The organism is Pectobacterium actinidiae, from assembly GCF_000803315.1.
GTDB classification, from domain to species: domain Bacteria; phylum Pseudomonadota; class Gammaproteobacteria; order Enterobacterales; family Enterobacteriaceae; genus Pectobacterium; species Pectobacterium actinidiae.
Genome location: NZ_JRMH01000001.1, coordinates 2,534,464 through 2,592,134 on the forward strand (window position 1 = coordinate 2,534,464; position 57,671 = coordinate 2,592,134).

The window sequence follows — 57,671 nt, forward strand, 5'->3', positions numbered from 1 at the left end:
GAGCGTGTTAATCGTCAACCTGCTGGGCGACGGCATCCGCCGCGCGCTCGTCGCGGAAACGGAATAAGAGGCGACGACTCCCTATGCCATTACTTGATATCCGTAACCTGACGATTGAATTTCTGACCCCCGACGGTGCCGTTAAAGCCGTTGACCGCGTCAGTATGACGCTGAGCGAAGGTGAGATCCGCGGGCTGGTGGGCGAGTCCGGTTCAGGTAAAAGCCTGATTGCTAAAGCCATCTGCGGGATCACCAAAGAAAATTGGCGCGTGACCGCCGACCGCTTCCGCTTTGATGACATCGATCTGCTGCAACTGTCGTCGCGCGAACGCCGCAAGCTGGTCGGCCATAACGTCTCCATGATTTTTCAGGAGCCGCAATCCTGTCTCGATCCGTCCGAAAGTATTGGGCGGCAGTTGGTGCAGGCGATTCCCGGCTGGACGTATAAAGGCCGCTGGTGGCAACGGTTTAACTGGCGTAAACGGCGCGCTATCGAATTGCTGCACCGCGTCGGGATTAAAGATCATAAAGATATTATGGGCAGCTATCCTTATGAGCTGAGCGACGGCGAATGTCAGAAGGTGATGATTGCCATCGCGCTGGCGAACCAGCCACGTCTGCTGATTGCCGATGAGCCGACCAACGCGATGGAATCTACCACGCAGGCGCAGATTTTCCGCCTGCTGTCACGCCTGAACCAGAACAATAACACCACGATTCTGCTCATCAGCCATGACCTGCAAACCATGAGCAAATGGGCTGACCGGATCAACGTGCTCTATTGCGGGCAAACGGTGGAAAGCGCTATCAGCGAAGATTTGATCACCGCACCGCATCACCCTTATACGCAGGCGCTGATTCGCGCGATGCCCGATTTCGGTCGTTCGCTGCCGCACAAAAGCCGACTGAACACGCTGACTGGCGCGATTCCCTCACTGGAACACCTGCCCATTGGCTGCCGACTTGGCCCACGCTGCCCTTATTCACAAAAACAGTGTATGCAAACGCCGCCATTGCTTTCCGTTAAGAACCATTTGTACGCTTGCCACTTTCCGCTCAACATGGAGGAACCGTAATGGTTGAGATGCTGCTTGAAGCCCGCAACCTGACCAAAACGTTCCGCTACCGGACTGGGCTGTTCCGTCGTCAGCATGTTGAGGCGGTAAAATCCGTCAGCTTTACGCTGCGTGAACGGCAAACGCTCGCCATCATCGGCGAGAACGGTTCAGGGAAATCGACGCTGGCTAAAATGCTGTCAGGCATGATTGCTCCGACCTCTGGTGAGCTGGTTATCGATGATCATCCGCTGCATTACGGCGATTATGGCTACCGCAGCCAGCGTATCCGCATGATCTTTCAGGATGCGAGCAATGCGCTCAATCCGCGCCAGCGCATCGGGCAACTGTTAGACGTTCCGCTGCGACTGAATACCGATCTCAGCGCCGAAGCGCGTGAGAAAGCGATCAATCACGTCCTGCATCAGGTCGGGCTACGTCCCGATCACGCCTATTACTATCCGCATGCGCTCGCACCGGGGCAAAAACAGCGCGTCGGTCTGGCGCGTGCGCTGATTCTGCAACCGAAAGTGATTGTCGCCGATGAGGCGCTGGCGTCACTGGATATGTCTATGCGGTCACAGATTATCAATCTGATGCTGGAGTTACAGGAAAAGCACGGTATCTCTTATATTTACGTGACACAGCATCTGGGGATGATGAAGCACATCAGCGATCAGATTCTGGTGATGCAGGCTGGCGAAGTGGTCGAACGCGGCAGTACCGCCGACGTGTTAGCCGCCCCGCTACATGACCTGACGAAACGTTTAATTGCCAGCCACTTCGGTGAAGCACTCAGCGCCGACGCCTGGCGACGCGACGGCGCACAACGTTAACCATCGCGCACCACGGCGGCATCCCCGCGACGACCACAGGGCTGTGGAAAAAGGGGATACTGCTCGGAGTACCCCTACCGTCCCCAACATGGTAGAATTGCGCGGTTTATTCATCTCGGTCGTCACTTGCCGCGTACGTTTACGGGCACAGAGGTGGCGATCGCAGCAACAATGATCACAAGGATTACTGCTATGGGTTTTCTTACCGGTAAGCGCATTCTGGTAACAGGTGTTGCCAGCAACCGTTCTATTGCCTACGGTATTGCACAAGCAATGCAGCGCGAAGGTGCCGAACTGGCCTTCACGTATCAGAACGACAAATTGAAAGCACGCGTTGAAGGCTTTGCCAGCGAACTGGGTTCCAGCATCGTTCTGCCGTGTGATGTCGCTGAAGATGCCAGCATCGAAGCACTGTTTACCGAACTGGCTAACGTATGGCCGACCTTTGATGGCTTCGTGCATTCCATTGCTTATGCACCGGGCGACCAACTGGACGGTGACTACGTTGATGCCGTTACCCGTGAAGGTTTCAGCATTTCTCACGATATCAGCTCTTACAGCTTCGTTGCGATGGCGAAAGCCTGCCGTAAAATGCTGAACCCGAACTCTGCGCTGGTTACCCTGTCCTATCTGGGCGCTGAGCGTGCTATCCCTAACTACAACGTAATGGGTCTGGCAAAAGCGTCTCTGGAAGCGAACGTACGTTACATGGCGAACGCCATGGGTGCTCAGGGCGTGCGCGTCAACGCCATCTCTGCGGGTCCAATTCGTACACTGGCTGCATCCGGCATCAAAGACTTCAAGAAAATGCTGTCGCATTGCGAAGCCGTTACGCCAATCCGCCGTGTCGTTACCATTGAAGACGTGGGTAATTCTGCCGCGTTCCTGTGTTCCGATCTGGCAGCCGGTATCTCCGGTGAAGTCCTGCACGTTGACGGCGGTTTCAGCATCGCTGCGATGAACGAGCTGGAACTGAAATAAGTCACCAAAAGTAGCCTATCCCCGATAGGCTACTTTCCTTCTTCTGCCCTATCCTGCCCCTATTAATTCTTCTGCTTATTTTTAACGGCAGAATTTCGGCTTCGGGGTGATTAAGTAGGAAAAGGAACACCCTGTTTTTTCAGCAGCGCCACGTCAATCAGGTAACGCAGCATATTGCGGTCATGTTCCAGATCGGTATTCGTATATTGTGTCGGATCTCTGTTTACCCATGAGTCTGTAACCCGCACTCCGGCGGGTGAACCCTCCAGTTTCAACGCATAGATAAAAAACCCTGTCCAACTCCGATGAAAACGGAGCCAGCCGTCCTCAAAATAGATAAACCATTTATCTTCCATCTGCTTTGGAATAACACCTTGTTTCATGTGTTCCGCTTCCTCATCCGTAAACAGTGCCTGAAAACTAAGCGGCGCAGTTTGCAGCGGGGCGGGAGCGTGTTTCCAGCTTTGTGCCTGAGCGTGCATAAATTTACTCGTTTCCTTGCGGGAGACTGGTGCGGATATGCTTTAACAAAGTAATAAAGGCTTGTTTATCTGCCAGATTATTCAGATAGGTGCTCGATATTACCGTGACGTCCAGTAGGCATAGTTACCGAATAATCCTTATCCAGCAACTCAAACGAATAATGTCGCTGAGACGAAAGGATAATCTCGCGGTTTTTCGTCACAAAGATGGCTTCAATATCCGGCCGGTTTTGTAGAAAGTAAATACCCGCGTTCACGCCCATACCATAAAGTAGCGTGGTGTAGATATCACCGTCCAGAGAATCATTAGAGATAACCGTTACGCTATGCAATTCGTTATCCAACGGGTAACCGGTTCGGGGATCGAGAATATGATGATAAATATGGTCGTCCACGGTAAAAAAACGCTCATAGATGCCAGAGGTCACCACTGATTTATTCTTCATCTTAATGATGCCAAGCAGACTATCGCGCTCCGCGAAAGGCTTCTGTAATCCGACGCTCCATAGCCCTTGCTCATCCGTCAACGCGCTGCCTATCGCCAGCACATTACCGCCAAGATTGATCAGCGCATCCTGAATCGCGTGTTGATGCAGAACATCCCGGACGATATCGGCAATATAGCCTTTCGCAATCGCGCCCAGATCGATCTCCATTTCGGCGCTTTCTAGCATCACGGCGTGACCTTGCTCTCTAAGAATAATGCGTTCGGGATGCGTTAACGCCAGCGCCCGTTGTATCGATGCCTGATCAGGTACCGTGCTGCCGCTAAAACCGATTTTCCATAGCTTGACGACGGGGCCAATCGCCACATTAAAAGCACTATTTTCAATCAGGCTCACCGCTTTGGCGCGCTTAATCAGCGCAAAGACAACCGGGCTGACCGACACATAATCGTTCCCTGCCGCGTGGTTGATGCTCATGACTTCCGACTGCGCCCGATTAACGGTCAGCAAATCTTCGAGCTGCTTGATGCGTTGGAAAACCTGTCTGACAGCGGTTTCATCATGGACAAACAGTTTGAGCAGGATGGGGCTACCCATCAGATGAACAGAATAGACGTAAGCGTTATCGGCAGAAGGCATACGGTGACTCCCATGAAAGAATGGCGGTAGAGAGGAAATGGCGAGCGCCCTTTCAGACGCCCGCCATTCGTCTTACTCTTTTATCACGTTATCTTCTACCACTTACTCTTCTACCAGAATCGGCTGCTTTTCAGCCTTTTTCGACGTAGTTTCAGGCATGGTTTTCGCAAATTTGGCCTGACGCGCCTTCGTCGGGAACGCGCCAGAATGACGCGGTGCCCGTGCATAGGCTGCCGCCTGAATCCCAGCCTGAATACCGAAGATAATGATATCCGCTACAGCATTTCCACCAATGCGATTCGCCCCGTGGATACCGCCAACCACTTCCCCTGCGGCATAAGCACCGGAGATCGTCTCTTTATGGCAATTCAGCACTTCCGCTTTTTCGTTAATGGTCACCCCGCCCATCGTATGATGTACGCCCGGCGCCACCTTAATCGCGTAGTAAGGAGCCTGATTCAACGGATCGCGCATCCCCGTGGTACGACCAAAGTCTTCATCGCATTTGTTGGCAATAAAGGCATTGTAACGTTCGAGCGAGGCGTGCAGCGCCAGCTGTGGCATGTCGAGCTTGTCGGCCAGTTCAGCGATACTATCCGCGCTGACGGTCAGCCCTTGTGCGACATACTCTTCAACGGCCCGATTGCGGTTTCTTACCTGCTCATCGAACAGGATGTACGCGTACTCTTCCGGCAGGTTGACGATAGCGGACGAGACGTTATCTCGCGTCTCCATTTCGTTAAAGAAACGCTCCCCGCGCTGCGACACCAGAATAGCCCCGCCGCCGCGAATGGATTCGGAGATCAGATAAGAAGTTGTCTGCTCAACCGTTGGATGGGTTTGAATTTCGCCCATATCCACCGTATTTGCACCGATCTGTTCCAGCAGGCGAATGCCACCGCCTGTAGCGCCTTTGTGGTTGGTGGTGACGAAGCCTTTCAGGTCTGGGCGGTATGACTCTACCATCGCCTTATTGGCACTAAAACCGCCCGTGGCGACAATCACCGCTTTTGTCGCAATCAGGTTCTCTTCCTGTTCATCATTGATGATTCTAACGGCGGTAACCTTGCCTTTTTCCTGCACAATTTCGGTCACCGACGTTTCCAGCAGCACTTCAATATTGTATTTATTGAGGTTCTTAATCAGCCCGCTGACCAGATAGCCGCCCACCGCTGCGCCATTAGCAGGGCGATGCGTTCTGTCAACGCTCATACCGCCCGTCGTGGTGATATCGCTCAGCTCAATATCGTGCTGCGCCAGCCAGTTAATCGCGTCAGACGCGTGCTCGACGAAATAGTGCACCAGTGCCGGATTATTCTTTTGCTTTCCGCTTTTCAGGGTTTCGTTATAGAACAGCGTATGGCTATCTTCGATACCTTTGTTTTGCTGGAAGACGGTTCCCGCCGCGTTCATACCGGCAGAAGCTTTGATAGTGTTGCCGCCGATGACGGGCATCTTTTCAATGACGATAACGCGCGCGCCTTCTTCGCTGGCCTGAATCGCCGCAGCCAGCCCCGCACCGCCGCTGCCAATCACCACCACGTCCGCTTCTCGGCGTGCATCCGGGTTACCACCATCGGCAATAATGGCATCCTTGCTCGACTTCACCATCGCCTTGGTGACGGCCTTTTTAATCGCTTCACTCTGCGCCGTTGCGCCTGTTACGGCGTCAACGTGTGGGCTATTAGTATTCAGAATGCGCTCGCGAATAATGTCAAAACTGATTTTCAGTGAATCATCAATATCGCTATTCTCCAACGCAATATCGGCGACTCGATTCTGCTCAAAATGCACAGTGATTTGCAGCTCGCTACCGTCATCCTGAACGTTTTCCTGATAAGCCCCGGATTTAAATTTCTTGCCGCTTAAATTCACGTCCCGAATCATGGCTTCAACTAATGAAAAGCGCCACAACGGTTCAGGGATCATTAATGTTTCGCGTTTATCGCTGGCAATATAAAGCTCAAGTTTTTCCTGATCGGCAATGCGATCTGTCCAGTCTGGATACGCAATACAGGCTCTGCCGACCGCAATCAGGTCATAACCATTTTCCAACGCCGCGCCGACGTCTGCCTGGTTGACAATATCCCCTACGCCAATCACCGGAATCGCCGCTAATGTCGCGGAACGACGGGCAACATATTTTTTAATCAACGGCGTCGGATCGTTTGTTTCGACAATCGATGAGCGCAGGATATTTCCCATAGAGAAGTGAACGTAATCCAGTCCACGCGCCGCTAATTTTTCCAGCAAATAGAGGGAATCATCAAAATGAATGCCGGGTTCTTCGATCTCCTCCGGTGAGAAACGATAGCCGATGATAAATGAGGGATCGGCGTATTTATCCGCAACCTCGTGGGTGATATCCAATACCGCCAACGGGAAAGCTGCACGTTTGTCACGGTTACCGCCCCATTTATCAGCGCGCTGATTAGAGTGCGGAGAATAGAATTGCTGAATAAGGTAGGTATTCGCACCATGAATTTCTACGCCATCGAATCCCGCCTGAATGGCGCGGCGGACGGCATCACCAAACTTGCCGATCATGGCTTCAACCTCATCGCCCGACAGGGCAACAGGAACGATGGCTCCCGCACGCGGCGCGGCAATAGCGCTAGGGGCAACGGGCGTCGCACCGCCGATAAAACGCGGTTCGACCATACGGCCACCGTGATAAATTTGCAGGATTGCCGTCGATCCCTTTTCTTTAATCGCCGTCGCAATTTTGGTCAGTCCGGCAATTTTGTCGTCGTTGTCTATCCCTATCGCGCCGGGAAAAGCCAACCCTTTGTCATCAATAAAACAGCATTCCACAATCACGGTGCCGATGCTGCCGGCTCTGGCCTGATAATATTCCACCAGCTCTTTGGTCACGCTACCATCGTAAAACCCGCTACAGGTGGTCATCGGTGCCATCAGTACCCGGTTTTTCAGCGTTGCGCCGTTGGGGAGTGTAAAAGCGGCAAATAAATCATGGTGACTATTCTTCATAGTGAATACTCCACTTAAAATAAAAATCTTGTTCGAAAAGGCCATGTTTGTTTTTAATCGTTAATTCTTCTGGCTGATAATTTGCGAACTTATTACTTACCAAGTATCTATTTTTTTAAATGTTATAAAACGTTTTTTTACTATTTAAACTATTTTGTAGTTCCGCTTTTATTAGGGGTATTCGCACAACTCTTTTTTATATTTAATATTCCACTTACCTTGTTAACATTTATTTATCCTGACCATAACTAATCGGATATTATTGATATTCTGCATAACAAAAAAGCGCCCCAGTCAACAATAAGACCGGGGCGCAATAAAGTCGGGATAGCGAGAATGACTGGGTGACTCTACACCCGTCAATCAGTTGCTCGGATACAGGATGAAAGCCTTTACGCCTGAGCTTGCAACCACTGCTGTGCCGCGTCAAAAAAGTTCTGCGCCAGCGGCGTTGCTCTGCCAGCTTGGGCCACAACGACGGCAGCGCGGCGGTGCATTGGCGGAAACAGCAGCGGTCGCAATTTTAACGCGGGCGTCATGTCTGGGATCAGGCTGCCGTGAGGCACAATGCCGCATCCAAGCCCGACATACGCACTTTGGATCAGTTGCAATACGGAAGCGCTTTCCACCTTGACCCACGGCGAAACACCCATTTCACGGAAATGGCTATCCAGATAGCGACGGAAATAGCGGCTGGCCTCAGCCAGACAGAGCGGAATCTCAGCAAGCGCATCAAGAGGCAGCGGTGTTTCTCCCACCATCTGCGGGAAATGTTGTGGATGGAACAGTAAATCAATGCCCTGCTCCGTTAACGGCGACGCCTGAAAGTGCAGTTCCTCTAGCGTCGAAAATTCAAAAAAGCCGATACCGACATCGACTGAATGTGCATTCAGCGCTTCCAGCAGTTGATCCGCACTGAACAGCGAGATCTGAAAATCCAGCTGCGGATAAACCTTGTTCACCGCTGCCAGCAGGCTCGACAGCGCGATACTGCTTTGCGGCACCGCGCCGATGCGTAATACGCCGCTCACGCCACGTTTCAGCGACGCGACTTCCAGTTTTAGCCCCTGATAAACCGAGACGATTTCCCGCGCCCAGGCCAGCACGCGTTCACCTTCGGCGGTGAAGCCTTCAAAATTATTACCCCGATTAATTAACGCCAGATCCAGCTCTCGCTCCAGATTTTTCAACCGCATGGAGAGCGTGGGCTGACTGACAAAACTGGCTTCCGCTGCCCGGCCAAAATGGCGCTCTTTCTCCAGATTGCACAGGTATTGCAGTTGCTTAATATCCATCGTCAGACTCTGTAGTGGGTAAGCGGCAAGTATATACTGATAAACTGATAAATCGCCTCTATCCCACCATAGCCGCATTTGATTAGACGCGATCGCTGGCGGCACCTAAACTTCCCTTAAGAGCAAATATTTAAAATTTTGTTCACATAAAAAAAACAAACCCTAAATAATTCGAGTTTCAGGACGGCGGCAACGCAGCGAGTCCCCAGGAGCTTACTCAAGTAAGTGACTGGGGTGAGCGAGGCAGCCAACACACCTGCAACTTGAAGTATGACGGGTTTATTCACCTGCGGAACGTCTATGAAATTCAAACCATCAATCAAGCCATACCGCAATGCGGCTGGCGGCTGGGGCTCGTTGGAAGCCACCACGCGTTTTGTTCTCGACAGCAAGCAAGCGCTGAAAAATATCCGAAACTTGTTACGGGTCAATAAATCGAAAGGATTTGACTGCCCCGGCTGTGCCTGGGGTGATGACAACAGCAGCACGTTCAGTTTCTGTGAAAACGGCGCGAAAGCGGTCAGTTGGGAAGCCACGCGCAAAGCGGTCGATCTGGATTTTTTCGCCGCTCACAGCGTGACGACGCTACGTCAGCAAAGTAATTATTTCCTTGAGTATCAGGGGCGCTTAACCCACCCGATGCGCTACGACCGCGCCAGCGATCGCTATGTCCCTATCGATTGGGACGCCGCATATGCGCTGATCGCTCAGCATATCAATAATATGGCACACCCCAATCAGGTGGAGCTTTATACCTCCGGCCGTGCCAGCAATGAAGCCTCTTATCTGTATCAGCTTTTTGGCCGTATGCTGGGCACCAACAATTTTCCTGACTGCTCGAATATGTGTCATGAGGCTAGCGGAATCGGTCTGAAACAAAGTATCGGCGTGGGTAAAGGCACTATCCGGCTGGATGATTTCGAACACGCTGACGCGATTTTCGTCTTCGGGCAGAACCCTGGCACCAATCACCCACGTATGCTGCACAGCCTTCGTCATGCCGCCGACCGCGGCGCACACGTCGTCTCGTTTAATACGCTACGTGAGCGCGGTCTGGAGCGCTTTGCTAATCCGCAGAATCCGCTGGAACTGCTCACGCCGCTATCTGGCACTATTAGCGAAACCTATCTGCAACCCAATCTGGGTGGCGATATGGCTGCCGTGCGCGGTATGGTAAAAGCCCTGCTGGAAACACATCGCCAGCGTTTGTCTGTCGGGGAAGCGGGTTTATTCGATCAGGCTTTCCTGTCCACACATACTCAGCAGGTAGACGACTATCTTACTGTGGTTGATGCCACAAGCTGGCAGAAAATTGAACAGCAATCCGGCCTGAGCGAAGCGCAGCTACGCTATGTGGCGGCGATTTATCAGCAGTCGCCACGTGTAATTTGCACCTGGGCGATGGGGATTACCCAGCACAAACATTCTGTCGCCACCGTGCGAGAAATCGTGAATCTGCAACTGCTGTTCGGGCAGTTAGGAAAACCGGGCGCCGGGCTATGTCCGGTACGCGGTCACAGTAATGTGCAGGGTAACCGCACCATGGGGATCGATGAGAAACCCACGGCCGCGTTTCTCGACCGTCTGGCGGCACATTATGACTTCACACCACCTTACACCGCAGGCCACAACACGGTAGAAGCGCTGGAAGCGATGCTGCGCGACGAGATAAAAGTGCTGATCGCGCTGGGCGGTAACCTCGCCGCCGCGGCACCGGATTCAGCCCGTACTGAAGAAGCGCTCAGCCGCTGCGATCTGACGGTGCATATCAGCACCAAGCTCAACCGCAGCCATCTGATTACTGGCAAGGTCGATGCATTGATTCTGCCGACGCTCGGCCGTACCGATCTCGATATGCAGGCCAGCGGTGCACAGTTTATTACCGTCGAAGACTCCTTCAGCATGGTACACGCCTCACAGGGCGTCGGACAGCCGCTTTCGCCGTTGCAGCGCTCGGAAACGGCGATTGTTGCGGGGATTGCCAATGCGGTACTCGGCCATGAAAAACTCGACTGGCTGGCGCTGGCGGACGATTATTCACGCATCCGCGACCATATCGCCGCCACCCTTCCTGGCTTTACGGATTTCAATGCCAACTGCGACCTGCCGGGCGGATTCTATCTCGGCAACGCAGCCGCTGAACTGCGCTTCAATACGCCCAACGGGAAAGCGCAATTCAGCCATGCCGCGCTGCCCGATACGCTGTTTCCGCAGTTGCAAGGCAGCGACGTGCCTTTTACCCTGCAAACCCTGCGTTCACACGATCAGTACAACACTACGATTTATGGTCTGGATGACCGCTATCGCGGCGTGTATGGTCAGCGGGAAGTGCTATTTATGCACCCGGATGATATCAGCGCGTTAGGGCTGGAAGACGGCGATCTCGTCGATATCGAAACGCTGTGGAACGACGGCATTACCCGCATCGTCAACGGTTTCAAGCTGGTAAGCTACGCGATCCCGCGCGGTAATCTGGCCGCCTATTACCCCGAAACCAACCCACTGGTGCCGCTGTCCAGCTTCGGGGATGAAACGCACACGCCGACGTCTAAATCCGTGCCGGTTGTCGTGCGTCGCAGTACGCAAGCGGAGTCTCTGCTGCGTATCGCCTAAGCATCTGTCTACTAGGCTGCAATTCACAACATAACCTACTCTGTCGTGCCGTGAGCTCTAATCGCGTGCACGGCAGGTGGATACATTCAAATCAGCGTTGACTTTACTCGGATTTATCCGCGTTTCTCCTGCCAATCTGTGCCTACGCCCTCCCCGATTATCCTTGCCGCAAGCACCCGATTCGAGTAAAACTGTGAACGGCTAATTGAGCTACTCACAACCGTATTTCTGGACGCTATGTTTCAAGATAATCCGCTGCTTGCACAGCTAAAACAGCAACTTCACTCTCAGACACCACGTGTTGAAGGTGTCGTCAAAGGTACCGATAAAGGATTCGGCTTTCTTGAAGCTGACGGACAAAAAAGCTATTTCATTCCCCCTCCGCACATGAAAAAAGTGATGCACGGTGACCGGATTACCGCCACCCTGCATACGGAAAAAGAGCGGGAAATTGTCGAGCCAGAAACGCTGATCGAACCCTTCCTTACCCGATTTGTTGGGTGCATTCATAAAAAAGACGATCGTTTATCCATTACGCCTGACCACCCACTGCTGAAAGATGCCATTCCTTGTCGCGCCGCGCGCGATGTCACGCATGATTTTCAGGAAGGCGATTGGGCGGTAGCTGAAATGCGCCGCCACCCGTTGAAGGGCGATCGTGGGTTTCATGCTGAACTAACGCAGTACATCACCACAGGCGATGACCCGCTGGTGCCATGGTGGGTGACACTGTCACGCCATAATCTGGAGCGTTCGGCCCCAGAGGTTGAGGCGACTGAGCGCCATGACGGCGAACTCGTCCGCGAAGATCTCACCGCGCTGAGCTTTGTCACTATCGACAGCGCCAGCACTGAAGATATGGACGATGCGTTGTACGTGCAGGACAACGGTGATGGTTCACTGCAATTAACCATTGCTATTGCCGATCCGACCGCGTATGTCGCTGCGGGTAGCGAGCTGGACAACATTGCACGTCAGCGCGCCTTCACCAACTATCTGCCCGGCTTCAACATCCCGATGCTGCCGCGCCCGCTGTCGGACGATATCTGTTCCCTGCGCCCGGACGAACGTCGCCCAGTGCTCGCTTGTCGCGTGACGATTGCCGCCGACGGTGCGTTGGGTGACGACATTCACTTCTTTGCCGCCTGGATCGAATCCAAAGCCAAATTAGCGTATGACAACGTCTCCGATTGGCTGGAAAATCAAGGCGAATGGCAGCCGCCAAGCGACGCAATTGCCGAACAAATTCGTTTGCTACATCGCCTTTGCCTGACACGCAGCGACTGGCGCACCACGCATGCGCTGGTATTCAAAGATCGCCCGGATTACCGCTTCCTGCTGGGTGAAAAAGGCGACGTATTGGACATCGTGGTTGAACATCGCCGTATCGCCAACCGTATCGTTGAAGAATCCATGATTGCCGCCAACGTTTGTGCGGCCATCGTGCTGCGCGATAAGCTGGGCTTCGGCATCTATAACGTGCACAACGGCTTTGATCCTGCCTCGATTGAACAGGCAGTTGCCGTGCTGGACACCCACGGGGTTCAGGCTGATGCGCAAGTGCTGTTGACGCTGGAAGGCTTCTGTATGCTGCGCCGCGAGCTGGACGCCCAGCCGACACAGTTTCTGGACAGCCGCATCCGCCGTTTCCAGTCTTTCGCGGAAGTGAGCACCACGCCGGGGCCACACTTCGGTCTGGGGCTAGAAGCCTATGCCACCTGGACATCGCCGATCCGTAAATACGGCGATATGGTGAACCACCGTTTGTTGAAAGCGGTTATCACCGGGCAGGTCGCGCAAAAACCGCAAGACGACGTCACGGTTCAGTTGGCAGAACGCCGTCGCCTTAATCGTATGGCTGAACGGGATGTCGGTGACTGGCTCTACGCTCGCTACCTCAAAGACAAAGCCGGTACGGATAATCGCTTTAATGCGGAAATCATTGACGTCACACGTGGTGGCCTGCGCATTCGCCTGCTAGATAACGGCGCAGTGGCGTTTATCCCGTCCTCCTTTATCCACGCCGTACGCGATGAGCTGGTGTGCAGTCAGGAGATGGGCACCCTGTCAGTGAAAGGCGAAGTGGTTTATCGTCAGGGGGATACGCTGGACGTCGTCATTGCTGAAGTTCGTCTGGAAACCCGCAGCATCGTGGCAAAACCTGCCGCCTAGCCGTCATACCGCCGAGTCATCTCGGCGGACAGCATCTCCGCGCGGGCATTCACGCGAACTGACCCGCGCGTCATCACGCGTTTATTCCGCGACATGCTTTATCAACGATATCGCCACGCCTGATCCGTTTTAAGCGTCATCGACGACAGACGTGCCCCCCTAATAACAGGAGCGTTCCCGATGAAGAAAATGACAATCGGTACATCCGCGATACAGGCTTCCAACATTGCGTTGGGCTGTATGCGAATGGCGAAGAAAAGCACGAGTGAAGCGGCTGACATCCTCAATGCCTCCGTCGAGGCAGGCATCGATTTTTTCGATCACGCGGATATCTATGGTTCCGGCTTGTCGGAAGAGATTTTCGCTGCCGGTTTACAGAAGACATCTATCCACCGGGACACGATTTTTCTCCAATCCAAATGTGGCATTCGTAAGGGATTTTTTGACTTCTCGAAAGCTCATATCATCGCCTCCGTTGAAGGCAGTCTACAACGTTTAAAAACGGACTATCTCGATACGCTCCTGCTGCATCGCCCGGATACATTATTTGAACCCGATGAAGTGGCCGCCGCCTTTGATGAGCTGGAAAGCAGCGGGAAAGTACGCCACTTTGGCGTCAGTAATCAGAATCCGTTACAAATTGAGCTGCTGAAAAAATCCGTACGTCAGCCGCTTATTGCCAACCAATTGCAGTTCAGCATCATGCACACGGGCATGATTGATGCCGGCTTTAACGTGAATATGACGAACACGGCATCGGTGAACCACGATGGCGCGATTCTGGAATACAGCCGCCTGAATACCATGACAATTCAGGCCTGGTCGCCCTTCCAGTACGGCTTTTTTGAGGGTGTTTTCCTCGATAACGAGAAATTCCCTAAGCTGAACGCGACGATTAATCACATCGCCGAGCAGCATCACGTGACCAATACCGCGATCGCCACCGCATGGATTTTGCGCCACCCCGCCGCCATGCAGGTGATTATCGGCACCATGAGTCCAGAACGTATCCGTGACATCGCGGCGGCGTCTACCCTGTCGCTCAGCCGCGAAGAATGGTATGAAATTTACCGCGCCGCCGGAAACGTTCTGCCTTAAGCAACGCATTGTCTTGAGAAACAGGTTGTTTTAAGAGGCGTATAGCACAGGCCCTGCGTCTCTGGTCACCAAGAGGCGTTATAAACTGGGAACAGGGCCACGCTCAACAAAGGTCGACAGAACAATATAGCTACGCGTACTGTCGACACCTTCCACTTCCTGTAGCTTACCTAACAGTTCCTCTAATCCTTCCGTATCCCGGGCGCGAACCTTGAGCATCACGCCACAATCTCCGGCAACGGTATGAAATTCCTCAATTTCCGGCAAATCACTCAGTGCCAATAAACGTTTGGTGCTCACGACATTCTTCGTGTTTACCAGCACAAAGGTTAATAAGGTTCGCCCCACCTTGCAGCCATCAATTTTTGCAACGGTACCCTTAATGACCCCATCCTTTTTTAGCCGCTTCACTCTTTCATGCACGGACGGCGCGGAAAGGTGCAGCGCTTCCCCTAACTCGGCATAGCTCCGACTGCTGTCAGTTGCCAGAAGGGCTAATATTTTTCGGTCCACTTCGTCCAGTTTTGCAGGGATGTGCCTTTCTTGCCTAAGCACATTCGTTTTTTCAATTTCATTAGTCATTTTATTTCCTTGCCCTAATAGTATTAGGCATAATTTATCACATGCAAAAATTGTTAGACATTGGGGATATCATGCCTATTGCTTTATGGGCGCTGGTTATTGGTGCTTTTGGTATTGGAACAACAGAATTCATCATCGCGGGTTTGCTGCCTGCAATCGCTGCTGATTACGGGGTAACGATCCCTGTGGCGGCGTATATGGCGACAAGCTATGCGCTTGGCGTTTTTGTCGGCGCGCCTGTGCTCATTATTCTTGGCTCCCGGTTACCCAAAAAAACCATGTTGGTTTTTCTGGCCGGGCTCTTTGTTCTGGGGAATTTGGTCACGGCTCTTGCACCTTCTATAGGGGTAGCGATCGCCGGACGCATTATCACCTCTCTGACGCACGGCGCCTTCTTCGGGATTGGCTCTGTACTCGCCGCTGAAATGGTGCCGAAAGAGAAACGCGTCAGCGCCATCGCTTTTATGTTCTCCGGCCTTACCGTTGCTAACCTTATTGGCGTTCCTGTAGGAACCTGGATTAGCCATCAGTTTTCCTGGCAAGCCACGTTCTACGCCATCACGGTGATTGGGGTCGCCACAGCGGTCGGCGTACTTGTGCTTATCCCCCCCACCGCCAAGCCCAAAGCACAGCATATCGGGCATGAGTTTGCTGCATTCGGAAACGCGAAAGTCCTGCTGTCAATGGGCATAACGATTCTTGGTCCTGCGGCTTTCTTTACCTCAATTACGTATATCGCGCCCATGATGACGGAAGTGGCTCACTTTTCAGAGGGATCGATTACCTGGCTGCTAATGGTATTCGGTTTGGGCTTGTTCGTGGGCAACTGGCTGGGTGGTCGCTTCGCAGACAGAGCGTTAATGCCCATGCTGTATGTCACTCTGTTTGGACAGGCTGCCATTTTGTTCATCTTCCATTTGACGGCCAGCAGTCAGATTGCCTCGGTGTTGTGCATATTCCTGATGGCGGCTTTTGGATTTGCGACTGTCTCTCCCATTCAGAAACTGGTGATGGACAAGGCCAGAGCCGCAGGCGCGCCGACGCTTGCTTCAGCGGTCAATATTGGGCTCTTTAATCTTGGTAATGCCCTTGGTGCCTGGGTGGGCGGGAGCGTTATCGCCAGCGGCTTCGGTTTCACGGCACCAAACTGGGCAGGCGGGGTTCTGTCGCTGAGTGCGCTGATCCTTGCTATCGTGGTTGGTGTGGTCGATAAACGAAGCAGCCCGTTGACGGCATCCGTAGAGTGCCATTGATGAAATAGACAGCACATACAAAAATGCGCGGGTTATGTCCGCGCTCAAGTTCCATTAGCCGGCATAGCGCCATGAACTACATCGCACGTCAGCGCTGATTATTTATCAAGTTGGGCCAGCTGTTTTTCCGCACTTATTTCTCCCTTTTTACCGCGCCAGCACCTTACCCCTTGTTTGGGCTTTAATTTTCTTTACAAAAATTCACCTTCGCTCACATTTTCTCATCCATTCGCTTCTCTTCGCCATTAAACCCACTATTGTTAAATTGCATTAACACCCGCGCCATATACCTCAAATAATTCGAGTTGCAGGACAAAACGTTGACGTTTTGAACAATGCAAAGCATTGGCCCGCGAGGGCGAGGCTCATTTATGGGCCTCATAACGCGGCAACCGCATGACAAATCGGTTTTAACCGATTTGAACAGCGCCAGCGCTGGCCCGAAGGGTGAGCTTCATTTATGAAGCTCATTAATCCCCAGGAGCTTACAACAAGTAAGTGACTGGGGTGAGTAAGGGAAGCCAACGCACATGCAGCTTGAAGTATTGCGGTATACCTTTTCTGAATAACGAAGGAGCCGTTGTTATGAGTAACGTAAAGAGCATTGTGATCTGGCTACTCGTTGGCCTGGCGGGCGCCTTTTCGTTCGCCACGCTGGCGCTAAGCCGCGGTGAACACGTCAATGCCGTGTGGTTAGTTATCGCTGCTGTGTCGTGTTACAGCATCGCCTATCGGTTTTACAGCCTGTTCATTGCCAAAAAAGTGTTTGAGCTCGACGATCGCCGGCTGACACCGGCAGAGCGTCATAACGACGGTCTGGATTACGTACCCACCAATAAATGGGTACTGTTCGGCCACCACTTCGCCGCCATCGCCGGAGCCGGGCCGCTGGTTGGACCGATTCTCGCCGCACAAATGGGCTTTCTGCCCGGTACGATCTGGATTTTGGTCGGCGTGATGCTGGCGGGTGCCGTGCAGGATTTTCTGGTGCTGTTTATCTCAACCCGCCGAGACGGTCGTTCTCTGGGTGAGATGGCAAAACAGGAACTGGGTACATTCGCGGGTATTATCACGATGCTCGGTGCGCTGGGCGTGATGATCATCATTCTCTCGGCGCTGGCGCTGGTCGTCGTTAAAGCGCTGGCAGAGAGTCCGTGGGGATTGTTCACGATTGCCGCCACCATCCCTATCGCGCTATTCATGGGCGTTTACATGCGCTTTTTACGTCCAGGCAAAATCGCTGAAGTGTCCATCATCGGCTTTGTGCTAATGATGCTGGCGATTGTCTATGGCGGCAACATCGCCGTACACCCTTACTGGGGGCCGTTCTTCACGCTGAAAGGGACGTCACTCACCTGGGTACTGGTGATTTACGGCTTCGTGGCGTCCGTCCTGCCCGTCTGGCTGCTGCTGGCACCGCGTGATTATCTCTCTACGTTCCTGAAAATCGGGGTCATTGTCGGGCTGGCCTTCGGTATTGTATTCGCAATGCCGGAAATGAAAATGCCTGCCGTTTCTCGTTTTATTGACGGCTCCGGCCCGGTCTTCTCCGGTACGCTGTTCCCCTTCCTGTTTATCACCATCGCCTGCGGCGCGATTTCCGGCTTCCACGCACTGGTTTCCAGCGGCACCACGCCGAAGCTGGTTGAACGTGAAAGCCATATTCGCTTCATCGGCTATGGTGCCATGCTGATGGAATCCTTCGTAGCGATTATGGCGCTGATTTGTGCCTCGGTTATCGAACCGGGTATCTACTTCGCCATGAACTCACCCGCCGCCCTGATCGGCACCACGGTTGAGAGCGCTTCGTTAGCCATCAATAACTGGGGATTTGTGATTACCCCGCAGGAATTAAGCGCCATTGCCAATGACGTTGGCGAAGCCTCAATTCTTTCCCGCGCCGGCGGTGCACCGACCTTTGCGGTGGGCATGGCCTACATTATCACGGAAATCTTTAACAGCCGGGCGATGATGGCCTTCTGGTATCACTTCGCGATTCTGTTTGAAGCGCTGTTCATTCTGACTGCGGTTGACGCCGGAACGCGAGCCTGTCGTTTCATGGTGCAGGATCTGGTCGGTATTGCGATTCCCAGATTAGCGAACAGCCATTCCTGGCTGGGGAATCTGGCGGGTACGACCGTTGCCGTTTCCGGCTGGGGATTCTTCGTCTATCAGGGCGTGATCGATCCACTGGGCGGGATCAATACACTCTGGCCACTGTTCGGTATCGGTAACCAGATGTTGGCCTCGATGGCGTTGATTCTCGGCACCGTGGTGTTGTTTAAGATGAAGAAGCAGCGCTATGCGTGGGTGACCATTGTGCCTACCGTCTGGCTGTTTATTACGTCGATGACGGCGGGTTGGCAGAAAATTTTCCATGAAAAACCGAGTATCGGCTTTCTGGCTCAGGCGAAACGCTTCGCGGCGGGTATCGAACAGAACACGCTGATCGCACCGGCCAAATCGATTAAAGACATGGAAACTATCGTCTTCAGTAATCAGATCAACGCCGCACTGTGTGGGTTCTTCATGCTGGTAGCGGTAACCATGCTGATTTCCGCCTTCTTTGTCATTCGTCGTGCGATGAATAGCGATGTCCCAACGGCAAAAGAGACACCGATTGTCTTACGGGACGGCGCTCAGCCTTAAGCACCGCAGAGACACTTTCTCCAATCCCTCCCTCGCGGAGGGATTTTTTATGGCGTGCCATCCCTGCCCGCCCCCCTGACGCAACGTTAAAAATTTCCCCCAGAAATTTTTTATTTAGTTAACGGCTTACGGATTTAGCACTGCGTTTGCACCGTTCAGGATCGAGCGAATCAAGCCCCATACATAACGAATCAAGCCCCATACATAACAATAACGCCGCTGATGCGGCGTTATTGTTATGTATGGGGCTTACAAGTAACGTGAAGGAATCGCGGCGGTTTATTGTCCGTAATAGGCGTTCTTGCCGTGCTTGCGTAAGTAGTGTTTATCCAACAGTGTTTGTTGCATCTCGCCCAATTGAGGCGTTAATTGGCGCGAGAAAATCCCCATGTAGGCCAGCTCTTCCAGAACAACGGCGTTGTGTACCGCGTTGTCTGCATCTTTCCCCCATGCAAAGGGGCCATGTGAATTAACCAATACGGCAGGAACATCCACCGGAGAAATGCCACGCTGGCGGAAGGTTTCAACGATCACCCTTCCCGTATCCCACTCATAGCGACCGTTGATTTCCTCGTCCGTCATCAGACGCGTGCAAGGAATCGGGCCATAAAAGTAGTCCGCATGCGTTGTTCCCCAGGCGGGGATATCTTTACCGGCTTGCGCCCAGATCGTGGCATGGCGGGAATGGGTATGCACAATACCGCCGATATCGGTAAATTCCAGATACAGCACGCGGTGGGTATCGGTATCTGACGACGGTTTCTTCGTCCCCTCCACCACCTTGCCACTTTCCAGCTCAACGACAACCATGTCCTCCAGCGTCATGACCGCATACTCCACGCCGGAAGGTTTGATCACCATTAGGCCGCGCTCTCGATCCACCGCGCTGACATTTCCCCAGGTAAACGTCACCAGATTGTGCTGCGGCAAGGCCAGATTGGCTTCCAACACCTGTTTTTTTAGCGTTTCTAACATAATCAGCCTCCCCTCGGCGCGATAACACCATTCTCGCGGCCTGACGAGTTCGTCGCTATGGGCTAAATCGCTAAAGACCTAGCGGTGTTCTGCTATGGGAAAAAGAAAGAGACACCCTGCATTATTGAGCAAAAAACAGCCAAATTTATCAATTATTGCTATCGTTAACATAACGCAGGGGAATTAAGATTTTTTACCTGTTGCAGTTTTTTCCGATGATTATACTTGTCATCACGCGGGAAAAGGCTCGTTTTCTTTATTTAATACCGTAAAAAGCACATTGTTTGATATTTCCTCACAAGAAACGTGAGACTAAGAGCAGAAAGGGGAAAAAGATGAAATTAAACAAACGTTTTGCAACAGCCGCTCTGGCAATTACGCTTGCTGTAACGCTTGCAGGCTGTTCAAATATGTCCAAACGTGACCGTAATACCGCGATTGGTGCCGGTGCGGGTGCGGTAGGTGGTGCGATCTTAACGGATGGCGGAACATTAGGAACGCTGGGCGGTGCTGCTATCGGCGGGCTGATTGGCCGTCAGGTCGACTAACGAATTCATGGGTAGCAGGTTAATGGGAGTTAACCTGCTGCTCTTATCTAGTATCTCTGTGTGCTTTAGCCACCAGCCAGCTTAACCTTCATTCCTTTAGCTTCCAGCAGCTGTTTTAGCAAGTCGCGCTTATCTCCCTGGATTTCGATCACACCGTCTTTTACCGATCCGCCGCAGCCACATTTTTTCTTCAATTCTGCCGCCAGCTTGTCCAGCGCGGCATCATCAAGATCGAGACCGCTAATCAGGCATACGCCTTTCCCTTTGCGTCCGCTCGTCTGGCGCTGGATGCGCACGATGCCATCACCTTTTGGCCGAACGACGTGTTCTTCTTCCGGCTTAATACGCCCGGTTTCCGTGGAGTAAACCAGTTGGCTGTTCTCGTCACGACGCATGCTCATGATGCTGTACCGTTTAACAATGACGCGCGAATCTCACGCAGCGTCTGTGCTGGATCCGCCGATTGGGTGATCGGACGTCCAATCACCATGTAATCTACACCCGCTTGCTGTGCCTGAATCGGCGTCATAATACGGCGCTGATCGCCGACATCACTGCCTGCGGGGCGAATTCCTGGCGTGACCAGCTTAAACGCCTGCCCACATACCTGCTTCAATCGTTGCGCTTCATGTGCGGAACACACCACGCCATCCAGCCCGCTGTTATGCGTTAGCACGGCGAGTTTTTCCGCCTGCTCTGCCGGACTAAGCGTAATACCGAGCCCGCGCAGATCGTCTTCGTCCATGCTGGTTAACACGGTCACGGCAATCAGCAGCGGCGCATCTTTACCAAACGGCACCAGCGCCTCTTTCGCCGCGGTCATCATGCGCGAACCGCCGCTGGCGTGGACATTCACCATCCACACGCCAAGATCGGCCGCAGCCGCAACAGCATGTGCTACGGTGTTCGGAATATCGTGGAATTTCAGATCGAGAAACACATCAAAGCCGCGCTGCTGCAACGTCTGCACAAACTGTGGGCCGAATAAGGTAAACATCTCTTTGCCTACCTTCAAACGGCAATCCTGCGGATCGATACGGTCAACAAACGACAGCGCTGTCTGCTGATTGGCATAGTCCAGTGCGACCACAATCGGGGATGATACCGTTTGATTCTTTTGCTGTAGATTCTCGTTTTTCATTCGTCACCCAGTCTCTTGCGAAGCCAAAATTCCCGCCGCATTCTACATGCCCCGCCTTGGAAATCCCAGCCACCTGAAGACCAATACGGTTAAAGAGGCTGGCTGGCACCGAAATCACTCATAATCATGAGTATGTTGTAACTAAATAGCATTAAAAAAATAGCCGATCGATATCAGGAGAGGTTATTGCCCGTCTAATCCACGGATTGGCTTTACGCTAGCCCAGGTACGGCAGGAAGGACATTGCCAATAAAGTGATTGTGACGTGAAGCCACATTTACGGCAGCTGTAGCGGGGTTTGGTGCGAATTTGTTCGCCCACCATATCGCGCAAACCCTGAAGATTTTCTTTTGTTCGTCCGTCTTCCGCTTCATGCAGGTGAAAATCCATCAGGCGGTGGAACACGCGCATTGTGGGGTGGCGTTGAAGCTGGCGGTTAATATAAGCCTGTGCAACCTCCGCCCCCTCCTCTCTTTCGAGGATATCGGCAAGCATCAATTCCGCCGTCGCACCGGTATTTTCTTCTACGCAGCGTTTGAGGAAATTCGCCCAATCCAAGGGCTTATCTAAATGCTGATAGCACTCTTGCAGCATCGGCAGCGTTTCGCTAACCAGTTCTTTATCCTGATCGAGAACCTGCCGCAAGGCTTCTACGGCACGCGAATAATCCTGCTGCGCCATATAGATGCGCCCCATCATGATAGACGCACGGGCACACTGACTGTCCGCTGCCGCCCCTTTCTTCAGGAACGTTAGCGCTTTATCCAGATCGTCGCTCCCCATCGCCAATAGCGCCAATTCACAGTAAAAATGGGCGATATCCACGCGGAGTGGGTCTTTCCCCATCTTGACCAACTTTTCAGCAACATCAATTGCCGTCTGCCAGTCGCTGGTCGCCTGATGAATCTGCAAGAGCTGCTGCAAGGCGCTGCGCCGAAAATCTTCTTCGTCCACCAATTGGTTAAAACTTTCTTCAGCGCGGTCATACAGCCCGGCGGCCATGTAGTCACGACCCAGCTGTTGCACAGCCAGCAGACGTTGTTCAAAGGTTAACGATGCGCTTTCGGTCAGCGCCTGATGGATGCGAATCGCACGATCAACTTCGCCGCGCGAACGAAACAGGTTACCGAGCGTGAGGTGGGCTTCAAAAGTGTTGCTGTCATCCTTGAGCATATCAAGAAACAGCTCAACCGCCTTATCCTGCTGATTGGACAACAGGAAGTTAACCCCGGTGACATATTCACGGGACAGGCGGTTGGATTCCTGCTCTTTGTCCTGCTGCGCACTTCTGCGACCCATGTACCAGCCGTACGCGGCGGCCACGGGCAGCAACAGAAACAGCAGTTCTAACATAGAGCGAATTCCTTAGTGGGTGACCGTCTGCACTGTCGCCACATTCTCCTCGGTGGAGGTAGAAAGCTGTTGCTCCAGACGCTTGATTTTACGCTGTGCACGGCCAAGCGCAATGCGCTGACGCAGATAAAACAGACCACAGATAACCCAGCCAAGGGCAAAACCCAAGGCAAATAGCGTGGCGAGCAGTGTGGAGATGCGATACTCCCCCTGTGCCAGCAGGTAGTTAAATGTCACAACCTGATCGTTGTGCGCACCCAGTGTGACAGAAATGATGAATATCGCCAGCACGAGTAAAAAAATCAGCAAATATTTCACATTGTCCTTCCTGTGATATCCATTAACCGGATGAATTATGCCAAATTTTGGCGACAAACCCCATTAAATTACCATGTCCGATGCAGACTGGGAAATTAAGAACCACGCTCCACCGCCCTCTGTGCTTGTTATTATTCTGTGCTGAAAAAAATGACAGCAGCAAGCCAGCAAGGGGAAGAGTCATGTCAAAGTGGGACGAACAGCGATTATTGGTCAAGATCGCTACGTTCTATTATAGCGAAGGGATGAAACAAGCAGAAATTGCCGCCTCACTCCATTTGTCACAGTCTTTTGTCTCCCGCGTTATCACGCTGTGTTAAAGAAGGTGTGGTCAAAATCAGCGTAATTCAAGCCCTACCCCGCGGATGCCAGAAAAACCGACAACATTACGCGGGATAAATCTAATCAGGAGTAAGACGTTTTGCTCCCAAAGGCAATCGATGGAAACACATCAACTTTGCTTGCCTCAGTGCAGTGCTATTCGAAGGGCGAGAACGTCTAAAACAGATCTCACGCTCTCAGTCCCTTCGTTTTTGGTTCTACAGCCATCAAGGCGCGAGTGACTGGAGATAACTCGCGATAAAAGGGCTACGGGGATTTATTTTCAGCGGCATCCTCCTCCGCCTGCTCTTTAATTTCTTCATACTGGAGCGAGAGCGGGCCACACCAGCGCTGTGCCAGCCAACTAGCAACCACCACCAGCAGCCAGCTAATTAACGTCGCCACCACCAAATCCTGCGGCCAATGCATACCGAGTACCAGACGGCTACCCATAACGCCGCTGGCCCAGAGCATCAGGATCACCACCGTTTTATAATGCCGACGAGCCCACAGCAGCCCAACGCCCAGCAGCGCCCAGGTTGCGGCAAACATGGTATGCCCAGAGGGGAATGCAAAGCCGGTTTCAAACTGCCAGTGGCTGCGCAGCCACTGCGGAATCTGCGTTTGATCCTGCAATTGCGTTTTCACCAGTTCCGAACGCTCTTTACGCGGCAGCGAGTAGAAATAGCTGTCGTCAACCTGATGATTTTTCTCCAGCCAGACGACATAGGGCCTTGATTCCTTTGCCCACTCTTTAATCCCCGATTTGATTCCCTGACCAATCAGCACCGTAATCGCCATGATGACCAGCAGACCGAGCGCAGGCTTCAGACGAAAACGCAGGCACCAGAGAAACCAAATACCTAGCACAATGCTGGTCAGAATGCCCCACGGCGATGTCACCGTTTCGGTAATCCAGAAGAGTACGCGCAACCACGGCCCACCATACTCCGGTTGCCACTGCCAGCCGCTCATCCAGATAGTCATTGGCATAATCAGTAATAGCGCAGCACCAATAGTGGTTCGTTTGGCAATTTCGAACATAATTTCTTCCCATAATTCAGCATGATGCTATGCAACAAAACTTTCACAATTCTATCAGAAAATCCGACACGAACTGTCAGTATGGCGTAAAATAGCGCTCAGTTCTGTCAACGAACCTGAAACCAAACCACGGTAAGGCCTCGTTGTAATTCAATTTTTGTGATGTTCTTAGACAGGCTTTTTTGCTGGTCAAGCGCGATAGGCAGCAGTAGGATTCGCGTCAGAACTTTATTTTTGGACATAGCTTTTTGGAACACAGCTTTTTTGGAGAAAAGTATGCAGCTAAAACGGGTGGCGGAAGCCAAGTTACCCACTCCGTGGGGCGATTTTCTGATGGTGGGTTTTGAAGAGATCGCCACAGGTCACGATCACCTTGCATTGGTCTATGGTGATATTTCCGGTTCAGTTCCCGTACTTGCTCGCGTGCATTCCGAGTGCCTGACAGGGGATGCCTTGTTTAGCCTGCGCTGTGACTGTGGTTTCCAGCTTGAGGCTGCATTGGGCCACATCGCCGAAGAAGGTCGCGGCGTGCTGTTATACCATCGTCAGGAAGGTCGCAATATCGGTCTGCTCAATAAAATCCGCGCTTATGCGTTGCAGGATCTGGGAGCCGATACGGTAGAAGCCAACCATCAGCTTGGGTTTGCCGCCGACGAGCGCGACTTCACGCTGTGCGCCGACATGTTCAAGCTGCTCGACGTTGATGAAGTTCGCCTGCTGACCAATAATCCGCAGAAAGTGAAAATACTCAACGAAGCAGGCATCAATATCGTTGAACGCGTGCCATTAATCGTCGGACGTAACCCGAAAAATGAGAACTATCTGGCGACCAAAGCTGCCAAAATGGGGCACATGCTGGATATAAAATAGCACTCCCGCCTTGCGCCAATATTGTTTCCGCAGCGAAGACAGCCGGTTTTCACCGGCAGTCTTATTCAGGCTAGTGCTTGATGATGTACATATCTTGCGTGTAATAATCACCACGCACATTAGGAGAAAAACCGCCAATATAGGTCTTAACCATCTGTGGCTGAACATAGTAATAGATGGGCAGTAATGGAATCGTGTTATCTAAAATATCTGAGGCCTGTTGATAAATAGCCTCTTTCTCCTGCTTATCCTCCACCGTCAGCGCTTTTTTCAACAACGCGTCGTACTGTGTATTACTGAATTTACCGTTGTTGTTACTGTCATTCGTTTCCAGAGTATTCAAGAACGTACTGGCTTCATTGTAATCCCCTGTCCAGGACTGTCTGACCACCTCAAAATTACCGGTACGTACGGTATCCAGCATCGTTTTCCATTCCTGATTTTGCAGCGTCACTTCTGAGCCAAGATTCTTTTTCCACATTGAACTCGCGGCAATCGCCACGCGTAAGTGCGATTCCGAGGTGTTGTAAAGCAGGTTGAATTTCAGCGGATGTTTTTCATCAAATCCAGCTTCTTTCAACAGTTTTTTCGCTTCTTCGTTGCGCTGTTGCTGTGTCCAGCTTGCCCATTCAGGATCCTTACGCTGGAAGCCACCGATATTTTTAGGAATCAAACTGTAAGCAGGCGTCTGTCCCATCCCAAGCACATTATTGGCGATAATATCTTTATCTAAGCTGAGATCCAGAGCGCGACGAACACGAGGATCGTCAAAAGGTGCCTTTTTCGTATTGAAGCGATAGAAGTAGGTACCGATCTGCGGCGACACCTTCACTTCCTGAGGGTATTCTTTTTTCAATGATGCGAACTGAATCGGTGATAAAAGCCCCGTAATGTCAATCTCGCCGGATTTATAGCGGTTTAACTCCGCCGCCTGCGAGCTGATCGGCAGGTACGTCACTTTGTTAATCACGGTATGCGCGTTATCCCAATACTGGCTATTGCGCTTGCCGACAATACGTTCGTTAACCACCCACTCGCTCAGCGTGTAGGGACCGCTGCTGACAAAATTCCCGACCTGCGTCCAGTTATCAGGATGCTTTTCTATCACCGCTTTCGGTAATGGCACCAGTACATGGTAAGCCGACATTTCCAGGAAATAAGAAAGTGGATGTTCCAGAGTCACTTCAACGGTATGACTATCCAACGCCTTGATACCCAAGGTATCTGGCGCCTTCTTGCCCGCCATAATATCCGCCGCATTCTTCACATACATACTGGCGACGTAGCTGCCGTAAGGCGACAGCGTTTTAGGGTCGCCAAGGCGCTGCCAACTGAACACCACATCATCCGCCGTAATCGGTGAACCATTGGACCATTTGGCATCAGGCCGCAGATGGAATGTCCACACCGTATTGTCTTTATTATCCCAGCGCTCGGCCAATCGCGGCTGAATCGTGCCGTCATCCCCGACACGCACCAGATTATCGAAGAAATCATTGATAATGTGGCCTTCAACATCGCTTTCCACCTTATGCGGATCCAACGATGCCGGCTCAGAACCATTACCTCGCACCAACTCTTGCTTGTCTGCCAGCGCCGTCCCGGCAGGAACCTGTGCCGCAAAAACCGATGTCATCGACCCTGTTGCACACAGCGTGAGAAGTAGCAGAGAATGTTTAAAACGTTTTTTGATCAACTCATTCATATAACCTCCTGTTATAGCGGCATTGGTATTGATTACCTTGCAAGCCTCTCTTGTGGGACTTGCTTATAAGCACTCGCACGTCGCGTGACTCAAACGACACGTATCGTCCCACAGCTTGAATATTCAGGGCATGGCTGGGCAATAATTTTTACTTATTCCCCATGTAGTTAGCGTCTCTACAACATAACCATAATTCGCCTGAGGATACGAGAGTTTAATGTGGGAAAACGTGCGCTGGTGCGGAGGAATAGACGTGCACCAGCGCGGCAGGAGAGCAAATCGTTCTACAGCATATTGCGGATAACGTAGTGCAGGATGCCGTCGTTCTGGTAGTAGGTCAGTTCGTTGCGGGTGTCGATACGGCAGCGGGTCTTGATCGTCTGCGTATTGCCATCAGCATCAGTGATGCTCACTTCGACCGTCGCCCCCGGCGTCAGCTGATTTAATCCCGTAATCGAAATCTGTTCATCCCCCGTGAGTTTCAGCGTTTTGCGCGTCACACCGTCGGGAAACTCCAGCGGCAGAATGCCCATCCCGATCAGGTTAGAACGGTGAATACGTTCGAACGATTCGGCAATCACGACTCGGACGCCCAGTAAACGCGGGCCTTTCGCTGCCCAGTCGCGGCTAGAGCCAGAGCCGTATTCTTTCCCGGCAAACAGCGCCAGCGGGACATTGTCGTCCTTGTAGCGCATCGCCGCGTCATAGATCGTCATCTCATTTTGCGACGGGATGTGGCGGGTATAGCCGCCCTCTTTACCTGGCACCATTTCATTGCGGATACGGATGTTGGCAAACGTCCCACGCATCATCACTTCGTGGTTACCGCGCCGTGAACCGTAAGAGTTGAACTCCGCCGTTTCGACGCCACGCTCCAGCAAATATTTTCCTGCTGGGCTATCGCGCTTGATGTTGCCTGCTGGTGAGATATGGTCCGTGGTGACCGAATCGCCCAGCATCGCCAGAATGCGTGCATGGTGGATATCCTGAACCGGTTCCGGCTCTTTTCCCATATCCAGAAAGAAAGGCGTCTGGCGAATATAGGTCGATTCTTCCGGCCATTGATAGGTGGGGTTGTTGTCGACCTCGATATCTTGCCACTCCTGCGTGCCTTCAAACACGGCGGCATACTGTTTGTGGAACATGCCAGCGCTGACGTTCAATACCGCGTCCGCCACTGCTTTGGCCGATGGCCAGATATCTTTCAGGTAGACCGCTTTCCCGTCACGATCTTCGCCCAGCGGTTCTTGTGTCAGATCGATATTCATATTCCCCGCCAGCGCGTACGCGACCACCAGCGGCGGTGACGCCAGCCAGTTCGTCTTCACCAGCGGATGAATACGACCTTCAAAGTTGCGGTTGCCTGACAGCACTGCGCCGACTGTCAGATCGCCTTCTTTTATCGCTGCTTCAATCGCATCCGGCAGCGGACCGGAGTTACCGATACAAGTGGTACAGCCGTAGCCGACCAGATTGAACCCCAGTTCATCGAGGAACGGCGTCAATCCCGCTTTGGCATAGTAATCCGTTACGACCCGCGAACCCGGAGCCAGTGAGGTCTTAACCCACGGCTTGGTTTTCAGACCGCGCTCGACGGCATTTTTTGCCAGCAGCCCGGCCGTCATCAGCACGCTTGGGTTAGAAGTATTGGTACAGGAGGTGATCGCGGCGATCACGACGGCCCCCTGCTGTAAACGATATGTTTCGCCTTCCAGCGTAAATTCTTCATAGTCAGAACGGTTCTTCACCGTGCTAACCTCCAGCTCCCGGCTGGCTTTAAAGGCTTCCGGTACACCCGCTAAAGGCACGCGATCCTGCGGGCGTTTCGGCCCTGCCAGACTGGTTTCCACCGTCGATAAATCCAGCGCAAGCTGGCTGGTAAATACCGGTTCATCACCCGCATTACGCCACAGTCCCTGCTGTTTACTGTAGGCTTCCACCAGCGCAATTTGTTCTTCTGCACGGTTGGTCAACCGCATGTAATCCAGCGTAATTTGGTCGATGGGGAAGAAGCCACAGGTTGCACCATACTCCGGTGCCATATTGGCGATGGTCGCGCGATCCGCCAACGGCAGCGAATCCAGCCCATCACCGTAAAATTCCACAAACTTGCCGACCACGCCGTGTTTACGCAGCATCTGCGTGACCGTCAGAACCAGATCGGTTGCCGTGATCCCTTCTCGCATCTTGCCGCTTAGCTTGACGCCGACCACATCAGGGATCAGCATCGAAACAGGCTGCCCCAGCATCGCTGCCTCAGCCTCAATCCCGCCGACACCCCAGCCGAGCACACCCAGACCGTTAATCATCGTGGTATGCGAATCGGTTCCTACCAGCGTATCAGGATAAGCAAACTGCTTGTCGCCCCGCTTTTCATACCAGATAGCCTTGGCGAGATACTCCAGATTCACCTGGTGGCAAATCCCGGTTCCCGGCGGCACGACGCTGAAGTAGCTAAAGGCATTTTGCCCCCAGCGCAAAAACTCATAACGCTCGCGGTTACGCGCCATTTCGAGCTGCGTGTTATCCGTTAGCGCCTGACGATCGCCGAAGTGGTCAACCGTCACCGAGTGGTCGATAACCAGATCGACCGGCGACAGCGGGTTAACCTTATTCACATCGCCGCCCAATCGTTTCACTGCCGCTCGCATCGCCGCCAGATCGACCACGGCGGGCACGCCAGTGAAGTCCTGCATCAACACACGCGCGGGACGATAGGCAATTTCCCGATCAACGTGACCTGTTTTCAGCCAGTCCACAACCGCCTGAAGATCGTCCTGCTCTACCGTGTCGCCGTCCTGATGACGCAATAAATTCTCCAGCAGCACCTTGAGCGATTTCGGTAATTTATCGATGTTGCCAAGCGTTTTCGCCGCCGTCGGCAGGCTGTAGTAATGGTAAATCTGCTTCTGTACCGTCAGTGTGTCCAGACAAGTGTCGCGAAGGTGTGATGACATGCTTCCTCCCAAATTAACTTGCTTTTAGGGTATATTCGTTATTCTGCATCGGGCGATTAATGAATAACCAGCCTGAGCTTGCGGTCTTATTTAAAGATAACACAAACAAAAAATAACGTTTTTGCAACAATGTGATATGAACGCAACGATAGCTGTTAGCTATTGAAAGAAGCAGATCGGAATAAACGCGAGTGGGATGGAAAACAGTCACGGTAACGTACGAAAGAGAGCGAAAAGAGAAGAGAAAAACGGCCCGAAGGCCGTCTGCCCAGTGGATTAACCTGACGTTAATTTAGACATTCCCGGCTGCCATCACAGGTGCTTCTTCGTCGTCATGGTCTCGCTCTTCCAGGTCATGGTTTCGTTCCAGTTTGGCAACAACGGCGGTCGCCATACCGTTACCAATCACATTGGTTGCCGTGCGGCCCATATCCAGGAACTGATCGATACCAATAATCAGCAAAATGCCCGCTTCGGGTAAGCTGAACATCGGCAAAGTGGCTGCCACGACTACGACTGCGGCACGTGCCACCCCAGCCATACCTTTACTGGTGATCATCAGCGTCAGCAGAATCAAGGTCTGCTCCGTCAAACTTAAATGGATATTGTAAGCCTGCGCGATAAACAGAATGGCGAAAGCCTGATAGATCATGGAGCCAACAAGGTTAAAGGAATACCCCAACGGGAGTACGAAGCTGGTGATTTTTTTGGGAACGCCGAATTCGCTCAGTGCTTCCATCGTTTTCGGGTAAGCCGCTTCGCTACTGGCGGTGGCAAATGCCAGCATACTGGGTTCACGCAGCAGTTTGATCAGTCCCCAGGTGGCTTTCTTACCGAGGAACAGCGCACCAGCCCCGAACATGAGTCCCCATAGCAATGCCAGCCCAAGGTAGAACTCCCCAATGACTTTGCCAAAGTCGAGGAGCAGCCCCAGCCCTTCTGTCGTAATAGAAGATGCCAGCGAGGAAAATACCGCAAGAGGCGCTAACCGCATGACATAGTCCGTCACCCGGAACATCACTTTCGCCAGTTCCTCTATCATCGATTCCATCGTGACAGCATGTTTATTCTGGCCTTTCACAAAAGCCAACGCGGAACCAAAGAACATGGAGAACACCAAAATCTGCAATATTTCGTTATTCGCCATTGCTTCGACAATGCTGCGTGGAAATATATGGGCAATAAAGCTTTTCAGTGTAAAGCCACCGGTATTCACGCCGGTATCTACCGCTATTGGGGTACTTGGAATGGCGAGATTCATTCCAACACCGGGCTCGAAGATATTGGCTAACATCATGCCAATAAAAAGGGAAACCACGGAAGAACAAATAAACCACACCATCGCCTTCAGCCCTATTCGGCCAACGGAAGAAGAGTTCCCCATGCTAGCAAGGCCAGAGACCAATGTGGCGAATACCAATGGCGCAATAATCATTTTTATCAGGCGAAGAAAAACATCGGTTACTAAATTAAAGTAGGATACGACCTCTTTGGCTTCCTGCGCCGTTAATAAAGCATGACAGGCACCGCCGACAATAATCCCTAGAAGAATAGCCAAGGCTATAAAAAACAATAACCCGTTCTTTTTCATAGTAACCTCATGATAATGAATAGAATCAAACAATACACATTATTAGCAAACATGAGTCGCCTAACATACAGGCGTAAGCAACCTACGGCTTCTCCGATTTTTGCCAGCGTATTATCTGTGTCTTGATGTGATGGTAATAGTTACTCGGGATGCGTATTGACTTTTCCATCACGGATAGAAAAGATTTCGGCGAGACGTAACGTATAATTCGAAATGTTGCTATTTATTAATATTGTGCACTCTCGGCGAAAATCGTTTGACATAACTACCCCTCCCTTATTACATGCGATAAATAAAGGGGTAGGTTAATCAACTTCACTTTTAAATAGCACCCCTTCATAACCTTCCCTATTTTTTAAATATCTACTAGACGCTAACCTTGGGGAATAACTTAAATCGACGGTATCATGAAAAATACGAAATCTGTCACTAATGAAATTTTTCTTATCAAAAGATTTAGTAATAATTAATTAATCTCTATAAATCATGTATCAAAAAACATCCCCCACGCCGCTGATTTCACCGTATTGCCTGCAAAAATCAACAACACCATTTATTTGACGCCTCTCTCTGATCTCTCCCCTCGCCCATCTGACTATCGCGCTCTTGCCCCCCAGAAGTTGCCCCGGAGTGACGTATGAAAATTTGGTTTTCCGCCGCAAAAATCGCCAAAGTTTCACGTAAAAATCATACATAAGGAGTATTTTGCAAGAGGCCTCACACTCTCCCATTACGTTTTGTTGTAAAAAAACGACATGTCGTTATTCAACAATCATCAGCGCATGTGTTGATGGAAAAATAATAATAGGAAGGGGCTTCCATGAAACTGTTTTACAAAGCTGAAAGCAGTTCTCTTTTTACACACATTGTTTTGATCGAATCCAAATTGGAATTCAAACTGGAGAAGGTCAATCTGCGCACGAAAAAGACAGAGCGTGGCACCGATTATACGTTCATCAACCCGAAAGGGATGGTGCCAGCGCTAGAACTGGATGATGGTTCTGTCCTGACTGAAGGTGTCGCTATCGCCGAGTACATTGCCGACCTGGTTCCACACTGTAACCTTATCGCCCCTACTGGCAGTATGGCGCGCTACCATACACTCGAATGGCTGAATTACATCTCTGCTGAGCTGCACAAAACGTTTACGCCACTCTTCCGTTCCGGCACGCCGGAAACGTATAAAGAGCTGCTGATGGAGTATTTGCAGGTCAAATTCCGTTATATCAATCTGGTGTTGAGTGAACAGAACTATCTGGTCGCCAACCGCTTCAGTATCGCCGATGCGTATCTGTTTACCGTAATGCGTTGGGCGCAGTCGCTAAAACTGGATATGTTTCGCTACCCTGCGCTGGCGGCTTACCTCGACCATATTGCCGAGCGCCCTTCCGTCGTTACCGCGCTTAAGGTTGAAAGGTTGAAAGGTTGAAAGGTTAATATGCAATAGCGCCCCGAATTTCGGGGCGCTATACGTTTTACGCGAGGCGAATGGCCTGGAAATGATGACGCGGATTGGCAATCCCATCCTGAGCCGCAACCAGCTGTAGCTCATACTCATTCATCTCTTTCGTCACCAGCATGACTTCATAGACCGCCGCCGTGGTGTGCTCCAGCGCTTTATCCAACGCCACGCCCTTCAGCAAGTTCACCAGCAGTAATCCACTGGTCAAATCGCCCACGCCGACAGGTTGACGTTCAAACTCTACCAGCGGGCGGCTGATGTGCCAGGCATCCGTCGGCGTCACCAGCAGCATTTCAAAGCTGTCTTCACGCGTGGCCGCTCGGCTAAGGTGTTTCACCAGAACAATTTTCGGCCCTTTTTCACACAGGGCTCGCGCAGTCTCTATGGCTTCCGCCACGTTATGCACGGTACGACCACCCAGCAGTTCCAGTTCAGGTAGGTTCGGCGCGATAATGTCGGCCGCTAGCAGCGACTGCTGGCAGTGGAAATCAGATACACCGGGCGCGACGATACAGCCTTTCTCCGGCGTACCCATCACGGGATCGCAGAAGTACAGCGCATCAGGGTTGGCGGCTTTTACCTGACGAACAATACCCAGAATATGTTCCCCTTGCTCGGCAGAACCGATATAGCCGCTCAACACCGCATTGCAGGTCTTCAGTTTGTCGATGTTCGCAATTCCCTGCACCACGTCGGTCAGGTGGCTGGCTGGCATCACACACCCCGTCCAGTGACCGTATTGGGTATGGTTGGAGAACTGCACCGTATTCAACGGCCAAACGTTTGCGCCCATCCGACGCATCGGAAACTCTGCCGCACTGTTACCGGCATGACCAAAAACGACATGTGATTGGATGGAAAGTATATTTTTCATTAGATACAACTCAAATCCTTGCCAGCGCCTGTGCGCCTCAACTTACAAGAAGAAAGGGAGCTGACGCTCCCTTATCGGTGATGCTTATGCTTTCCAGCAAATCAGGCAGTAGTGCTTTTTGCCACGACGCAGCAAGGTGTAGCGATCAAACAGACGGTCGGAATCGCTGAAGGTATATTCAGGATCGGCCTGTTTTTCGCCGTTAATGGTTACCGCATTCGAAGCGATCATCGTACGAGCCTGACCGCGTGACGGCACCAGCTCGGCACTGACCAGCGCCTGTTGTAAATCCGCGCCGTTTTCCAGTTCAATAATCGGCATACCATCCTGCGCCAGTTGAGCAAAATCGTCCTGCGTCATATCCTGCAATGCGCCAGAGAACAGGCTTTGTGTAATACGACGAGCCGCCTCCAGACCCGCTTCACCGTGCACCATACGAGTCACTTCTTCGGCCAGCACATACTGCGCGCGTGGAGCTTTGCCGCTGTTTTTGTCTTCTTCTTCCAGCGCATCGATGTCTTCGAGGCTCATGAAGGTGAAGAATTTCAAGAAGCGGTACACATCGGCATCTGCCGTGTTGATCCAGAATTGGTAGAACTTGTAAGGACTGGTCTTGCTGGCATCCAGCCAGATTGCGCCGCCTTCCGTTTTACCGAACTTCGTGCCATCAGATTTTGTGATCAACGGTACAGTCAAACCGTAGACCTGTTTCTGGTTCATGCGGCGCGTCAAGTCGATACCGGACGTGATGTTACCCCATTGGTCAGAACCACCAATTTGCAGTTCGACCTCATGCTGTTTGTTCAGCGAGGCAAAATCGTATCCCTGCAACAGGTTGTAAGAAAACTCGGTGAACGAAATGCCGACGTCATCACGGTTTAAACGCTGCTTGACGGCTTCTTTGCTAATCATCTGATTAACGGAGAAGTGTTTACCGATATCACGCAGGAAATCCAGCACGTTCATATTGCCGAACCAATCGTAATTATTGGCGGCGATCGCGCTGTTTTTGCCGCAGTCAAAATCCAGGAATGGAGAAACCTGACGACGAATTTTCTCTACCCACTCACCCACGGTTTCAGCCGTGTTCAGCTTACGCTCGGTGGCTTTAAAGCTTGGGTCACCAATCAGCCCGGTGGCACCGCCAACCAGCGCAACCGGCTTGTGGCCAGACAGCTGGAAGCGTTTCAGGCAGAGCAGCGGCACCAGATGCCCCAAATGCAAGCTGTCAGCGGTGGGATCGAAACCGCAATACAGTGCAATTGGCCCTTGCGCCAGCCGCTCTGCTAACGCTTCCTCATCCGTCACCTGGGCAATCAAGCCCCGCTCTTGCAATTGTTTAATCAGGTTACTACTCGCCATCGATAACTCCATTTTTATAAAAATAGGCCGTTACGTTCCCGTTGGGTTTACGCACAATGCCGTGAGAGATGCGCAGCATACCTGTTTGCTGTCGCATGATGATTTCGCTGCCGCATGACGTTACGCAACCAGCTATGAACGCCATATCACCGCGTAATGCCCAGTCAACGCGAAACTTCATAGGATAAAGTGCTGATGATAGGAGCGCCAGCGTTTAACACGGATATTTCGCGATTAAGGCGCTAAACGATCGATCTGCCAGCCCGCGTCCTGCCGCTGGTAGAAAAATCGGTCATGCAGACGGTGTTCACCGCCCTGCCAAAACTCGACAGAATCGATAACGACACGGAAGCCGCCCCAGAAGCTCGGCAAAGGCACCTCGCCATTCTGAAATTTTTGCTTCAATTCCAAAAATTTGCTTTCCAGCACGCCACGCGCTGAAATCCGGCTGGACTGCTTTGATACCCACGCGCCAATCTGACTGTCTTTCGGGCGGCTGTGAAAATATTTCAGCACCTCAAGCGCCGGTAGCTTCTCTACGCGTCCCAGCACGATTACCTGCCGCTCCAACATATGCCAAGGGAACAGCAGGCTGATGCGTGGATTGTTTTCGAGATGATGAGCTTTGCGGCTACCCATATTGGTATAAAACACCATGCCTTTCTCATCATAGTGTTTCAGTAGAACGATACGCTGGTAAGGCTGACCGTGTTCATCCACGGTTGCGACGGACATCGCGGTAGGATCGGCCAGTTTCGCGTCGCAGGCCTGCTTCAGCCAGCGTTCAAATAAATCCAGCGGATTTGCGGGAAGATCGCCTCGGCGAAGCCCGCCACGCGTGTATTCACGGCGGATGTCAGCAATATCGGCGGGTTGAATAAGAGGCGTACCGTCAGAGGGGGAACGTTCCTGAGTCATAATATCCTGCTGTCGCAATGTCGGGCCAGAAGCGGGCGAAAATCCCATTTTGCTCCCGTACCCGAAAAATCGCAATCAGCAGCGACACCGCGATCGTGCGGCGTCAGTTACATCGGTGCCAACACACAGTCGTCGACGATAACTCGTTCACCCCGCTGGATAAATGCACGATCGCCTTTACTCCAGAAAGTGTAGGTGTCATTGCTATATCTGACGCCAGAAGCGGACACCACTTGAGGAAGCGTCAGACGTTCACCGTCCAGCAGGAAACTCACCTGCGGAGTCGCTTCACCGCCCTGCTGTAGCGTAACGGTTAACGGCATCGTGCCACACTGATAATGCAGCGTTTCCACCGTCTGTTTATGGCCAAAATAGCTGCATCCGCTCAGCAGAATCAGCGCGGTCCCCGTCAGCAATCGTTTCATTTTTTCTCCTGTCATTCTTATCGATAGCGTCAACTGGCGTTGCCGCTCATGTAAGTTTAACAAGAGGATAATTATGAACCTCTCGGCAAAATCTGATTAATCCGCGTTAACCGGATAAATCGCGCCTAACACCGTTTCCTGGCTCGCTCCCGTGACAGAGGGCAGATTGCCCGGCAACCCCGACAGCGTGCGTGACGCCAGCCAGGCAAATGCCAGCGCTTCCATATCATCGCCGCTCACGCCACACTCATCCGTCGTGCTGACTTCGATGCCCGGCAGCAGCGCAGAGAGACGTGCCATAATGAGCGGATTACGTGCTCCACCGCCGCAAACCAATAAGCGTTCGCATCCACCGACCAACAGCACCTGTTCAGCGATGCTCATAGCCGTTAACTCAACCAGCGTCGCTTGAACATCCTGCGGCGCTATCGGCGGCAGGCCAGCCAGCATTCTTTCCAGCCAACCCAGATTGAAATACTCACGTCCAGTGCTTTTGGGGGCTCGCAACGCAAAATAAGGATCGGTCAACATTCGGCGTAGCAATAGTGGATTTACCTGACCGCTCATCGCCCACACGGCGTCTTTATCATACGGTTGCGCACAGTGCCGCCAGATCCAGGCATCCAACAGCATGTTCCCGGGCCCCGTATCGTAGCCGCGCACGGGCGCACCCGGCACCAACAGGGACAGATTGGCGATCCCGCCGATGTTGAGCACGATACGTCGTTCAGTAGGATGCAGCAGCAACGCATGGTGGAATGATGGCACCAGCGGAGCGCCCTGCCCGCCATAGGCCAAATCGCGGCGTCGAAAATCACCAACGGTTGTGATGCCAGTCAATGCGGCAACGCGGTTATTATCGCCGATCTGCAACGTACAAGGCGCATCGCCTGTGGGCTCATGCCAGACCGTCTGTCCGTGGCAGCCAATCGCGGTGATGTCCTCCGCGCTCAGCTCCGTCTCTTTAAGCAGCGTCAGCACGGCTTCGGCAAACAAGATGCCCAAACGCGTATCCAACTGTCCGAGCGCAGACAGCGTCACCGCCTGCCCCTGACACATCCCCAGTATGGCCATTTTGATATCCTGGGGTATCGGATGGCAGTAGCTGGCCTGCTGCGCAACCGTATGTTCGTCAATGGCGGCTAGCACAACATCCACACCATCAAGGCTGGTGCCGGACATTACGCCAATATATCTGCCTGATCTCATTATATAGCCTTTGCCCCTGTGGGATAAAAAGAGAACACCGATAACAACCGTTACGTTGAGAATAAAAGTAGCACGTTAACACGCTGAATTATTAAATTTTTTACGTTTTTGCCACACGGGTTAGGTTTTAACCAAATGTGGGTTTTTGATAATATTTGCTACAAAAAAAGCCCTTTCTCGTACTATTTACTTCTCTGTTTATACGCAATTTAAGCGCACTATTATATTCTGCAAAAAAGAGTAAAAAGAGTGGCATGCTACACTGAGCCAGACCATAATTTATTGGTATAACACTGCGTCGGCCGAGGCTGAGCCAGCCCGACATATTCGCTATTAAGGAGTTTGTATTATGATGAAGCGTTTGCTTGTGGTTACTCTTGCTGGTATCACGCTGGCTGGTTGTGCTAATACCAGTACGCTTTCAGGTGACGTTTACAGCGCATCCGAAGCTAAACAGGTGCAGACCGTAACCTACGGTACGATTGTTTCTATGCGTCCGGTTCAAATTCAGGCGGGAGAAGATTCTAACGTGATCGGTGCACTGGGCGGTGCTGTTCTGGGCGGTTTCTTGGGCAACACTATTGGCGGCGGTTCCGGCCGTAGCCTGGCGACCGCAGCTGGCGCAGTAGCGGGTGGCGTAGCCGGCCAAAGCGCTACGGGTGCGATGAACCGCACACAGGGCGTAGAATTGGAAATTCGTCGTGATGACGGCAGTACCATTATGGTGGTACAGAAACAAGGCGATACGAAATTCAGCGCAGGCCAACGCGTTGCCATGGCCAGCAATGGCCGCAGTATCACCGTTTCTCCACGCTAATGCTGTGTGACGATCGCCACGCACTGCGGCGATCGTCACAACGAATAATCAATTCCCGGAATAAATAACCAATAATTAATACTGGTGATATTGCCGGGATTTAATTCTCCCTCTGCGTAACCCAAATTTAGCTACGCTTGATTTTCATGTAATGCCAATATATTTTTCTCAAGACGTGAAACCAGCAGCGCTAATTCATCAACCTGCTCCGGCGTAATACCAAATAATACTTCACTACGTGTATGGCTAATTACACCATTGACTGCCTGTATGATTGGCTCTGCTGATTCAGTCAGCATAATACGTTTTGCCCGACGATCGTGCGCACAAACGTGGCGAGTGATTAACCCTTTTTCCTCAAGTTGATCCAGTGTTCGGACTAATGAGGGTTGCTCAATACCTATCGCTTTGGCGAGTTGAATCTGCGACTGCCCAGGGGGTAGATGGTATATGTTATGCAACGTGACCCAATGCGTCTGAGTCAGTTCAAGTGGTTTTAATCGATGATCGACCAGCGCACGCCATACGCGCACCAGACGGGCTAAATCAGATCCTAATGGCAATTCCATCACCTCTCCTTATTGTTAGCACGCTAAGTTATATCCCTGGATTGCAATCAACTCTGATTTATAAGAATAAAAAATGACTTTATTGTTGTAAAAATAGCTCCATCTTAGAATGGATTCTATCAAATAAAAGTCTTTTAAAAATGATCTCAGGCTTATTTTATTCAATCGAACGCTCCTGCGTTGCTTAAACAAAATTTCACGTAAATAGATCATCTAAGACAAGATAACTTAAAACAACGATGGCTGACGGGACTCTGCTGGTGTATCGGATTTCTCTGAACGCTGTGACCGTCTCATTCTCTGCCGACACAAACGCAGCACATCCTGTTTCTGCGCATCACTCATTTGGCCCCAACTAAAGCGCTCATTACGACTGCGAAAGCAACCGCGACAATATCCGCCTTCATCCGTCTGACAAATACCACGGCATGGATTAGGGACTACAAAGAGTTCAAGTTGCTCTGGCACAACACCTCCTGCGACAACTCTATTTATTGAAGCCCTGTTCTTTACCGCTGGCAAGCCCAAACGGACAGTCATAATGAAAATAATTAGGTAACCATTGTAATAACTGACGATTTTTTTACACGCCAAGCCGTCTAAAAGTGACCCAACGCGCTATTTATCCCTCCTGATAGTACGTTTTAACACAAACCTCACCGTAGTGTCGCATTTTTAGCATCATCCCAACAGTTTGGACTCGGTAGAGCCACAACGCTATACTTCCCTTTTTGTTGCACTTTTTAACGAGGACACTATGCGCTTACTTCATACCATGCTGCGTGTTGGCGATTTACAACGTTCTATCGATTTCTATACCCAAATCCTGGGCATGCGCGTACTGCGCACCAGCGAGAATACCGAATACAAATACACGTTGGCCTTCGTCGGTTATACCGAAGAGAGCGAAGGTGCGGTTATCGAACTGACCTACAACTGGGGCGTCGACAGTTATGATTTGGGCAACGCCTATGGTCATATCGCATTGGGCGTTGACGATGTTGCCGCAACCTGTGAGCGTATCCGTAAAGCGGGCGGCAATGTAACGCGCGAAGCAGGTCCGGTCAAAGGCGGTACGACTGTGATCGCGTTCATCGAAGATCCAGATGGTTATAAGATCGAATTGATCGAAAATGCCCACGCGGGTAACGGCATCGGTCACTAATCCCATGCATTCTACAGGTGCGGCATCAGCACCTGTTCCCCCTCTTCTTCTGCCATCACTGCGGTTTGAAACAACAACGGGCATGCTGCATCTCCAGTCAAAATTTGCAATAATGCGCGCTGCGTTTTGCTAACAATTAAGAGAAAAATGGCTGATAAAAGTGATCTGAATGCCCTGAGCGGCCGTTTTCGTGGGTTTTACCCGGTAGTGATTGATGTTGAAACCGCCGGATTTAATGCGAAAACCGATGCCTTGCTGGAAGTTGCAGCGGTAACATTAAAAATGGATCAAGACGGTTGGTTACAGCCAGATGAAACGCTGCATTTTCATGTCGAACCCTTCGAAGGCGCGATTCTGGAACCCGCCGCACTGGCGTTTAACGGTATTGACCCCACCAACCCCCTGCGTGGCGCAGTGAGCGAATATGATGCGCTGCATGAAATTTTCAAAGTCGTGCGTAAAGGGATCAAAGATCAGGGTTGCAACCGCGCGATTATCGTGGCGCATAACGCCACATTCGATCATAGCTTTATGGCAGCAGCAGCGGAACGCTGTAGCCTGAAACGTAATCCGTTCCATCCTTTCGCCACTTTCGATACCGCCGCTCTCAGCGGGCTGGTGTTAGGCCAAACGGTTCTGGCTAAAGCCTGTATTACCGCCGGTATTGCGTTTGACTCCAGCCAGGCGCACTCTGCGCTGTATGACACCAATCAGACAGCATTACTGTTCTGCGAGTTGGTTAATCGCTGGAAACGTCTGGGCGGCTGGCCGCTAGCACTGGAAGAAAGTTCTCTGGAAGACGCGTCAGCCGAAGACTGAAAAGATTGAGATCAAAAAACGGGTGCCATAAAGCACCCGTTGGAAGGATTTACGCTCGCATCGTAACAACATTTGACATCGTCATTACGCCAGAAGAAAGCCTTACTCTTGATCGGCCTGCTGCGCTTTGTATTTGTCTGCCGTTTCTTTGATCAGCGGTTGCAGTTCACCGCGCTGAAACATTTCCATCACGATATCACAACCGCCAATCAGCTCGCCGTCAACCCACAGCTGCGGGAATGTCGGCCAATTCGCGTATTTCGGTAGCTCAGCGCGAATGTCTGGGTTCTGCAAAATATCAACATACGCAAAACGTTCGCCACAGGCAGACAGCGCCTGAACAGTCTGTGCGGAAAAGCCGCAGCTTGGCAATTTCGGGGAACCTTTCATGTACAGCAGAATCGGGTTTTCAGCAATTTGGCGCTGAATTTTTTCAATTGTCGGTGTCGTCATCTTCTTGCTTCCTTAATTCTATAGGATGGCTAACGTCCAAAACGCTAACCATGAGCCGCCGTCAGAGATGCTACGACAGCGACATTGACTCAGTGATATTGTACCGATGCCACTAGCCACAAAAAAACGCCATTTTTTGTAAGGTTATTTTTTTCCTGAAAGCATTCATCATTGATGAAATCAACGTCAGAAAACGCTGATAAATCAATCGAAAAAATAACTATTAACGTTTTTTCACTATTCTGTATGAATAAAGAGGCCATGCCCACTTTTTTATAACACCGTTTTCAGGAATACTGTGGGGATTGAGCGAGTTAAGGATTATGTTCGGTCACTTTTATTATGCGCTTATTTATTACTCTTTTTATATTATTTTTCAGTAATCTATCCCTGAACGTGGTTCAGGCTGCGCCGTCTACCCCGCATTCTGCGCCGAAGAAAAGCGCCGTGGCAGAAACGAATAAGAAAAGCCGTCAAACAAAGGGTAATGCTAAATCACCGACGCCGATCAAAAGCAAAAAACCAGAACCTACCGCAGTCAGCAATAAAACCCAATCCCGTACCGCGAGCAAAGCGACAGAAAAAAAGCCGTCACGGACGCAAAGTAGTACACCTGCGCTAGTGAAAAAAAATCTTAAAAAGCTGAAGTCTGAAGAGAAACAAACAACCGCACAAACCAGAGTCAAAACCGGTCTGAAGAAGACCGCACTCAAGGGTAAGGCAGATAAAAATCCGTCGCTGACAGAAAAAGGAATGGCGTTAAGCGCTGCGCATAAAAAGCGCTATCAGCATGCCAAAACAACGGCAATGAATAAGTTGATGAGCCAGATAGGCAAGCCTTACCACTGGGGCGGTTCATCTCCCTTTACTGGGTTCGACTGTAGCGGACTGGTTTATTACGCCTACAAAGATGTCGTTAAAATCCAAATTCCACGCACCGCAAACGAAATGTATCACCTGCGCGACGCCGCTCCGATTAAAAAGAGCGAGCTGGAAAGTGGCGATTTGGTCTTTTTCCGCATCAATAATCGTGGCGCGGCCGATCACGTCGGAGTTTATCTGGGGGAAGGGAAATTCATTCAGTCGCCGCGTACAGGCTCAGATATTCGTATCAGCAAGTTGAGTGAAGATTATTGGCAGGAGCACTACGTTGGCGCGCGTCGTGTAGTGACACCGCAAACCATTCGTTAAGAACAGATTATATCTCTTGTATACCCTAAATAATTCGAGTTTCAGGACAAAACGTTAACGTTTTGAACAACGCCAACGCACATGCAACTTGAAGTATGGCGGGTATAAAAGCGATTCAGACACGTTTATGGCATCATCAACGTGTCTGAATATCTAACCAGTCGTTTGGTTAGTTCAGCACCGCTGTAAAACTAAACACGATGATCACCGCCAACGAACCAATAGTTGTCAGCAAAGACATCTTCAGATCTGTATCCATAAATGACTCCTTATTAACGAACAAATTTTATCTGAAAGCTTCATCTGAAAAGACACAACCCTGCACAGCCGAGCGCGTTTAGGTAGTTAAAGCCACAAATAATAGGGTTATTACGATTCTTTCATAATTCTAGCGAAAAATCTCGGACGAATGCATCACTAATAGTATAAATTAGCCCTTCCACTTTCATGATAAATCGGACACAATCCGCTGTTTATGAAAGCGCTGCGTATCAGTCGAAAAACGTCAACCCAGATCCCTTCGGTATAACATTCGGCATTCTCCTTCTGAAATCCTGTTTTTTAGCTTAGAAGAAGAACATTAAACGTAGGCAAACGATTAACAATATACTTACGTCTATAACAGGTAAGTTCAGGAGTCATTTTTAGATGGCAACGATTAAAGATGTGGCAAAGCGTGCTGGCGTTTCTACCACAACCGTATCGCACGTGATCAATAAAACACGTTTCGTCGCCGAAGAGACTAAGGCAGCCGTCAGGGCAGCAATCAAAGAATTGCACTATTCACCCAGCGCCGTCGCCCGCAGCCTCAAAGTTAATCACACTAAATCTATCGGCTTGCTGGCCACCTCCAGCGAAGCCCCCTATTTCGCCGAGATCATTGAAGCCGTTGAAAACAGCTGCTATGCCAAAGGCTACACGCTGGTGCTGTGTAATTCGCATAACGACATCGGCAAGCAGCGCGCCTACCTTTCCATGCTGGCGCAAAAACGTGTCGACGGCCTGTTGGTGATGTGCGCCGAGTACCCACCAGAACTATTGTCGATGTTGGAAGATTATCGCAGCATTCCGATGGTCGTTATGGACTGGGGACAAATGCACAGCGATTTTACCGATACGATTATCGATAACGCCTTTGAAGGTGGTTATATGGCAGGTCGCTACCTGATCGAACGCGGCCATCGTGATATCGGTGCCATCCCCGGCACTCAAGAACGCAATACCGGCAGCGGACGCTACCTCGGTTTTTTAAAAGCACTGAAGGAAGCCGACATTTCCGTGCGCGACGAATGGGTGGTTCGGGGCGATTTTGAACCGGAGTCCGGCTATAAAGCCATGCATCAGATTCTCGCACAGAAACAGCGGCCAACCGCCGTATTCTGCGGCGGCGATATTATGGCGATGGGTGCTATCTGTGCGGCTGACGAACTGGGTCTGCGCGTACCGCAGGATATTTCGGTGATCGGTTATGACAACGTGCGCCACGCACGCTTCTTTACACCTGCGCTGACCACCATCCACCAGCCAAAGGAGCGTCTGGGCCAGTCCGCGTTCTCTATGCTCTTGGATCGCATAACCAGTAAACGGGAAGATGCGCACGTCATTGAAGTACACCCGACGCTGATTGAACGTCGTTCAGTGGCAGATGGCCCTTACCTCGACTATCGCCGCTAACCGCAGCCATTCTATACAGACGATTTTCTTATCCCTGCCAGCTTTCCCTCTCTGCTTCAGCCAGCTTTCTTGTAGGCTGGCTGAAGCCGTTCTAATTCTATACCCTAAATAATCGAGTTGCATGACAACACGCTAGCGTTTTGCACAACGTCAAAGCGTTGGCCCTTTAGGGCGAGGCTCATGAATGAGCCGAGTAACGGACGTAGCCGACGTACATGCGGCTTGAAGTATGACGGGTATAATACCGTGTTTCATTTTCTCTGGTGACAGCCGATACCCCGGCTGCGATAAGTGTTTTCCAGGTCTGTTTACGATACTTTTATCTAAGAAAAGTTAAGGAGACACGATGAGTTCACCTTATACAGAAGAATGGGATGAGGAGACCGCCCCCTGGTTCCACATCGTACAGGACATGTTGGCTAGCGCGGATATCACCATCAACGGTACCCGTCCTTTTGATATCCAGGTGATCAACCCCGGTTTTTTTAAGCGCGTTCTGCAAGAAGGATCGTTGGGGTTGGGAGAAAGCTACATGGATGGATGGTGGGAATGTGAACAGCTGGATATGTTCTCCCATCGCGTCCTGCGTGCGGATCTGGAAGCGAAACTCCCCCGCCGATTGCACGATCTTACGCGAGTCGCCCTCTCCCGTATCACGAATTTGCAGTCCCGTCGACGCGCTCAGATTGTCGGTAAAGCGCATTACGATTTAGGTAATGACCTGTTTACCCTGATGCTGGATCCCTACATGCAGTACTCCTGCGCTTACTGGAAACAGGCACAAACGCTGGAACAGGCGCAGGAAGACAAACTCGCCATGATTTGCGAAAAACTCCAGTTAACATCAGGGATGACGCTGCTGGATATCGGCTGCGGTTGGGGCGGGCTTGCGGAGTTTGCAGCCCGGCACTATGGCGTATCAGTTTACGGCATCACGATTTCAAAGGAGCAGCAAATGCTGGCACAGCAGCGCTGTCAGAATCTGGACGTCACCATTGAACGACAGGATTATCGCGATCTCAATCGGCAATTTGATCGTATCGTGTCAGTTGGCATGTTTGAACACGTCGGGCCACGCAACTATGACAATTACTTTCGCATCGTGCGGCGTAATCTAAAGCCTAATGGGCTGTTTCTCTTACATACCATCGGAGCCAATAAGACCGACCCATACCTCGATCCCTGGACTCATAAATACATTTTCCCCAACGGCTGTATTCCCTCCATACGGCACATTGCGCAGGCGAGTGAGCCTTACATGGTGATGGAGGATTGGCACAATTTCGGCACCGATTACGATCGCACATTAATGGCATGGCATGCACGTTTTCAGCAAGGCTGGCCGCAGCTTTCCCCACGCTACCCTGCCCGCTTCCGCCGAATGTTCAGTTACTATCTTAACCTTTGCGCGGGAGCCTTCAGAGCGAGAACGCTCCAACTCTGGCAAGTCGTGTTTAGCCTGGAGGGCGTCGAAGGAGGATTGCGTGTTGCACGCTGACAGGAAAGAAAAACCGGACGATGCGGTTCGTCCGGTTTACAAGAATATGCAGTGCAGGATATCAGCCTTCGTTGGCGAGATCGCTCGCCTGCTTGCTAGCCAACACACGCTCGACCGTATCCACCACGGCCTGTGTCTGCGGGTCGATTTCAATATTGATACGATTCCCCAGACGTTTCTGGCCCAGAGTTGTGCGATTCAGCGTTTCTGGGATTAAATGCACGCAGAAGCGCCCGCGAGTGACTTCCCCCACCGTCAGGCTGATACCATCAATCCCAACGAAGCCTTTATGCAGTACGTATTTCATCAGTGCTTCATCTGCCAGACGGAACCAAATCTGATGGTTATTCTCTGAAACCTGAATCTTAACCACTTCCGCCGTACACATGATGTGGCCCGACATGACGTGTCCACCGATCTCATCACCGAATTTTGCGGCTCGCTCAATATTTACGACATCGCCCTCATGAATATCGCCCAGATTCGTTAACCGCAGCGTTTCCTTCATGAGATCAAAACTGACACGATCGCCGTCAATAGCGGTTACCGTCAGGCAGCAGCCATTGTGTGCCACGGAGGCTCCGGGCACGAGCCCTGGCAGTAGCTCGGGTGGGAGTTGGACAATATGCGTGCGAAAATTGGATTTTTCTTCAATCGACACCACCGGCGCGGTGCCCTGAACAATACCGGTAAACATGCGGTTTGCCTCTTAAAACCAAAAAAATGACTCAGTGCAGTGTGCCCGATATTGCGCGGAAAACCAAACCGGAATGCCGTATACCCGATTGCTGTCTAAATCGTAACGTAACAAAAAGAATATATTTTCTTCCATGCTGGTTTACTTTCGTTAAGCCGTTACAATAATGCACTCTTTATCCCAGTCTGTTTTTCATATCTGAGTCATTTATCCTGCTATTACGTTAGTCATTCAAGGAAGGTATCCGTGCAACAGTATCTGACAGAAGCGCGTAAATTATCGGTGCTTGCTGTTCCTGTCATTATTGCGCAAGTGTCCCAAACGTCGATGGGTGTGGTTGACACCGTCATGGCCGGTGCGTACAGCGCCACCGATATGGCCGCCGTCGCGGTGGGAACCTCAATCTGGCTACCCGCCATTCTTTTTGGTCATGGCCTGCTACTGGCGTTAACGCCCGTTGTCGCACAGCTCAACGGTTCCGGCCGTCGCGATCGTATTTCTCATCAGGTGCGACAGTCCTTTTTCCTCGCGGCCATCATTTCGGTGCTGACGATGCTGGTGCTGTATCAGGGAGAATACGCCATTAACCTGATGAGCGACGGTTCGCCTGAACTGGCTGCGAAAGCCATCGGCTATCTACACGCGTTGCTGTGGGGCGTACCTGGTTATCTGTTCTATCAGGTTTTGCGCTGCCAGTGTGAAGGGCTGTCCAAAACCTACCCCGGCATGATGATTGGATTCATCGGGCTGTTAATCAACATCCCGATTAACTACATATTTATCCACGGTAAATTTGGTCTGCCCGAATTGGGCGGCGTAGGTTGCGGCGTCGCCACCGCGTCGGTTTACTGGATCATGATGCTGCTGATGATGCTCTATACCCGACGAGCCTCCTGGTTACGCGATATCCGTCTTCATCGCCCGGCATTCCGGCCAGATTTTACCGTGCTGAAGCGCCTGTTTGGTCTCGGTTTGCCCATCGCACTGGCTCTGCTTTTTGAAGTCACGCTGTTTGCCGTTGTTGCTCTACTGGTGTTACCGCTGGGTGTTGTCGATGTCGCCGGTCACCAAATTGCCCTGAACTTCAGTTCGCTGATGTTCGTCCTTCCACTCTCGGTGGGCGTCGCTACCACCATTCGCGTTGGACATCGCTTAGGGGAAGGTTCGGTTGAGGACGCCCGTATTGCCGCGTACACAGGCATCATGGCCGGCGTAGCGTTAGCCTGCTGCACAGCAATTTTCACCACACTGCTGCGTGAACCCATTGCCCTGCTCTACAATCAGGACCCGCTAGTGGTCGCGATGGCCTCTCAGCTCATGCTGTTGGCTGCCGTTTATCAAATATCCGATGCCGTTCAGGTCATCGGCACCGGCGTACTGCGTGGCTATAAAGACACCCGTTCAATTTTCTATATTACTTTCGTCGCGTATTGGGTATTGGGGTTACCAAGCGGCTACCTGCTGGCGTTAACCGATGTCATCGTGCCACGCATGGGGCCTGCGGGTTTCTGGTGTGGTTTCATCATTGGTCTGACAGCAGCAGCGGTGATGATGGTGACGCGGATTCGTTTTCTTCAGCGCCAACCCGCCGCACGGATTTTAGCGCGCGCCGCTCGCTAGATAACGTCTCACCCAATTTATACCTAAGCCTGAATACGGGTATCGCCGAAAAAAACGGCGAAATGGATACAAGCCCAGCAGTCGCACTGGCAAGAGCACAAAATTGCATTTTTCCTCTTGCCAGTTTTCCCCTTGCTCGCTACTATTCGTCCCGCTGTCAGACAGGCAGCGCGGTATCTTAATGCGTTCATAGCTCAGTTGGTTAGAGCACCACCTTGACATGGTGGGGGTCGTTGGTTCGAGTCCAATTGAACGCACCATTCCTTGTTTTTTCTCCTCCATTTCTCTTAAATTACCGTTCATTTTTCACTCGCCTCATGAAATAAACGCACGATCCTGATTCGTTCATGCCCTCTATTTCGCCAATTTAAGTAACTTAATTAATCATTAAGTAACTAATATCAATATTATTTTGCACTTCTTCGTTTCATCTGACCCGATTCAGCTAAAATTATTCAATAACCATTCATTATATAAGTGTATATAGCACCACATTGGTATCCCTTGTTTTTACCTCTTAACATCAGGATGTCAGGACACCGCTATGCACAATTATTTATATTTTTTGCTGGGTAGCTTCCCACTGTTGGTCATGATTGTTCTTATCCTAAAAATAAAAACACCTATCCATCACGCGGTGCTGATTACGCTGGCACTCACCGTGATTATTACCTCCCTATTCTGGCACACACCGCTGAAAACGCTGGGGTTAGCAGTAAGCTATGGCGCGTTGAAAGGGCTATGGCCAATTATCATCGTCATTCTGGGAGCGATATACAGTTATAACCTGATGCAAAAGACGCGCAGTATGGATGTGCTACGCGATGTCCTCGCCAGTGTGAGCGATGATAAACGTATTCAGGTATTGCTCATTTCATGGTGTTTTGGTGGTTTTCTCGAAGCCGCAGCGGGTTATGGCACCGCAGTCGCGATCCCCATCGGCATACTTATCGCACTTGGCTTTAATCCAATGAAAGCGGCCATCGCATCACTGGTCGCCAATACTGTCCCCACCGCCTTTGGCGCCGTCGGCATTCCGGTTTCTATTTTAGCGGAACAGGTTCACCTTCCCGTTACCACATTAAGTGCCACAGTTGTGCAACAACTGGCGTTGTTCAACATCCTCCTGCCCTTTGTCATCGTTGCCATCATCGGGGGCGGCATTAAAGCTATTCGTGGTGTGTTCGCTATTACGCTGGTGTGCGGCGTGACCACGCTGGTGCCACAGTACATTGTGGCTGCCCACCTCGGTGCCGAACTGCCCGCTTTCGCAGGCAGTTTAGTCAGCCTGATTGCTGTCACGTTAATGGCGAAATGCCGCAAGAAAGATACCGAAGCGGCCTACCTCATCGACAGCGCTCAACGTGCGTCCCTATCTGGCTATTCTGCCAGCCAGTTGTTACGTGCCTGTGCGATTTATATCCTAATTTTTAGCTTTATCCTGCTTTGCTCTCCACTGTTCCCCGCAATCAAAAGCACCGTCTCTCAAGTGGCGTCCATCATTCCTTTCCACCTGACGGATACCCAAGTGCTGAAATTGAAGATTGACTGGATTGCCACTCCCGGCGTTCTGATCATCATCGCCAGTCTGCTAGGCGGTTTTATACAGGGAGCGAATCTGGGAACCATGCTGAGTGTCTTCTTTAGCACGGTAAAACAGCTCAGGAACTCGATTATCGCGATTACCGCCATCGTCGCCATGGCGACGGTAATGGATGTCAGCGGGCTGATCGCCACGCTGGCACAAACGATGGTCGATGTAACCGGAGGGGGTTATCTGTTTATTGCCCCGGTGATTGGAGCATTAGGCACCTTTGTCACCGGCAGCGACACCAATTCCAACGTGCTGTTTGGCAAATTGCAAACGATGGCCGCGGAAAAACTGCACGTCGACCCTGTCTGGCTGGCCGCGGCGAATACCGCCGGTGCCACTGGCGGCAAAATGATATCGCCACAAAGTATCGCCATTGCGGTGTCAGCAACACGCATGGAAGGACAAGGCAGCGCGATTATGTCCGGCACACTGAAGTATTGCGGCGTCTACATCATCATTCTTGGGCTCAAGGTCGGCCTGGTTTACTACCTGTTTATGGCCTGATGACACTATAAAAAATCCATCTACATTGAGTAATGGGAGTCTGTCGTGAATGTTAATTTTTTTGTTACCTGTATTGGTGACGCACTGAAATCCCGCATGGCGCGTGATTCTGTACTGCTACTGGAGCAGTTGGGTTGCACCGTGCATTTTCCCGAAAAACAGTCATGCTGCGGGCAACCCGCCATCAACGGCGGTTATATCAACAGCGCCATTCCGGGTATGAAAAGTGTGATTGCCGCACTGGAAGACAATGACGACCCGATCATTTCTCCCGCGGGTTCGTGTATGAACGCCATCCGTCACTATCCTGAGTATCTGGCCGATGAACCCGAATGGGTGATCCGTGCTGAACGTGTCGCCGAGCGGATGAAAGATCTGACCTCATTCATTGTCAATACGCTTGGCGTGACGGACGTTGGCGCACGTCTGCCAGGAACCGCCGTTTATCACCCTTCCTGTAGCCTGTTTCGCAAGCTGGGCGTGCGCGAAGAACCTGTCACGTTGCTCAGCCATGTTCAAGATCTGCATTTGCTGCCGTTTAAGGCAGAAGAGACCTGTTGCGGCTTCGGCGGCACCTTCTCGGTGAAGATGGCAGAAATTTCCGGCGAAATGGTCAAAGAGAAAGTCAACCATATGATGGATGTCAAACCCGACTATCTGATTGGTGCCGATGTCAGTTGCCTGCTTAATATAGGTGGCCGAATGCAGCGTGAAGGGCATCCTGTCAAGGTGATGCACATCGCCGAAGTCCTGATGAGCCGTTAAGGAGAGAATATGAGCCTGAAAACCAGCGATGTTAAATTCAAGGATCGTATTCAAACTCAGATTCACGATCCCATCATGCGCAAGGCCGTTGCCAATGCGCAGGAACGTATCGGTGCGAATCGGCAAAAAATGGTCGATGAGCTAGGGCATTGGGAAGCATGGCGCGATCACGCCGCCCAGATCCGCGAGCATGTGCTTGATAATCTCGATGCGTACCTTTACCAGCTCTCAGAAAAAGTGACAGCCAACGGCGGACACGTCTATTTCGCCAAAACCAAAGAGGATGCCACCCGCTATATCCTTCAGGTTGCCCAAGCTAATCATGCTAAAAAAGTCGTCAAAGCGAAATCAATGGTCACCGAAGAAATCGGCATGAACCACGTCTTGCAGCAGGCGGGAATTGACGTAATCGAAACCGATTTGGGCGAATATATTTTACAACTGGATCAAGATCCGCCCTCACATGTCGTCGTGCCCGCCATTCATAAAGATCGCTATCAGATTCGTAAAGTGCTGCACGAAAAATTAGGCTATGACGGACCGGAAACGCCGGAAGCCATGACGCTGTTCATTCGTCAGAAGATACGTGAGGATTTTCTCAGTGCGGAAATCGGTATCACCGGCTGTAATTTCGCCGTGGCAGAAACCGGGTCGGTGTGCCTGGTCACCAATGAAGGTAATGCGAGAATGTGTACCACGCTGCCAAAAACGCATATTGCGGTGATGGGCATGGAGCGCATTGCACCAACCTTTGAAGAAGTGGACGTCTTGATCACCATGCTAGCGCGTAGTGCGGTCGGCGCGCGCCTAACGGGTTACAACACCTGGCTGACAGGGCCGCGGGAAGCAGGACACGTTGATGGGCCGCAGGAATTTCATCTGGTGATCGTCGATAACGGGCGTTCACAAATTCTCGGCTCCACCTTCCGCGATATTCTACGCTGTATTCGCTGTGGCGCCTGTATCAACACTTGCCCAGCCTATCGTCACATTGGTGGTCACGGCTACGGTTCCATTTATCCTGGCCCGATTGGTGCCGTTATATCTCCCCTGCTGGGGGGCTATCAGGATTTCAAGGAACTGCCCTACGCCTGTTCACTCTGTACCGCCTGCGACACCGTGTGCCCGGTTCGCATTCCTTTGTCGTCATTGATTCTCAAACATCGGCGCGTCATGGCAGAAAATGGCATAACACCGAAAGCCGAACAGCGCGTGACGAAACTATTCAGCTACGTCAACAGCCATCCGACAATCTGGAAAGTCGGGATGATCGCTGGTGCCCGTGCCGCAAGCTGGTTTATTAAAAACGGTAAAACCCCTATTGAGATTGGCGCAATCGGCGAATGGACGGAAGCACGGGATCTGCCAGAGGCAGACGGTGAAAGTTTCCGCAGCTGGTTTAAAAAACATCAGGCGAGAGGAAAAAAATAATGGGAAACCGAGATAGCTTTCTGGCTGATATTGCTCGCCAGCTTGGACGCGACGTGCGCCGCATGCCCATGCCGCGACCAAGGCCAGCCAGCCACCATGCCCAAACCCGTTTAGTCGACCTGACCGCACAGCAGCGTTGTGATGCGTTTATCGATGTCGCGACTAACGTCATGCTGGCACACTGCGAAGTCGTCCCCGAAACTGATGCGGCGCAGGCCGCACAGCGTTTGTGCGATAAATACGGTCATACGCCAGTGATTATCAGCGCTGACCCGCGTTTAGAGGCATTAGGGATCACCGCATGCTTGCAGCGCGAGTGTCAGGCCACCGTATGGGACCCACGGGCGGGAGAAGAAAACCTGCGCCTGGCGGAACAGGCCAAAGTCGGTGTGGTCTACGCGGAATATGGCCTGACCGAATCAGGCGGAGTGGTGCTATTTTCCGCACCAGAGCGAGGGCGCGCCGTCAGCCTGCTGCCGGAATCCTCTCTCTTTGTCCTGCGCAAGAGCACACTGTTGCCACGCGTCGCACAGTTGGCGCAACACCTGCATCACATGGCGCAACACGGTGAACGTATGCCATCTTGTATTAATATTATTGGCGGCCCAAGCTCTACCGCCGATATTGAGCTCATCAAGGTTGTCGGCGTCCACGGACCGATTAATGCGGCTTATCTGATTGTTGAAGACTGTTGAGTGCTTGGGCAGGTGGCTTCGCCGCCTGCCAGACTCAGCGACAAAACGTATTCACCGTGGGCAGCCAACATTACACGGGCGTGGCTCACCTGACAGAATGAGGAATTCTATCGATCCTCTGTCAGAATGATTGCCAGCAACGTATCAATATGACTTTGCATGGTGTCCAGCGTTGCGACCGGTAAGGTCACGCCGCTGAATAACAGTGGCAGTTCGGTACAGCCAAGAATGACCGCATCGACCCCGCTTTCCTGCTTCATACGCTGCACAATATTCACAAAATCAGTCAGTGTCGTTGGTTTTATGATGCCGTGCTCTAATTCGGTCGTTATTTTGTCATCAATCTGCGCTATCGTCGTAGCATCGGGAACGATCACCGTAATACCGCGCTCACGGAACGGTTTCTTGAAAAAGTCCTCTTCCATTGTGAAGCGCGTTCCCAACAAACCGACCTTCTTTACGCCCAACCGCACGGCATCGTCTCTGGTCGATTCGATAATACTGACCAGTGGAACCGTAGCCTGCTTTTGTAACTCATCAAAGACAATGTGCGGCGTATTCCCAGTTAGCGCGACGATATCCGCCCCAGCGGCAGTCAGATTGTTGATACCAGCCATCAGGTAATCAACCAGTGCCGCGTAATTCTTGTTACGGCAGAGCGCCAGTACGTCAAACACGTTCAGGCTTTCTATCGTCAGATTCGGAAAAAAGGCAGTGCCAACCCGACGCTGTGCTTCATACACCAATTTACGGTAGTAGAGCAGCGTAGATTCCGGCCCGATGCCGCCAATAAGCCCCAGCTTTTTCATCTTTCCTCTCCGTATAGCTGCATCACCGTTTTGCACGTGCGCTACTTCTGTTTCCGTCGCTGTGTTGTGGTTTCGCCGCCGACGCCCCAGTTGTCCATATCGACCTCATCAATGATGACAACCGTCGTCGCCGGGTTCTTGTTTAGCACTCTGGCAAGCAGTTGCGTCACTTCGAGAATGAGTTCGCTTTTCTGTTCTACCGTCGGGGCTTCAGAACCCCCTGTCACTTTAATATTTACGTAAGGCATGCTGCGTTCCTGATTCGTCTATGTGGTTGAATCACGGTAGAGAAAAGAGATATTCTTTTCAATTGAAAAGAAATGCACACATCATTCTGTTTTGGAGAAAATGTGGAGATTGTCGATCTAAAAACGCTCATTGCACTGGTTGAGCAAGGGGGAATTACGCAGGCGGCCAAAACGCTGAACCGCGTGCCGTCCGCCATTACTACGCGCCTCCAACAGCTTGAGAGCACGCTGGGGGTAGCGCTTTTCCTGCGTGAGAAAAAGCGCTTTATCCTCACACAGGAAGGGCGTTCGCTGTATGACTATGCAAAGCGGATTATCGAGCTGGTTGATGAAGCAGAAAACCGCGTCAGGCACAGCATGCCGGGAGGAAAATTCCGGCTTGGTGCCCTCGATAGCATGGCGGCAACGCGCCTTCCAGCTCCGCTTGCCAGACTCCATGCCCAGAACCCGACGCTGGAGTTAGAACTCTCCACAGGTATCAGCAAATGGCTTTATGACGCGTTACTCGACAATCGTCTTGATGCAGCCTTTCTCGCCGACGCACCACAAGACGATCGTCTGGAACGTCTGCCCGTTTTTGAAGAAGCGTTGTTCATTATCTCGCCCGCAGGACAGAAAGCCATTCATACGCCGGATGATGTTCGCAACGGCACCGTCCTCGCTTTCAGCGATGGCTGTTCGTACCGCGATCGTTTACTTCGCTGGTATCTGGCACATCAACGCAAACCGCAGCGAATTGTCGAGATGACGTCATACCACGCCATTGTCAGCGGTGTCGCAGCAGGTATGGGCATCGGTATCGTGCCAGCCGTACTGCTTACCCTATTCCCCGATCGCTCGTTGATCGGTACGCACGCTATCAGCGGTAGTGAAAGTCGGATTGTGACCGAGTTACTCTGGCGTAAAGGAATGCGCTCTGCCAACCTTTCCGCCCTACTAACCTGTCTGGATAAATAGGGCGTAGTGCTATTCGCTTACGGGCGAATCCAGGACAGATAGACGGTGATTGTCAGGATAGACACGATCGTCGAGTACAGCACCGTGCGTGAGGTGATGCGCGCTTCGCGGCGGTAAAACTCCGCCAGCATAAACGGCCCGGTTCCCGTCGGCAGCGCAGCCAGCAGCACCGCAGTATGAGTCAACAAGGGAGGCAACCCAAAGATCTTAGTGGCAATGATCCAGGTAATGATGGGATGCAGCACCAGTTTTAGCGTGACCAACACCCCCACGATGACAGTCGGTTGAAAAGGCGACTCACGCGAGGTATTGGCCAGAAAAAGCCCCAGTGCGATCAGTGCACAAGGCGACGCCGTGTTGCCCAACAATTTCAGGAAGACATCCACCGGCTCAGGAACACTCAGGCCGCTCAACGGGAAAAACAGTGCCACGGACGGTGCAATCAATAGCGGATTACGTGTCAGTGCACCAGCCACCTTCAACAGCAGTGCTGTCCTGCGCGTTTCCGTCTGGATTCCAACTTCAACAAAGACAATCGCAAAAGCAAAAAGTACGCAGACGGTGATGATCGTGGCAATCAGCGTCGGAGCCATCGCCTCCTGCCCCAGAAACGCCAGCGCCAGCGGAAAACCGATAAACCCCGTATTCGCGTAGCTTGAATTCAATGCATCCAGCGCGGCATCAGCCAAATGGCGAGAGCGATAAAGCTGAAAAGCCAGCGTGAGTGCGAAAACCAACAGCGCACCAAGACCAAACGTCATGATAAAACCGGGCTGCCAGACGTCAGACCACCGGGCATGCGCAATAATATTGAAAAGCAACGCAGGTAGCCCGAGATAGACGACAAATCGATTAAGTTCTGACGTGGCATTCGGACCAAAAATACCGATTTTACGGGTAAACCAGCCGATGAAAATCAGTGCAAAGATAGGTAAGACGACAGCAAAGGTCGATAGCATGACAAAAACCCGATGTTATTTGCAGGATACCGCCCGCTTCCTCAGAAGCAGTAAAAAAAGCCCAGCGACATCGTCGATGAGCTTTTGCGATCCTCTTAATGCCACTTAGTTACTCAGATCGCTGCCATTTGAGGCAATCACTTTCTTATACCAGTAGAAACTTTTCTTACGCGAACGCTTCTTGGTGCCGTTACCCCTATCATCTTGATCGACATGGATAAAGCCATAGCGTTTTGACATTTGCGATGTACTGGCGCTGACCATATCAATAGGCCCCCACCAGGTGTAGCCGAACAGTTTCACGCCATCGGCAATCGCTTCTCGCATTTGCTCAATATGCAGGCGAAGATAATCAATACGGTAATCATCCTCAATTTGACCATTCGATCCTACAACATCCACAGCGCCCAACCCGTTTTCCGCAATAAATACCGGTTTCTGGTAACGATCATAGAGCTGATTGAGCGCCAAGCGCAGCCCTTTCGGGTCAATCTGCCAGCCCCAATCGCTTTCTGGCAGGTATGGGTTTTTGATGCCGCCCGTAATCAGGTTCCCTTTCACGCCTTCCAGACTTTCCGGGTGCGCGCTCACCGTGCTCGACATGTAATAGCTGAACGACACGTAATCCACCGGGTACTGCTTCAAAATCTCGTCATCCCCGATTTCTTTTTGCAGCACGACGCCCTTCTGCGCGAACAATCGTTCCGTCCAGGCGGGATAATAGCCTCTGGCTTGCACATCGCTAAAGAACAGTGACACGCGTTGCACGTCTTCACAGGCTTGTAAATCATCCGGGTGACAGGTATGCGGATACAGAATCTGGTAGCTGATCATGCAACCCACCTGTGAACCGGGGATAATTTGGTGGCAGGCTTTCGTTGCCAGTGCGCTGGCAACAAACTGGTGATGTGCGCCCTGATATTTCGCCTGCTCCAGATTCGGGTGATTCTCTTCAATAACCCCGACGCTCACGTAAGGATGATGTTTCACGCAGTTGATTTCGTTGAACGTCATCCAGTATTTCACTTTCTTACGATAGCG

General features: G+C 51.6%; 53 protein-coding genes, 1 tRNA gene and 1 pseudogene (2 of these 55 only partly in view). 26 read left to right on the forward strand and 29 right to left on the reverse strand.

Annotated elements, in window-relative coordinates; genetic code table 11:
* From sapC to fabI, 4 genes are all read left to right on the forward strand, one after another.
* Positions 1-67 carry the final stretch of a putrescine export ABC transporter permease SapC gene (gene sapC / locus KKH3_RS10735; RefSeq protein ID WP_039359230.1) on the forward strand. The gene continues 824 nt to the left of window position 1, outside the view, so the window shows 67 of its 891 coding nt (coding positions 825-891); the start codon falls outside the window, past its left edge; its stop codon occupies positions 65-67.
* A 16-nt stretch (positions 68-83) separates the two neighbouring features.
* Complete coding sequence (gene sapD / locus KKH3_RS10740; RefSeq protein ID WP_039359234.1) at positions 84-1,076, forward strand: putrescine export ABC transporter ATP-binding protein SapD; 993 nt, start codon at positions 84-86, stop codon at positions 1,074-1,076.
* A complete protein-coding gene (sapF, locus tag KKH3_RS10745; protein WP_039359236.1) occupies positions 1,076-1,891 on the forward strand; it encodes a putrescine export ABC transporter ATP-binding protein SapF in 816 nt (271 codons plus the stop codon). The genes sapD and sapF overlap by 1 nt, the downstream gene beginning before the upstream one ends.
* A gap of 192 nt (positions 1,892-2,083) precedes the next feature.
* On the forward strand, positions 2,084-2,872 hold the full coding sequence (gene fabI, locus KKH3_RS10750; RefSeq protein ID WP_039359238.1) for an enoyl-ACP reductase FabI: 789 nt from the start codon (positions 2,084-2,086) through the stop codon (positions 2,870-2,872).
* Positions 2,873-2,982: 110 nt separating this feature from the next.
* Here fabI and KKH3_RS10755 read toward each other — a convergent pair whose 3' ends face one another.
* The 5 genes from KKH3_RS10755 to KKH3_RS10770 form a co-directional block, all read right to left on the reverse strand.
* Entirely contained in the window at positions 2,983-3,354 is a 372-nt protein-coding gene (locus KKH3_RS10755) for a hypothetical protein (RefSeq protein WP_039359243.1), read from the reverse strand.
* Between the two features lie 4 nt (positions 3,355-3,358).
* Positions 3,359-3,469: a DUF6331 family protein gene (locus tag KKH3_RS22640; RefSeq protein WP_477646122.1), complete on the reverse strand. Its 111-nt coding sequence runs from the start codon at positions 3,467-3,469 to the stop codon at positions 3,359-3,361.
* Positions 3,432-4,439, reverse strand: a complete 1,008-nt coding sequence (locus KKH3_RS10760) for an FAD:protein FMN transferase (RefSeq protein ID WP_052201327.1) — start codon at positions 4,437-4,439, stop codon at positions 3,432-3,434. Before KKH3_RS10760 ends, KKH3_RS22640 begins: the two co-directional genes overlap by 38 nt.
* Positions 4,440-4,541: 102 nt before the next feature.
* The gene (locus KKH3_RS10765; protein WP_039359246.1) at positions 4,542-7,430 is read right to left on the reverse strand and encodes a flavocytochrome c; all 2,889 of its coding nucleotides are present in this window, start codon (positions 7,428-7,430) and stop codon (positions 4,542-4,544) included.
* Positions 7,431-7,822: 392 nt separating this feature from the next.
* Positions 7,823-8,725, reverse strand: coding sequence for a LysR family transcriptional regulator (locus tag KKH3_RS10770; RefSeq protein WP_039359249.1), 903 nt, complete (start codon positions 8,723-8,725; stop codon positions 7,823-7,825).
* 300 nt (positions 8,726-9,025) lie between these two features.
* Between KKH3_RS10770 and KKH3_RS10775 the strand changes: the two genes are divergently transcribed.
* From KKH3_RS10775 to KKH3_RS10785, 3 genes are all read left to right on the forward strand, one after another.
* Positions 9,026-11,338, forward strand: coding sequence for an FdhF/YdeP family oxidoreductase (locus KKH3_RS10775; protein WP_039359252.1), 2,313 nt, complete (start codon positions 9,026-9,028; stop codon positions 11,336-11,338).
* Positions 11,339-11,575: 237 nt separating this feature from the next.
* Entirely contained in the window at positions 11,576-13,510 is a 1,935-nt protein-coding gene (locus KKH3_RS10780; RefSeq protein WP_039359256.1) for an exoribonuclease II, read from the forward strand.
* 180 nt (positions 13,511-13,690) lie between these two features.
* On the forward strand, positions 13,691-14,608 hold the full coding sequence (locus KKH3_RS10785; RefSeq protein ID WP_039359259.1) for an aldo/keto reductase: 918 nt from the start codon (positions 13,691-13,693) through the stop codon (positions 14,606-14,608).
* A gap of 78 nt (positions 14,609-14,686) precedes the next feature.
* On the opposite strand, the gene KKH3_RS10790 is transcribed toward KKH3_RS10785, so the two are convergent.
* Complete coding sequence (locus tag KKH3_RS10790; RefSeq protein WP_039359262.1) at positions 14,687-15,190, reverse strand: Lrp/AsnC family transcriptional regulator; 504 nt, start codon at positions 15,188-15,190, stop codon at positions 14,687-14,689.
* Between the two features lie 71 nt (positions 15,191-15,261).
* Between KKH3_RS10790 and KKH3_RS10795 the strand changes: the two genes are divergently transcribed.
* Positions 15,262-16,443 carry an MFS transporter gene (locus tag KKH3_RS10795; protein WP_039362353.1) on the forward strand — a complete coding sequence of 394 codons (1,182 nt, stop codon included), beginning with the start codon at positions 15,262-15,264 and terminating at the stop codon, positions 16,441-16,443.
* 585 nt (positions 16,444-17,028) lie between these two features.
* Positions 17,029-19,092, forward strand: coding sequence for a carbon starvation CstA family protein (locus tag KKH3_RS10800; RefSeq protein ID WP_039359266.1), 2,064 nt, complete (start codon positions 17,029-17,031; stop codon positions 19,090-19,092).
* 279 nt (positions 19,093-19,371) lie between these two features.
* Here the strand turns inward: KKH3_RS10800 and araD are convergent, their stop codons facing one another.
* On the reverse strand, positions 19,372-20,067 hold the full coding sequence (gene araD, locus KKH3_RS10805; RefSeq protein WP_039359268.1) for an L-ribulose-5-phosphate 4-epimerase: 696 nt from the start codon (positions 20,065-20,067) through the stop codon (positions 19,372-19,374).
* Between the two features lie 335 nt (positions 20,068-20,402).
* Here araD and osmB point away from each other — a divergent pair, with 335 nt between their 5' ends.
* On the forward strand, positions 20,403-20,615 hold the full coding sequence (gene osmB, locus KKH3_RS10810; protein WP_039359270.1) for an osmotically-inducible lipoprotein OsmB: 213 nt from the start codon (positions 20,403-20,405) through the stop codon (positions 20,613-20,615).
* Between the two features lie 65 nt (positions 20,616-20,680).
* Here osmB and yciH read toward each other — a convergent pair whose 3' ends face one another.
* The 4 genes from yciH to KKH3_RS10830 all read right to left on the reverse strand — a co-directional run bounded on the left by yciH (position 20,681) and on the right by KKH3_RS10830 (position 23,427).
* Positions 20,681-21,016, reverse strand: a complete 336-nt coding sequence (yciH, locus tag KKH3_RS10815; protein ID WP_039359272.1) for a stress response translation initiation inhibitor YciH — start codon at positions 21,014-21,016, stop codon at positions 20,681-20,683.
* A complete protein-coding gene (gene pyrF / locus KKH3_RS10820) occupies positions 21,013-21,756 on the reverse strand; it encodes an orotidine-5'-phosphate decarboxylase (RefSeq protein WP_039359273.1) in 744 nt (247 codons plus the stop codon). Before pyrF ends, yciH begins: the two co-directional genes overlap by 4 nt.
* Positions 21,757-21,939: 183 nt before the next feature.
* Positions 21,940-23,109 (reverse strand): lipopolysaccharide assembly protein LapB, encoded by a 1,170-nt coding sequence (gene lapB, locus KKH3_RS10825; RefSeq protein ID WP_039359276.1) that lies wholly within the window; start codon positions 23,107-23,109, stop codon positions 21,940-21,942.
* Between the two features lie 12 nt (positions 23,110-23,121).
* The gene (locus KKH3_RS10830; protein ID WP_039359279.1) at positions 23,122-23,427 is read right to left on the reverse strand and encodes a LapA family protein; all 306 of its coding nucleotides are present in this window, start codon (positions 23,425-23,427) and stop codon (positions 23,122-23,124) included.
* 182 nt (positions 23,428-23,609) lie between these two features.
* Here KKH3_RS10830 and KKH3_RS21720 point away from each other — a divergent pair.
* A pseudogene (locus tag KKH3_RS21720) lies at positions 23,610-23,778 on the forward strand (MarR family transcriptional regulator); the annotation flags it as partial.
* A 237-nt stretch (positions 23,779-24,015) separates the two neighbouring features.
* Here the strand turns inward: KKH3_RS21720 and pgpB are convergent.
* Positions 24,016-24,792 carry a phosphatidylglycerophosphatase B gene (gene pgpB, locus KKH3_RS10835; protein WP_039359282.1) on the reverse strand — a complete coding sequence of 259 codons (777 nt, stop codon included), beginning with the start codon at positions 24,790-24,792 and terminating at the stop codon, positions 24,016-24,018.
* 276 nt (positions 24,793-25,068) lie between these two features.
* On the opposite strand from pgpB, the gene ribA reads away from it, so the two are divergent.
* A complete protein-coding gene (ribA, locus tag KKH3_RS10840; RefSeq protein ID WP_039359285.1) occupies positions 25,069-25,662 on the forward strand; it encodes a GTP cyclohydrolase II in 594 nt (197 codons plus the stop codon).
* Positions 25,663-25,732: 70 nt separating this feature from the next.
* On the opposite strand, the gene KKH3_RS10845 is transcribed toward ribA, so the two are convergent.
* From KKH3_RS10845 to KKH3_RS10855, 3 genes are all read right to left on the reverse strand, one after another.
* Positions 25,733-27,367, reverse strand: a complete 1,635-nt coding sequence (locus KKH3_RS10845) for an ABC transporter substrate-binding protein (RefSeq protein WP_039359289.1) — start codon at positions 27,365-27,367, stop codon at positions 25,733-25,735.
* Between the two features lie 284 nt (positions 27,368-27,651).
* A complete protein-coding gene (gene acnA / locus KKH3_RS10850) occupies positions 27,652-30,324 on the reverse strand; it encodes an aconitate hydratase AcnA (RefSeq protein ID WP_039359292.1) in 2,673 nt (890 codons plus the stop codon).
* Positions 30,325-30,616: 292 nt separating this feature from the next.
* Positions 30,617-31,915 (reverse strand): dicarboxylate/amino acid:cation symporter, encoded by a 1,299-nt coding sequence (locus tag KKH3_RS10855; RefSeq protein WP_039359295.1) that lies wholly within the window; start codon positions 31,913-31,915, stop codon positions 30,617-30,619.
* Positions 31,916-32,735: 820 nt separating this feature from the next.
* On the opposite strand from KKH3_RS10855, the gene gstA reads away from it, so the two are divergent.
* Complete coding sequence (gene gstA / locus KKH3_RS10865; RefSeq protein ID WP_039359301.1) at positions 32,736-33,344, forward strand: glutathione transferase GstA; 609 nt, start codon at positions 32,736-32,738, stop codon at positions 33,342-33,344.
* 46 nt (positions 33,345-33,390) lie between these two features.
* On the opposite strand, the gene pdxY is transcribed toward gstA, so the two are convergent.
* The 5 genes from pdxY to anmK form a co-directional block, all read right to left on the reverse strand.
* Positions 33,391-34,251, reverse strand: a complete 861-nt coding sequence (gene pdxY / locus KKH3_RS10870; protein ID WP_039359305.1) for a pyridoxal kinase PdxY — start codon at positions 34,249-34,251, stop codon at positions 33,391-33,393.
* 84 nt (positions 34,252-34,335) lie between these two features.
* Positions 34,336-35,613, reverse strand: a complete 1,278-nt coding sequence (gene tyrS, locus KKH3_RS10875; protein WP_039359307.1) for a tyrosine--tRNA ligase — start codon at positions 35,611-35,613, stop codon at positions 34,336-34,338.
* A gap of 234 nt (positions 35,614-35,847) precedes the next feature.
* Entirely contained in the window at positions 35,848-36,531 is a 684-nt protein-coding gene (pdxH, locus tag KKH3_RS10885; protein WP_039362356.1) for a pyridoxamine 5'-phosphate oxidase, read from the reverse strand.
* A gap of 107 nt (positions 36,532-36,638) precedes the next feature.
* A complete protein-coding gene (locus KKH3_RS10890) occupies positions 36,639-36,956 on the reverse strand; it encodes an MliC family protein (protein WP_039359311.1) in 318 nt (105 codons plus the stop codon).
* 96 nt (positions 36,957-37,052) lie between these two features.
* Positions 37,053-38,165 carry an anhydro-N-acetylmuramic acid kinase gene (anmK, locus tag KKH3_RS10895; protein ID WP_039359313.1) on the reverse strand — a complete coding sequence of 371 codons (1,113 nt, stop codon included), beginning with the start codon at positions 38,163-38,165 and terminating at the stop codon, positions 37,053-37,055.
* A 349-nt stretch (positions 38,166-38,514) separates the two neighbouring features.
* Between anmK and KKH3_RS10900 the strand changes: the two genes are divergently transcribed.
* Positions 38,515-38,982 (forward strand): outer membrane lipoprotein, encoded by a 468-nt coding sequence (locus tag KKH3_RS10900; RefSeq protein ID WP_010276614.1) that lies wholly within the window; start codon positions 38,515-38,517, stop codon positions 38,980-38,982.
* Between the two features lie 131 nt (positions 38,983-39,113).
* Here KKH3_RS10900 and slyA read toward each other — a convergent pair whose 3' ends face one another.
* Positions 39,114-39,551: a transcriptional regulator SlyA gene (slyA, locus tag KKH3_RS10905; RefSeq protein ID WP_010276609.1), complete on the reverse strand. Its 438-nt coding sequence runs from the start codon at positions 39,549-39,551 to the stop codon at positions 39,114-39,116.
* 228 nt (positions 39,552-39,779) lie between these two features.
* Positions 39,780-40,019, reverse strand: a complete 240-nt coding sequence (locus tag KKH3_RS21725; protein ID WP_072034560.1) for a DUF1289 domain-containing protein — start codon at positions 40,017-40,019, stop codon at positions 39,780-39,782.
* Between the two features lie 289 nt (positions 40,020-40,308).
* On the opposite strand from KKH3_RS21725, the gene gloA reads away from it, so the two are divergent.
* Positions 40,309-40,716, forward strand: coding sequence for a lactoylglutathione lyase (gene gloA, locus KKH3_RS10910; RefSeq protein WP_010276601.1), 408 nt, complete (start codon positions 40,309-40,311; stop codon positions 40,714-40,716).
* Positions 40,717-40,863: 147 nt separating this feature from the next.
* Positions 40,864-41,535 (forward strand): ribonuclease T, encoded by a 672-nt coding sequence (rnt, locus tag KKH3_RS10915; RefSeq protein WP_039359314.1) that lies wholly within the window; start codon positions 40,864-40,866, stop codon positions 41,533-41,535.
* A gap of 102 nt (positions 41,536-41,637) precedes the next feature.
* On the opposite strand, the gene KKH3_RS10920 is transcribed toward rnt, so the two are convergent.
* Complete coding sequence (locus KKH3_RS10920) at positions 41,638-41,988, reverse strand: Grx4 family monothiol glutaredoxin (RefSeq protein WP_039359317.1); 351 nt, start codon at positions 41,986-41,988, stop codon at positions 41,638-41,640.
* A 342-nt stretch (positions 41,989-42,330) separates the two neighbouring features.
* Here KKH3_RS10920 and KKH3_RS10925 point away from each other — a divergent pair, with 342 nt between their 5' ends.
* Positions 42,331-43,179 carry a C40 family peptidase gene (locus KKH3_RS10925; protein ID WP_039359321.1) on the forward strand — a complete coding sequence of 283 codons (849 nt, stop codon included), beginning with the start codon at positions 42,331-42,333 and terminating at the stop codon, positions 43,177-43,179.
* Positions 43,180-43,348: 169 nt separating this feature from the next.
* Here KKH3_RS10925 and cydH read toward each other — a convergent pair whose 3' ends face one another.
* Complete coding sequence (gene cydH / locus KKH3_RS22280; RefSeq protein ID WP_102116387.1) at positions 43,349-43,438, reverse strand: cytochrome bd-I oxidase subunit CydH; 90 nt, start codon at positions 43,436-43,438, stop codon at positions 43,349-43,351.
* A gap of 389 nt (positions 43,439-43,827) precedes the next feature.
* On the opposite strand from cydH, the gene purR reads away from it, so the two are divergent.
* Together purR and cfa are read left to right on the forward strand one after the other, a co-directional pair.
* Positions 43,828-44,853: an HTH-type transcriptional repressor PurR gene (gene purR / locus KKH3_RS10930; RefSeq protein WP_039359323.1), complete on the forward strand. Its 1,026-nt coding sequence runs from the start codon at positions 43,828-43,830 to the stop codon at positions 44,851-44,853.
* Positions 44,854-45,199: 346 nt separating this feature from the next.
* Complete coding sequence (gene cfa, locus KKH3_RS10935; RefSeq protein WP_039359325.1) at positions 45,200-46,351, forward strand: cyclopropane fatty acyl phospholipid synthase; 1,152 nt, start codon at positions 45,200-45,202, stop codon at positions 46,349-46,351.
* Between the two features lie 61 nt (positions 46,352-46,412).
* Here the strand turns inward: cfa and KKH3_RS10940 are convergent, their stop codons facing one another.
* Positions 46,413-47,048, reverse strand: a complete 636-nt coding sequence (locus tag KKH3_RS10940; RefSeq protein WP_039359327.1) for a riboflavin synthase — start codon at positions 47,046-47,048, stop codon at positions 46,413-46,415.
* 246 nt (positions 47,049-47,294) lie between these two features.
* Between KKH3_RS10940 and KKH3_RS10945 the strand changes: the two genes are divergently transcribed.
* From KKH3_RS10945 to KKH3_RS10970, 6 genes are all read left to right on the forward strand, one after another.
* On the forward strand, positions 47,295-48,668 hold the full coding sequence (locus tag KKH3_RS10945) for an MATE family efflux transporter (RefSeq protein WP_039359330.1): 1,374 nt from the start codon (positions 47,295-47,297) through the stop codon (positions 48,666-48,668).
* A gap of 183 nt (positions 48,669-48,851) precedes the next feature.
* A tRNA-Val gene (locus tag KKH3_RS10950) sits at positions 48,852-48,928 on the forward strand.
* Between the two features lie 284 nt (positions 48,929-49,212).
* Positions 49,213-50,766 (forward strand): L-lactate permease, encoded by a 1,554-nt coding sequence (locus KKH3_RS10955; RefSeq protein WP_039359333.1) that lies wholly within the window; start codon positions 49,213-49,215, stop codon positions 50,764-50,766.
* Between the two features lie 45 nt (positions 50,767-50,811).
* Entirely contained in the window at positions 50,812-51,531 is a 720-nt protein-coding gene (locus tag KKH3_RS10960; protein WP_039359336.1) for a (Fe-S)-binding protein, read from the forward strand.
* Between the two features lie 9 nt (positions 51,532-51,540).
* On the forward strand, positions 51,541-52,962 hold the full coding sequence (locus KKH3_RS10965) for a LutB/LldF family L-lactate oxidation iron-sulfur protein (RefSeq protein ID WP_039359339.1): 1,422 nt from the start codon (positions 51,541-51,543) through the stop codon (positions 52,960-52,962).
* A complete protein-coding gene (locus KKH3_RS10970) occupies positions 52,962-53,657 on the forward strand; it encodes a LutC/YkgG family protein (RefSeq protein WP_039359342.1) in 696 nt (231 codons plus the stop codon). The genes KKH3_RS10965 and KKH3_RS10970 overlap by 1 nt, the downstream gene beginning before the upstream one ends.
* Positions 53,658-53,764: 107 nt before the next feature.
* Here the strand turns inward: KKH3_RS10970 and KKH3_RS10975 are convergent, their stop codons facing one another.
* Complete coding sequence (locus tag KKH3_RS10975) at positions 53,765-54,466, reverse strand: aspartate/glutamate racemase family protein (protein WP_039359344.1); 702 nt, start codon at positions 54,464-54,466, stop codon at positions 53,765-53,767.
* Positions 54,467-54,507: 41 nt separating this feature from the next.
* Positions 54,508-54,714, reverse strand: a complete 207-nt coding sequence (locus tag KKH3_RS10980; protein WP_039359347.1) for a tautomerase family protein — start codon at positions 54,712-54,714, stop codon at positions 54,508-54,510.
* A 102-nt stretch (positions 54,715-54,816) separates the two neighbouring features.
* Here KKH3_RS10980 and KKH3_RS10985 point away from each other — a divergent pair, with 102 nt between their 5' ends.
* On the forward strand, positions 54,817-55,671 hold the full coding sequence (locus KKH3_RS10985; protein WP_039362359.1) for a LysR family transcriptional regulator: 855 nt from the start codon (positions 54,817-54,819) through the stop codon (positions 55,669-55,671).
* A gap of 17 nt (positions 55,672-55,688) precedes the next feature.
* Here KKH3_RS10985 and KKH3_RS10990 read toward each other — a convergent pair whose 3' ends face one another.
* Entirely contained in the window at positions 55,689-56,630 is a 942-nt protein-coding gene (locus KKH3_RS10990) for an AEC family transporter (protein ID WP_039359350.1), read from the reverse strand.
* Between the two features lie 105 nt (positions 56,631-56,735).
* Positions 56,736-57,671, reverse strand: partial view of a glycoside hydrolase family 1 protein gene (locus KKH3_RS10995; RefSeq protein ID WP_039359353.1) — the 3' portion only. It continues 537 nt past the right edge of the window; the window shows 936 of its 1,473 coding nt (coding positions 538-1,473); its start codon lies off the right edge, out of view — the gene reads right to left on this strand; it ends in the stop codon at positions 56,736-56,738.

Coding starts and splice junctions, on each gene's coding strand:
- pdxH (WP_039362356.1), bottom strand. CDS start 36,531: ATGACTCAGGAACGTTCCCCCTCTGACGGTACGCCTCTTATTCAACCC.
- KKH3_RS10800 (WP_039359266.1), top strand. CDS start 17,029: ATGAGTAACGTAAAGAGCATTGTGATCTGGCTACTCGTTGGCCTGGCG.
- gloA (WP_010276601.1), top strand. CDS start 40,309: ATGCGCTTACTTCATACCATGCTGCGTGTTGGCGATTTACAACGTTCT.
- rnt (WP_039359314.1), top strand. CDS start 40,864: ATGGCTGATAAAAGTGATCTGAATGCCCTGAGCGGCCGTTTTCGTGGG.
- KKH3_RS10845 (WP_039359289.1), bottom strand. CDS start 27,367: ATGAATGAGTTGATCAAAAAACGTTTTAAACATTCTCTGCTACTTCTC.
- KKH3_RS10775 (WP_039359252.1), top strand. CDS start 9,026: ATGAAATTCAAACCATCAATCAAGCCATACCGCAATGCGGCTGGCGGC.
- lapB (WP_039359276.1), bottom strand. CDS start 23,109: ATGTTAGAACTGCTGTTTCTGTTGCTGCCCGTGGCCGCCGCGTACGGC.
- KKH3_RS10970 (WP_039359342.1), top strand. CDS start 52,962: ATGGGAAACCGAGATAGCTTTCTGGCTGATATTGCTCGCCAGCTTGGA.
- KKH3_RS10900 (WP_010276614.1), top strand. CDS start 38,515: ATGATGAAGCGTTTGCTTGTGGTTACTCTTGCTGGTATCACGCTGGCT.
- KKH3_RS10990 (WP_039359350.1), bottom strand. CDS start 56,630: ATGCTATCGACCTTTGCTGTCGTCTTACCTATCTTTGCACTGATTTTC.
- KKH3_RS10980 (WP_039359347.1), bottom strand. CDS start 54,714: ATGCCTTACGTAAATATTAAAGTGACAGGGGGTTCTGAAGCCCCGACG.
- gstA (WP_039359301.1), top strand. CDS start 32,736: ATGAAACTGTTTTACAAAGCTGAAAGCAGTTCTCTTTTTACACACATT.
- yciH (WP_039359272.1), bottom strand. CDS start 21,016: ATGAGCATGCGTCGTGACGAGAACAGCCAACTGGTTTACTCCACGGAA.
- KKH3_RS10925 (WP_039359321.1), top strand. CDS start 42,331: ATGCGCTTATTTATTACTCTTTTTATATTATTTTTCAGTAATCTATCC.
- KKH3_RS10780 (WP_039359256.1), top strand. CDS start 11,576: ATGTTTCAAGATAATCCGCTGCTTGCACAGCTAAAACAGCAACTTCAC.
- KKH3_RS10855 (WP_039359295.1), bottom strand. CDS start 31,915: ATGAAAAAGAACGGGTTATTGTTTTTTATAGCCTTGGCTATTCTTCTA.
- acnA (WP_039359292.1), bottom strand. CDS start 30,324: ATGTCATCACACCTTCGCGACACTTGTCTGGACACACTGACGGTACAG.
- KKH3_RS10760 (WP_052201327.1), bottom strand. CDS start 4,439: ATGCCTTCTGCCGATAACGCTTACGTCTATTCTGTTCATCTGATGGGT.
- pdxY (WP_039359305.1), bottom strand. CDS start 34,251: ATGAAAAATATACTTTCCATCCAATCACATGTCGTTTTTGGTCATGCC.
- pyrF (WP_039359273.1), bottom strand. CDS start 21,756: ATGAAAAACGAGAATCTACAGCAAAAGAATCAAACGGTATCATCCCCG.
- KKH3_RS10790 (WP_039359262.1), bottom strand. CDS start 15,190: ATGACTAATGAAATTGAAAAAACGAATGTGCTTAGGCAAGAAAGGCAC.
- araD (WP_039359268.1), bottom strand. CDS start 20,067: ATGTTAGAAACGCTAAAAAAACAGGTGTTGGAAGCCAATCTGGCCTTG.
- pgpB (WP_039359282.1), bottom strand. CDS start 24,792: ATGTTCGAAATTGCCAAACGAACCACTATTGGTGCTGCGCTATTACTG.
- cydH (WP_102116387.1), bottom strand. CDS start 43,438: ATGGATACAGATCTGAAGATGTCTTTGCTGACAACTATTGGTTCGTTG.
- KKH3_RS10955 (WP_039359333.1), top strand. CDS start 49,213: ATGCACAATTATTTATATTTTTTGCTGGGTAGCTTCCCACTGTTGGTC.
- slyA (WP_010276609.1), bottom strand. CDS start 39,551: ATGGAATTGCCATTAGGATCTGATTTAGCCCGTCTGGTGCGCGTATGG.
- fabI (WP_039359238.1), top strand. CDS start 2,084: ATGGGTTTTCTTACCGGTAAGCGCATTCTGGTAACAGGTGTTGCCAGC.
- KKH3_RS10770 (WP_039359249.1), bottom strand. CDS start 8,725: ATGGATATTAAGCAACTGCAATACCTGTGCAATCTGGAGAAAGAGCGC.
- osmB (WP_039359270.1), top strand. CDS start 20,403: ATGAAATTAAACAAACGTTTTGCAACAGCCGCTCTGGCAATTACGCTT.
- cfa (WP_039359325.1), top strand. CDS start 45,200: ATGAGTTCACCTTATACAGAAGAATGGGATGAGGAGACCGCCCCCTGG.
- ribA (WP_039359285.1), top strand. CDS start 25,069: ATGCAGCTAAAACGGGTGGCGGAAGCCAAGTTACCCACTCCGTGGGGC.
- sapF (WP_039359236.1), top strand. CDS start 1,076: ATGGTTGAGATGCTGCTTGAAGCCCGCAACCTGACCAAAACGTTCCGC.
- KKH3_RS10795 (WP_039362353.1), top strand. CDS start 15,262: ATGCCTATTGCTTTATGGGCGCTGGTTATTGGTGCTTTTGGTATTGGA.
- KKH3_RS10965 (WP_039359339.1), top strand. CDS start 51,541: ATGAGCCTGAAAACCAGCGATGTTAAATTCAAGGATCGTATTCAAACT.
- KKH3_RS10940 (WP_039359327.1), bottom strand. CDS start 47,048: ATGTTTACCGGTATTGTTCAGGGCACCGCGCCGGTGGTGTCGATTGAA.
- purR (WP_039359323.1), top strand. CDS start 43,828: ATGGCAACGATTAAAGATGTGGCAAAGCGTGCTGGCGTTTCTACCACA.
- sapD (WP_039359234.1), top strand. CDS start 84: ATGCCATTACTTGATATCCGTAACCTGACGATTGAATTTCTGACCCCC.
- anmK (WP_039359313.1), bottom strand. CDS start 38,165: ATGAGATCAGGCAGATATATTGGCGTAATGTCCGGCACCAGCCTTGAT.
- KKH3_RS10920 (WP_039359317.1), bottom strand. CDS start 41,988: ATGACGACACCGACAATTGAAAAAATTCAGCGCCAAATTGCTGAAAAC.
- KKH3_RS10890 (WP_039359311.1), bottom strand. CDS start 36,956: ATGAAACGATTGCTGACGGGGACCGCGCTGATTCTGCTGAGCGGATGC.
- KKH3_RS10755 (WP_039359243.1), bottom strand. CDS start 3,354: ATGCACGCTCAGGCACAAAGCTGGAAACACGCTCCCGCCCCGCTGCAA.
- KKH3_RS10975 (WP_039359344.1), bottom strand. CDS start 54,466: ATGAAAAAGCTGGGGCTTATTGGCGGCATCGGGCCGGAATCTACGCTG.
- KKH3_RS10765 (WP_039359246.1), bottom strand. CDS start 7,430: ATGAAGAATAGTCACCATGATTTATTTGCCGCTTTTACACTCCCCAAC.
- KKH3_RS10785 (WP_039359259.1), top strand. CDS start 13,691: ATGAAGAAAATGACAATCGGTACATCCGCGATACAGGCTTCCAACATT.
- tyrS (WP_039359307.1), bottom strand. CDS start 35,613: ATGGCGAGTAGTAACCTGATTAAACAATTGCAAGAGCGGGGCTTGATT.